Origin of the sequence: Vibrio minamisatsumaniensis (assembly GCF_050337445.1) — a bacterium.
In the GTDB taxonomy this organism is placed as follows: Bacteria; Pseudomonadota; Gammaproteobacteria; order Enterobacterales; family Vibrionaceae; genus Vibrio; species Vibrio artabrorum.
Map to the genome: position 1 here is coordinate 1 of NZ_JAKJSY010000019.1, position 57,671 is coordinate 57,671.

44 protein-coding genes, 3 pseudogenes and 1 riboswitch (1 of these 48 running past the window's edge) are annotated in these 57,671 nt (G+C 43.9%); of the genes and pseudogenes, 24 read left to right on the plus strand and 23 right to left on the minus strand.

Annotated elements, in window-relative coordinates:
* Positions 1-661 precede the first annotated feature (661 nt).
* Entirely contained in the window at positions 662-1,543 is an 882-nt protein-coding gene (locus tag L4B77_RS05745) for a LysR family transcriptional regulator (protein ID WP_429749076.1), read from the minus strand.
* Between the two features lie 157 nt (positions 1,544-1,700).
* On the opposite strand from L4B77_RS05745, the gene L4B77_RS05750 reads away from it, so the two are divergent.
* The 7 genes and pseudogenes from L4B77_RS05750 (at position 1,701) to L4B77_RS05780 (ending at position 10,993) form a co-directional block, all read left to right on the plus strand.
* Positions 1,701-2,102, plus strand: a complete 402-nt coding sequence (locus L4B77_RS05750) for a RidA family protein (RefSeq protein WP_429749078.1) — start codon at positions 1,701-1,703, stop codon at positions 2,100-2,102.
* Between the two features lie 110 nt (positions 2,103-2,212).
* Positions 2,213-3,673: an aldehyde dehydrogenase family protein gene (locus L4B77_RS05755; RefSeq protein ID WP_429749080.1), complete on the plus strand. Its 1,461-nt coding sequence runs from the start codon at positions 2,213-2,215 to the stop codon at positions 3,671-3,673.
* A gap of 167 nt (positions 3,674-3,840) precedes the next feature.
* Positions 3,841-4,836 carry a membrane dipeptidase gene (locus L4B77_RS05760; protein ID WP_429749082.1) on the plus strand — a complete coding sequence of 332 codons (996 nt, stop codon included), beginning with the start codon at positions 3,841-3,843 and terminating at the stop codon, positions 4,834-4,836.
* Between the two features lie 228 nt (positions 4,837-5,064).
* Positions 5,065-6,657 (plus strand): BCCT family transporter, encoded by a 1,593-nt coding sequence (locus tag L4B77_RS05765; protein ID WP_429749084.1) that lies wholly within the window; start codon positions 5,065-5,067, stop codon positions 6,655-6,657.
* Positions 6,658-6,851: 194 nt separating this feature from the next.
* A pseudogene (locus L4B77_RS05770) lies at positions 6,852-8,659 on the plus strand (hypothetical protein).
* Positions 8,656-9,393 carry a DUF3726 domain-containing protein gene (locus L4B77_RS05775; protein WP_429749086.1) on the plus strand — a complete coding sequence of 246 codons (738 nt, stop codon included), beginning with the start codon at positions 8,656-8,658 and terminating at the stop codon, positions 9,391-9,393. The pseudogene L4B77_RS05770 and the gene L4B77_RS05775 overlap by 4 nt, the downstream one beginning before the upstream one ends.
* Before the next feature lie 307 nt (positions 9,394-9,700).
* Positions 9,701-10,993, plus strand: a complete 1,293-nt coding sequence (locus tag L4B77_RS05780) for an alpha/beta fold hydrolase (protein WP_429749088.1) — start codon at positions 9,701-9,703, stop codon at positions 10,991-10,993.
* A gap of 162 nt (positions 10,994-11,155) precedes the next feature.
* Here the strand turns inward: L4B77_RS05780 and L4B77_RS05785 are convergent, their stop codons facing one another.
* The 9 genes from L4B77_RS05785 to L4B77_RS05825 all read right to left on the minus strand — a co-directional run bounded on the left by L4B77_RS05785 (position 11,156) and on the right by L4B77_RS05825 (position 19,203).
* A complete protein-coding gene (locus L4B77_RS05785; RefSeq protein ID WP_372039569.1) occupies positions 11,156-11,338 on the minus strand; it encodes a hypothetical protein in 183 nt (60 codons plus the stop codon).
* 352 nt (positions 11,339-11,690) lie between these two features.
* On the minus strand, positions 11,691-13,583 hold the full coding sequence (locus L4B77_RS05790; protein ID WP_429749090.1) for a hypothetical protein: 1,893 nt from the start codon (positions 13,581-13,583) through the stop codon (positions 11,691-11,693).
* Positions 13,584-13,639: 56 nt separating this feature from the next.
* Entirely contained in the window at positions 13,640-14,371 is a 732-nt protein-coding gene (locus L4B77_RS05795) for a sugar isomerase domain-containing protein (RefSeq protein WP_372067488.1), read from the minus strand.
* A 9-nt stretch (positions 14,372-14,380) separates the two neighbouring features.
* On the minus strand, positions 14,381-15,109 hold the full coding sequence (locus L4B77_RS05800; RefSeq protein WP_261839882.1) for a sugar isomerase domain-containing protein: 729 nt from the start codon (positions 15,107-15,109) through the stop codon (positions 14,381-14,383).
* An 11-nt stretch (positions 15,110-15,120) separates the two neighbouring features.
* Positions 15,121-15,951 (minus strand): PTS system mannose/fructose/sorbose family transporter subunit IID, encoded by an 831-nt coding sequence (locus L4B77_RS05805; RefSeq protein ID WP_429749093.1) that lies wholly within the window; start codon positions 15,949-15,951, stop codon positions 15,121-15,123.
* 1 nt (position 15,952) lies between these two features.
* Positions 15,953-16,732, minus strand: coding sequence for a PTS N-acetylgalactosamine transporter subunit IIC (gene agaW / locus L4B77_RS05810; protein WP_429749095.1), 780 nt, complete (start codon positions 16,730-16,732; stop codon positions 15,953-15,955).
* A 14-nt stretch (positions 16,733-16,746) separates the two neighbouring features.
* Entirely contained in the window at positions 16,747-17,217 is a 471-nt protein-coding gene (agaV, locus tag L4B77_RS05815; protein WP_268667670.1) for a PTS N-acetylgalactosamine transporter subunit IIB, read from the minus strand.
* A gap of 13 nt (positions 17,218-17,230) precedes the next feature.
* Positions 17,231-18,094: a tagatose bisphosphate family class II aldolase gene (locus tag L4B77_RS05820; protein ID WP_429749097.1), complete on the minus strand. Its 864-nt coding sequence runs from the start codon at positions 18,092-18,094 to the stop codon at positions 17,231-17,233.
* Between the two features lie 11 nt (positions 18,095-18,105).
* Complete coding sequence (locus L4B77_RS05825) at positions 18,106-19,203, minus strand: SIS domain-containing protein (protein ID WP_429749099.1); 1,098 nt, start codon at positions 19,201-19,203, stop codon at positions 18,106-18,108.
* Positions 19,204-19,403: 200 nt separating this feature from the next.
* Between L4B77_RS05825 and agaR the strand changes: the two genes are divergently transcribed.
* Genes agaR through nagA form a run of 3 tightly spaced genes read left to right on the plus strand, consistent with a single transcriptional unit; the run spans position 19,404 to position 21,786 of the window.
* Positions 19,404-20,213: a transcriptional repressor AgaR gene (gene agaR / locus L4B77_RS05830; RefSeq protein WP_429749101.1), complete on the plus strand. Its 810-nt coding sequence runs from the start codon at positions 19,404-19,406 to the stop codon at positions 20,211-20,213.
* Entirely contained in the window at positions 20,210-20,641 is a 432-nt protein-coding gene (locus tag L4B77_RS05835) for a PTS sugar transporter subunit IIA (RefSeq protein ID WP_261839889.1), read from the plus strand. The genes agaR and L4B77_RS05835 overlap by 4 nt, the downstream gene beginning before the upstream one ends.
* Positions 20,638-21,786 (plus strand): N-acetylglucosamine-6-phosphate deacetylase, encoded by a 1,149-nt coding sequence (gene nagA, locus L4B77_RS05840; RefSeq protein WP_261839890.1) that lies wholly within the window; start codon positions 20,638-20,640, stop codon positions 21,784-21,786. The genes L4B77_RS05835 and nagA overlap by 4 nt, the downstream gene beginning before the upstream one ends.
* 104 nt (positions 21,787-21,890) lie before the next feature.
* Here the strand turns inward: nagA and L4B77_RS05845 are convergent, their stop codons facing one another.
* From L4B77_RS05845 to L4B77_RS05865, 5 genes are all read right to left on the minus strand, one after another.
* Entirely contained in the window at positions 21,891-22,118 is a 228-nt protein-coding gene (locus L4B77_RS05845; RefSeq protein ID WP_261839891.1) for a PAS factor family protein, read from the minus strand.
* Between the two features lie 242 nt (positions 22,119-22,360).
* Positions 22,361-24,517 (minus strand): c-type cytochrome, encoded by a 2,157-nt coding sequence (locus tag L4B77_RS05850; RefSeq protein WP_429749104.1) that lies wholly within the window; start codon positions 24,515-24,517, stop codon positions 22,361-22,363.
* Positions 24,514-25,128, minus strand: coding sequence for a cbb3-type cytochrome c oxidase subunit II (locus L4B77_RS05855; protein ID WP_268671192.1), 615 nt, complete (start codon positions 25,126-25,128; stop codon positions 24,514-24,516). Before L4B77_RS05855 ends, L4B77_RS05850 begins: the two co-directional genes overlap by 4 nt.
* Complete coding sequence (gene ccoN / locus L4B77_RS05860; protein ID WP_261839894.1) at positions 25,129-26,553, minus strand: cytochrome-c oxidase, cbb3-type subunit I; 1,425 nt, start codon at positions 26,551-26,553, stop codon at positions 25,129-25,131.
* A gap of 15 nt (positions 26,554-26,568) precedes the next feature.
* Positions 26,569-26,946 carry a c-type cytochrome gene (locus tag L4B77_RS05865; RefSeq protein ID WP_261839895.1) on the minus strand — a complete coding sequence of 126 codons (378 nt, stop codon included), beginning with the start codon at positions 26,944-26,946 and terminating at the stop codon, positions 26,569-26,571.
* Between the two features lie 385 nt (positions 26,947-27,331).
* On the opposite strand from L4B77_RS05865, the gene L4B77_RS05870 reads away from it, so the two are divergent.
* Together L4B77_RS05870 and L4B77_RS05875 are read left to right on the plus strand one after the other, a co-directional pair.
* The gene (locus L4B77_RS05870; RefSeq protein ID WP_261839896.1) at positions 27,332-27,787 is read left to right on the plus strand and encodes a putative pterin-binding protein; all 456 of its coding nucleotides are present in this window, start codon (positions 27,332-27,334) and stop codon (positions 27,785-27,787) included.
* A gap of 10 nt (positions 27,788-27,797) precedes the next feature.
* Positions 27,798-28,817 (plus strand): annotated as a pseudogene (locus L4B77_RS05875) (GGDEF domain-containing protein).
* A gap of 173 nt (positions 28,818-28,990) precedes the next feature.
* Here L4B77_RS05875 and L4B77_RS05880 read toward each other — a convergent pair.
* Together L4B77_RS05880 and L4B77_RS05885 are read right to left on the minus strand one after the other, a co-directional pair.
* On the minus strand, positions 28,991-31,423 hold the full coding sequence (locus L4B77_RS05880; RefSeq protein ID WP_429749108.1) for a putative bifunctional diguanylate cyclase/phosphodiesterase: 2,433 nt from the start codon (positions 31,421-31,423) through the stop codon (positions 28,991-28,993).
* Between the two features lie 283 nt (positions 31,424-31,706).
* On the minus strand, positions 31,707-32,204 hold the full coding sequence (locus tag L4B77_RS05885; RefSeq protein WP_429749110.1) for a fasciclin domain-containing protein: 498 nt from the start codon (positions 32,202-32,204) through the stop codon (positions 31,707-31,709).
* 227 nt (positions 32,205-32,431) lie between these two features.
* Positions 32,432-32,531: riboswitch (purine riboswitch) on the plus strand.
* Positions 32,532-32,619: 88 nt separating this feature from the next.
* On the opposite strand from L4B77_RS05885, the gene L4B77_RS05890 reads away from it, so the two are divergent.
* A complete protein-coding gene (locus L4B77_RS05890; protein WP_429749112.1) occupies positions 32,620-33,618 on the plus strand; it encodes an adenosine deaminase in 999 nt (332 codons plus the stop codon).
* Between the two features lie 264 nt (positions 33,619-33,882).
* Here L4B77_RS05890 and L4B77_RS05895 read toward each other — a convergent pair whose 3' ends face one another.
* A complete protein-coding gene (locus tag L4B77_RS05895) occupies positions 33,883-35,445 on the minus strand; it encodes an arylsulfatase (protein WP_429749114.1) in 1,563 nt (520 codons plus the stop codon).
* Between the two features lie 343 nt (positions 35,446-35,788).
* Here L4B77_RS05895 and L4B77_RS05900 point away from each other — a divergent pair, with 343 nt between their 5' ends.
* The 9 genes and pseudogenes from L4B77_RS05900 (at position 35,789) to L4B77_RS05940 (ending at position 47,667) form a co-directional block, all read left to right on the plus strand.
* Positions 35,789-37,336 carry an arylsulfatase gene (locus L4B77_RS05900; RefSeq protein ID WP_429749116.1) on the plus strand — a complete coding sequence of 516 codons (1,548 nt, stop codon included), beginning with the start codon at positions 35,789-35,791 and terminating at the stop codon, positions 37,334-37,336.
* A gap of 191 nt (positions 37,337-37,527) precedes the next feature.
* A pseudogene (locus L4B77_RS05905) lies at positions 37,528-39,894 on the plus strand (tetratricopeptide repeat protein).
* A 95-nt stretch (positions 39,895-39,989) separates the two neighbouring features.
* On the plus strand, positions 39,990-40,973 hold the full coding sequence (locus L4B77_RS05910; RefSeq protein WP_429749118.1) for an AAA family ATPase: 984 nt from the start codon (positions 39,990-39,992) through the stop codon (positions 40,971-40,973).
* Positions 40,974-40,985: 12 nt separating this feature from the next.
* Positions 40,986-41,948, plus strand: coding sequence for a DUF58 domain-containing protein (locus L4B77_RS05915; RefSeq protein WP_429749120.1), 963 nt, complete (start codon positions 40,986-40,988; stop codon positions 41,946-41,948).
* The gene (locus L4B77_RS05920) at positions 41,949-42,509 is read left to right on the plus strand and encodes a DUF4381 domain-containing protein (protein WP_429749122.1); all 561 of its coding nucleotides are present in this window, start codon (positions 41,949-41,951) and stop codon (positions 42,507-42,509) included.
* A complete protein-coding gene (locus L4B77_RS05925) occupies positions 42,502-43,581 on the plus strand; it encodes a vWA domain-containing protein (protein ID WP_429749124.1) in 1,080 nt (359 codons plus the stop codon). The genes L4B77_RS05920 and L4B77_RS05925 overlap by 8 nt, the downstream gene beginning before the upstream one ends.
* Positions 43,574-45,298 (plus strand): VWA domain-containing protein, encoded by a 1,725-nt coding sequence (locus tag L4B77_RS05930; protein ID WP_429749126.1) that lies wholly within the window; start codon positions 43,574-43,576, stop codon positions 45,296-45,298. The genes L4B77_RS05925 and L4B77_RS05930 overlap by 8 nt, the downstream gene beginning before the upstream one ends.
* On the plus strand, positions 45,295-46,677 hold the full coding sequence (locus tag L4B77_RS05935; RefSeq protein ID WP_429749128.1) for a BatD family protein: 1,383 nt from the start codon (positions 45,295-45,297) through the stop codon (positions 46,675-46,677). Before L4B77_RS05930 ends, L4B77_RS05935 begins: the two co-directional genes overlap by 4 nt.
* Positions 46,678-46,755: 78 nt before the next feature.
* Positions 46,756-47,667 (plus strand): LysR family transcriptional regulator, encoded by a 912-nt coding sequence (locus L4B77_RS05940; RefSeq protein ID WP_429749130.1) that lies wholly within the window; start codon positions 46,756-46,758, stop codon positions 47,665-47,667.
* Between the two features lie 232 nt (positions 47,668-47,899).
* Here L4B77_RS05940 and L4B77_RS05945 read toward each other — a convergent pair whose 3' ends face one another.
* Both L4B77_RS05945 and L4B77_RS05950 read right to left on the minus strand, forming a co-directional pair.
* A complete protein-coding gene (locus L4B77_RS05945; RefSeq protein ID WP_429749132.1) occupies positions 47,900-49,582 on the minus strand; it encodes an alkaline phosphatase family protein in 1,683 nt (560 codons plus the stop codon).
* Positions 49,583-49,728: 146 nt separating this feature from the next.
* On the minus strand, positions 49,729-50,517 hold the full coding sequence (locus tag L4B77_RS05950; protein WP_429749134.1) for a formylglycine-generating enzyme family protein: 789 nt from the start codon (positions 50,515-50,517) through the stop codon (positions 49,729-49,731).
* Between the two features lie 137 nt (positions 50,518-50,654).
* Between L4B77_RS05950 and L4B77_RS05955 the strand changes: the two genes are divergently transcribed.
* A complete protein-coding gene (locus L4B77_RS05955; protein ID WP_429749136.1) occupies positions 50,655-51,986 on the plus strand; it encodes an anaerobic sulfatase maturase in 1,332 nt (443 codons plus the stop codon).
* A gap of 87 nt (positions 51,987-52,073) precedes the next feature.
* Positions 52,074-53,150: a tetratricopeptide repeat protein gene (locus L4B77_RS05960; RefSeq protein WP_429749138.1), complete on the plus strand. Its 1,077-nt coding sequence runs from the start codon at positions 52,074-52,076 to the stop codon at positions 53,148-53,150.
* 259 nt (positions 53,151-53,409) lie between these two features.
* Here L4B77_RS05960 and L4B77_RS05965 read toward each other — a convergent pair whose 3' ends face one another.
* The 3 genes from L4B77_RS05965 to L4B77_RS05975 form a co-directional block, all read right to left on the minus strand.
* Positions 53,410-56,613 (minus strand): response regulator, encoded by a 3,204-nt coding sequence (locus tag L4B77_RS05965; protein WP_429749140.1) that lies wholly within the window; start codon positions 56,611-56,613, stop codon positions 53,410-53,412.
* Between the two features lie 201 nt (positions 56,614-56,814).
* Complete coding sequence (locus L4B77_RS05970) at positions 56,815-57,201, minus strand: hypothetical protein (protein ID WP_429749142.1); 387 nt, start codon at positions 57,199-57,201, stop codon at positions 56,815-56,817.
* 108 nt (positions 57,202-57,309) lie between these two features.
* Positions 57,310-57,671: the final stretch of an ATP-binding cassette domain-containing protein gene (locus tag L4B77_RS05975; protein WP_429749144.1), read on the minus strand. Its footprint extends 1,777 nt past the window's final position; 362 of the gene's 2,139 nt are visible here — the last part of the coding sequence; its start codon lies beyond the right edge, outside the window; it ends in the stop codon at positions 57,310-57,312.

A 57,671-nucleotide genomic window follows, 5' to 3' on the forward strand; every position in this document is an offset into this window, starting at 1 on the left:
TGACAATTATGTGTCTATAACAATATTTGTGGCCTTTTAAGGTGTTTTAATTTTGACTGATTCGGTTTTTTCTAAAAATCAGAGTCTAATATGAACTCAGTTCCATTTTTTGGTTTACATAAAATCAATGACTTATGAATTTTGTGAGGTTAATCTTTGAGCGATATGTTACTCACGATAAAATCAACATTTAATTCGCTGTGTAATCCATTTTGTGTCGACAGCAGAGTCATCAAAACGCTTAGTGTTGCCTAACAAGCCTTTTATTCTCGTTGCTATACTTTCATTATTGATGTACCGCAACCCTTATGACGTGGTTCTATCGTATTCAAACGGGTAATTTGAAGAACAATCTCGATTAAATCCAAGCCCCTACCGCACTCACGGTGAATAATATAGGTAATTAAAAGCAAATAATAAGGTATAGATGAGAAGTATTGAGTAGGGTTAAAGGTGGATTTGAGTGAGATAAAACCGCATATAAAGTCATCGTATAGTGCTGAGTTTATTGAGTGCGACTGACGGTTAAGTACAGCCCAATATTTTGACTAGAAGACGAGATATTTGAGATCGATAGACTTTCCGGCCGTGAATATCAAACTTGCTATGTTCGTTGGTCAATCGACACGATGTAGACGTCGATTGATGTTTCTTTTTCCTGTCATTCTTCGTAGTTGAGGTACTGAATACATAAGTCATGAAACGCTTGAGCTTGGGGAGAAATGGTACGGTCAGACAGCCTGAAGATACCAATTTGACGTTGTAAGGGCGGGTCAATTAATGGAATCCACACCAAGCGGGTTTCATTGGTTGGGAATGCCAATTTAGGTAGTGTGGTCACTCCGATACCGAGCTCCAACACTGAAAATAGCGAAGTAATGTTCTCCACAGAGTACAGAGCTTGTTCGCTGAGCATTCTTGCAGGTGTAGAATCAAGTAGGGTACACGTCCCGTTGCGAATGAAGGGTTGTTTTAACAAAGTTTGCCACTCTATTCCTTGTTGTTGAGAGGCGATAGGGTTGTCTTTGAGACACACCACTCCGATAGGATCGGACAGCAAAGGTGTGAAGTTGATGCTCTCTTTTTCTAAGTTTGAGCTATTACCCAGAGCGAGATCGACCTCTCCTGAGAGCAATTTAGCTTCGACACTTGCGGCGTTATCATCAATTAAGCTGACCTCAACATGGGGGTATTGCTCACAAAATGCGCCTAGAACACTCGGAATCAGTTTCGCCGCTACCGACGGCACGCTTGCGATTCGAACCCGTCCTTGTTGACCAGCTGCTGCTGCGCGCAGATCATTATCTAATGCTTCGTAAACATTCAAGAATTGAGTGATTTTTGGAAGGCATATTTCTCCAAACGGCGTCAATGTCGATTTGTTACCTGTTTCAAATAGCCGCTGTCCGAGTATTTTTTCCAGCTCTTTTATTGAGGTTGAAAGCGCCGCCTGCGATCGATTTGCTCGGTGAGATGCCGATCTAAATCCACCTTCTTCGACCACCCAAACAAAATGCTTCAACTGTTGTAGCTTAATTGTCATGGCACTGATCCTTCTGTAGCCCTTGATCTACCTTACTTTTTGCAAGGTGATAGGTTTTTCTTATCAAATGCACAAAATTTACCGTTAGATTTATCATGCGTCAAGGTTCAGTATTTAACCACATCGAAACATAGTTGTTACAAAGTTGGGCAAAATCGTGAACGCACAAATTAAAAAACACCCAGTTAAAACCGAGCTTTTTGCTTCTAAAGCACCTTTAGAGTGGGCGATTGTTAACAACGGCACGATATATACCGCGCAGATTCCAATTGATGAGACGGGGGCTGTAGTAGAGGGCGGTATTGAAGCGCAAACGCGTCAGGTTTTTAACAACCTGGCTCATACGTTGGAGTGTGCAGGTGAATCTATGGATTCAGTGCTGCAAGTGCTGATTTACGTGACAGACCGTGAATACCTAAAAACGGTAAACAGCGTATACGGAGAGTACTTCAATGCACCCTATCCAAACCGTGCGGCAGTGGTCGTTGCAGGGTTAGCAAGAGAAGAAATGTTGGTCGAATTCGTGGTTTATGCATCGGTCGCTCACCCTGAATTGTGATCCTTTGAATACAAGATTTACTCGTTACGTTCGTTAAGAATTAACACCTTATTAATGCATGAGATGGTTGCCAGACTCAACCTCAGCCAAACCTTTACAAGGACACAATAATGACTCAATTACAGAATGTTCAACCAGAGAGTGCACTTTACATAGGCGGTGAATGGCAATCAGGTATCAGCATCGTTGCGAACATTAACCCATCCGATATCTCTGAAAACATTGGTGACTTTGCTCAAGCCAGTACAGAGCAAGTTAAGCAAGCGATTTCAGCGGCCAAGCACGCTCAGCCTGAGTGGGAAAAAACGCCGATTGAACGCAAACAAGCGGTACTTCAAGCAATTGGTGATGAGCTGATTGCACGTTGCGATGAGCTAGGAAGGTTGCTTTCTCGTGAAGAAGGTAAGCCTTTTGCTGAAGGTCGTGGCGAAATTTACCGTGCAGGTCAGTTCTTCCAATACTTTGCAGCGGAAGTACTTCGTCAAATAGGCGATAACGCGGAATCGGTACGCCCCGGCGTTTCGGTTGAGGTGACTCGTGAGGCGGTCGGTGTTATCGGCATTATCTCTCCTTGGAATTTCCCAACGGCAACGGCGGCTTGGAAAATCGCTCCAGCACTGGCTTTCGGTAACAGCGTTATCTGGAAACCGGCAAACCTTACTCCCGCTAGTGCGGTGGCACTTACAGAGATCATCCACCGTCAAGGTATCCCAGCCGGCACGTTTAACCTTGTGCTTGGCAGCGGATCCACTGTCGGTGATGCGTTGATCAACGCTAAAGATGTGAACGGGGTGAGCTTTACAGGCTCTGTTGATACCGGCCGTATGGTAGCCGCTGCTACAGCGCCAAACTTCGTTCGCTGCCAATTAGAAATGGGCAGTAAGAATGCACTGGTGATTGCAGATGATGCAGATATCCAAACCGCCGTTGATGCCACGATCGCCGGTTCGTTTTCAGGTGCGGGTCAAAAATGTACTGCATCTTCTCGTCTTGTGGTTATGGATGGCATTCATGACCAATACGTTGACGCACTGATCAAACGTATGAGCGAGCTTAAAGTAGGGCACGCATTGGAAGACGGTGTGTTCATGGGCCCAGTCGTTGATGGCAATCAACTTGAAGCAAACCTAAGTTGGGTTGAGAAAGCGCGTCAAAGCGGTGGTGAGCTGGCATTCGGTGGCGAACGCTTGAGCATGCAACACGAAGGTTTCTACATGTCTCCAACGCTGTTCTTGAACACGAAGAACGATTGGGAAGTGAACCAAGAAGAGGTGTTTGCACCCATGGCCAGTGTGATTCGTGTGGCTGATTTAGAGGAAGCTATCGCGACGACCAACGATACTCGCTTTGGTCTAACGGGGGGCATCATCACTCAAAGCTTGCGTGCGAGCGCCATGTTCAAGCAACAAGCGCAGACAGGTTGTGTGATGGTGAACCTACCGACAGCGGGCACGGATTACCATGTACCGTTTGGTGGTCGTAAAGAGTCGAGCTTCGGCCCTCGTGAGCAAGGTCAGTACGCGAAAGAGTTCTACACGGTAGTCAAGACGGCTTACCAACGTCCTTATTAATTAGCTTTTTGCGAATAAGAATTGGCCTGAATCTCAGAGTCAGGCCAACATTCAAACCTAACGCAGTAAATGACATTTAACCTGTGATTTCACTCATTGTTGAAAGCATGTTACTGAGCGTTTTTTCAACAATGAGCCAGAACATTGAGCTTTCGATAGGAGTGGTTATGTACCAGCAACGGATTGTTATAGATGGATTGCAGTATTGCAATTGGAACCGAGAGTATTTCCAAACATTAAAGGCAAGCGGCATTACCGCCGTTCATGCGACAGCCGTTTACCACGAGACCGCTCGTGAAACGTTATCTCGCTTTGCTGAGTGGAATGTAAGATTTGAGCAAAATGCAGACATTATCATGCCGATTCATTCGATGGCTGATGTTGAGATTGCAAAAACGACAGGCAAAGTCGGCATTTTCCTTGGCGCTCAAAACTGTTCACCAATCGATGATGAGATTGGTCTTATCGAAGTGATGCGTCAACAAGGTCTTTTGATCATGCAACTGACGTACAACAACCAAAGCTTACTTGCCACGGGCTGTTATGAGGAGCACGACGCCGGCATTACGCGTTTTGGTAAGCAAGCCATCGAAGAGATGAACCGAGTCGGCATGATCATCGATATGTCTCACAGCGCCGAGCGTTCTACGCTAGAGGCGATTGATCTCTCTTCTCGTCCTATTTGTATTAGTCACGCAAATCCAACGTTTGCTCATGATGCACGACGAAACAAATCCAACGATGTGATTAAAGCTCTAACTGCACGCGGTGGATTAATCGGCTTCAGCTTATATCCCTTCCATCTACCCAACGGCAGCCAATGTACGTTGGAAGACTTCTGCCAAATGGTTGCGACGACCGCTGATATGGTGGGTGTTGAACACTTGGGACTGGGGAGTGATCTGTGTTTGAACCAACCTCAAACCGTTCTTGAGTGGATGCGAAATGGTCGTTGGTCCAAAGCCATGGACTACGGTGAAGGTTCTGCGAACAACTCTGGTTGGCCAGATGCCTTGCCCTGGTTCAGTGGTAGTTCTGGCATGGAAAATATTTATAACGGATTGATGTGTCATGGCTTCAGCGAGTCTGAAGCTGGGCAAGTATTAGGAGAAAACTGGTTTAACTTCTTGAAAGATGGCTTAGCGCCTCAAAGGAAGAGTTAAGCGCTTTTGGCAAGTAATCCTCAAATTGGCAGCCTGTTAACCGACGTTCATTTAGCCAGTACTGCTAACCCATTTCATTATTCAAAAGGAATAACCGTCTATTTTGTAATGCAACAACCCAAACATGGATGAGCCTGCCCAATACAAAAATAACAGGGCAGGTGTTAAATACACCGCTTGTGGTCATCATTTTAATGGCGACTGCAATGAAACCTCTGGAGTCAGAGTATGTCTGATTTAGCCACTAACGTGAAATCTTCAAAAGTAAACACAACAAGCGATACAAAAAATAACGCAACACTGCCTGAGTCAACCTCAGATAAATTAGGACTGAGAAACCCAGCATTATGGTACAGCGGTGGCTTTATTGCTCTGTTCGTCATACTGGCTCTGTTTGATGGTGAGCTGTTATCAAGTCTTGTCAATACGGGGTTTGCCTGGTCTGTAAAAGTGTTTGGGCCTTACTGGCAAGTGCTTCTTCTTTTGACTTTTTTTATTGGTCTTGGCCTGGCGGCAGGACGAACTGGAAAGGTTATTCTCGGTGGTCTCGCGAAACCAGAAATGGATGGCTTTCGTTGGATGGCGATCATCTTCTGTACGTTACTTGCAGGCGGCGGTGTTTTTTGGGCCGCGGCAGAACCCATCGCACATTATGTTAGCCCTCCACCTTTGTATGGCGTGCAAGAAAATGCACAGCAAGGGGCGGTGAATGCGTTATCACAATCATTCATGCACTGGGGGTTCTTAGCATGGGCGATTGTCGGCAGTTTAACGTCTATCGTCGTGATGCACCTGCACTACGATAAAGGCTTACCGCTTAAACCTCGCATCTTACTGTACCCCGTGCTGGGTGAGAGAGCACTGAAAGGCCATACCGGTGCGCTGATTGATGCATGTTGTATTGTCGCGGTAGCAGCGGGCACCATTGGTCCGATTGGGTTCTTGGGCTTGCAGGTGAGCTACGCACTGAATGCATTGTTTGATATTCCAGATGGTTTTACAACGCAACTGATCATCATCTTGTTCGCTATCGTTCTTTACACGCTTTCCGCTCTGAGTGGATTAAACCGTGGAATGCAAATGCTAAGTCGTTACAACGTTATTTTGGCAATGGCATTGATGATTTACATACTGATCTTTGGCCCAACCAACTTTATCTTCAATGGCTACATCCAAGGTGTTGGTAGCATGATTGATAACTTCATTCCCATGGCGACTTATCGTGGCGACGAAGGTTGGTTGAGCTGGTGGACCGTGTTCTTCTGGGGGTGGTTCCTGGGTTATGGCCCAATGATGGCAATCTTTATTGCACGAATTTCACGTGGTCGCAGCATTCGTCAATTGGTATCCACCATCAGTATTGTTGCTCCGTTTGTGACGTGTTTCTGGTTCACGGTTGTTGGTGGTTCAGGGCTAGCATTTGAAATTGCAGACCCCGGTAGTGTCAGTAAAGCATTTGAAGGTTTTAATTTACCGGGCGCGATACTCGCAGTGACTCAGCAGCTACCAATGCCAATGGTAACGTCGATTTTGTTCTTGGTTCTGACGACGATTTTTATCGTAACAACCGGGGATTCCATGACGTACACGATCAGTGTTGTGGTGAGTGGTGAGACAGAGCCTAATGCCATTATTCGTACTTTTTGGGGAGTAATGATGGGAGTCACAGCTTTGATACTGATTTCACTCGGCTCTGGCGGTATTTCTGCACTGCAATCTTTCATTGTTATCACTGCGGTACCCGTTTCCTTAATTTTACTGCCGTCGCTTTGGAATGCGCCGCAAATCGCTATCAAAATGGCAAAGGAACAGGGGCTTTAACTCATTCCGACGAAGAAGAATCAATCAACCTTCGACAGAGGGCTGATGGGACATTCCGAAAGGAAAACGAAATCGTACTGGTGAAAATACATCGGACGATAAGTATTTAGTCAAAGAGTAAGGCATGTGTTCGATTGCCTTTATCAATATCCAAAACGTGAAAGCTAACCAGCATTAATCATTGAATGCCTCAAATGACAGCATCGAACGGTTCTGAATGGCTAGCTAAATCCTAACAAAGGTGGTCAGCAAAATGGATGCACATCGTTCTACCTACACTGAATCAGCACTGCGTGACGCGGCCGTTGTCATGGCTCCAGAAAGGCTAGGTGCTATGCACCAGACGCGTATCAGTTTCGTAAGAACCTTGATTCGTAAAATGGCGCAACAGCAATGGAGAGTAACCAAGTCTGAGTGGCAACTAAACCCTCAAGGTTTTGGTCACGTTATCTACAAGCTAGAGACACCAAACCATGTTTATCATTTAGTGGTTTTCTGCGATGAGATCGCGGATGACGAGCGAAACGACCGCGTTATTGCCGAAAAGTGGGACGTAACATTTGCACTAGTTCTGGGCGAGGTTGATGTTGCTTTACTTGAGCGGCTTCGTGCGAACGTCCCGCTTCAAGAAGCCGGCCGTAATCCCAACAATGTGTTGGTTCTGGCTCGGGCAAACAAAAGTGTTCGTGTGTTTGAGCATATCGTTCATTATTTGGCGAAAGGTGTTCAACCAACGACGGAGGAACTCGCGGAAGTCGGGTATATCCTTCGAACAACAGCGGTCTACGGTAACGGCAAGTTTGGGATTGCTGACTTTAAAATCTTAGAGAACAATCCAGACTTTAATCAGTCATTTGGTGCTCAGATGTGTGCGGTGTACATGCTGCGTGAGTTCAGCCTAGACTGGGTCCATTACCTCGCACAGCAACAAGGTGGTGAACAAGCCATTACCTTGCACAGAGGGTTGCAGCGCTACTTAGGGGTCGGCAACGCGACAGGATTAGGTATGGCGCCATACTTGATCAATCACCCAAGTATTGTTGATCAATGGATGACAACGCGTGAACTCGCATTGGCTGAAGTACTCGCGAGTCCAACGGATAGCGCTTTAATCGAACCACTACGCGTTTTGATAAATAGAGCTATTTCCCATTTAGAACAAGTGGTTACCATCAATGAAAACCAGCAAGCATTGAATAGAACTGCGGTTGCTGAACTGCAACACGTAGAACAATCTTTAGACGCTTCGGTGAGCCTATATGACACATGGGCGCAGGTGATTGAACAATCTAAACACATGAGTATGGAAAGCCAAGAAGTCCTTCTTTCATGCCTGATGGAACTGTACCCAGAATTGGTGGATGCCCATCAAGACCAAATGAATTGTAGCGAAACGCTGTCGCTTCCTAGTGGTAAGAAAATTCAGGACCTCTTGATTATATTAGAAGAAAAGTACCGTTGGGCGATCGCTACCGATTTTACGAAAGCAGAGAACAACTACTGGTTCTGGTATCGCTCTCAAGATAAAGAGGAGCCGAGGCTCGGAATACGAGGTGAAGAGCTGGGTGAAGAGCGTGAACTGCCGTTAGATATTGGACGTCAAGCATACCGTTTATACCACAGCTTATTGCAATTCGCGCCGCAGCTTTCATTGGCAGAGTTTCTTGTTAAGCAGCCACAACACCGTGCGATAGCACGACGAGTCTGGACCCTTGGTAATAAAGCGATGGGTGATATTCAAATGAATGTGCTGCACAAAGAAGCGCTACCGATGCATTTACTGCGTTGTAAGTTAGCGATGTTTGGTGCGACTAAGTTTGATCCCCGATCAGACCGCTGGGTGCGAGTGACGTTTTTCCAAGGGGCGCCATTGCTTGATGAAATTCATCAGGATGAATGGGTCTTCCCATTACTGCCGAGTGAATCGGAACTGTCTGATTCGCAAAATGTGCCTACTCGCAGTACATCAATAGAAAGCCAACATGGAGGTAAGTCGTTATGATCGTTTCTCACAATGAGCTGGTAGCGGCCGTCAATAAAGCTTTTTTGGGTATGCGTCGAACATGTGGTGAAGCCGATGTAATAGCAAATATGGTCGCAGATTTACAAATGGTTGGATTGGATGGTGTTCGTCATTTTAACAATGCGAGTCACTTTATCGGATTAGAGTGCGATTGCCCAGTGGACATTCATATGACCAGTAACAATACCGTGGAAGTTGACCTCAACATGGCGAGTTTGGCATGCCACCTTCCTGTAGTGATGGATTATGCGATTGAAAAAATGGTGGGTGAAAAAGCACTAAAGATAGAGTTATATAACTGCCACAACCGTTGGCTAGCGTACAGCGAGCTAGTGAAATTAGCCGCGAAAGGTATCGCATGTACCGCTCGTTGGAATAATGGGTCTAACCCGAAAAGCACGTTATATATTCTTAACCGTGGTTGTGTCGCGCCAGAACTATTTTTATCTGATTTACCACCAGCATCAGACGAACATATTCACGATATGACCATTGAATTTTCTGTGCAAAATTTCGATGTTGAGCGTTTATCAGATGGGTACCCAATACATATTACTTCTGAGTCTTTGTTTAAGACTCAAGAGCATGCATGGTGTGACGGTATTGTCGTTGATGATGCCGAATGGGCGACACTAAAAGAAGCCGCCAGCGCAATTCTGGTTGAAAATAGCCAACGTTCGATTCAGGGTGCGGGTGAACTGACAACTTCATAGCTTGTGTATCAATAGCACTATCGCTAACAGAATAAACCAAAGAGCTTAACGTATCCTCACCTCGTTAAGTTCTTTTTTTCGTTATCCTTTTGCGCTAATAATAGACCACGTTGTAAACCTTCTGTTTTGGAATCGGTTGTTGTCCATATAGAGCGAAGTGGGCGGTTTAACGCAGTACTGTCACATTCAGGTTCAACAAACGGTTTCATTTATATCCGACTATGCGTATCTTGCTCATGATAGGTGCCAAAGGGCGCCATTTTTATTCATACCAATGACTTTAGAATCAGATAAAAAGGAATGAAGCGTGCAAGCTAACTTTATTGATGGAACTACCCTGTATCGTCAGCACTCTTTTGAGTTGCCACTCGACTATCAAGCAAAAGATGGACAACAGATCCAAGTTTTCGCTCGTGAACTGGTTGATCTCGCTAAAGATGCGCAAGAATTGCCGTGGCTGATCTATTTTCAGGGCGGCCCTGGCTTTCCTTCTCCACGAGTGAGCGGTCAATCGGGTTGGCTCAAACGTGCATTACAAAACTACCGTGTTCTGCTTCTCGATCAGCGTGGAACAGGCAATAGCACGGTGATCAGTCATGAAACGTTGGCGCCTCTCTCTCCAGAGCAACAAGTCGAGTACTTGACGCATTTCAGAGCCGATAATATCGTTCGAGACGCTGAAGCTATTCGTGAAAAGTTTGGTATTAAACAATGGTCGACGATTGGCCAAAGCTTTGGTGGTTTCTGCACTTTGAGCTATTTATCCCTGTTCCCACAGAGCTTACAACGTTGTTATGTCACCGGAGGGATACCTTCTATTGAGCGGGAAGCTGACGATGTTTATCGTGCAACTTATAAGCGTGTAGAAGAGAAAAACAGAGCGTTTTTTGCTCAGTTCCCACAAGCGCAAGCGATGTGTCGCGAGATCGCTGATTACTTGCTTAATAACGATGTAAGACTACCAAATGGTCAGGTGTTCACGGTTGAACAGTTCCAGCTTATTGGTATTAACCTGGGGGGCGGTGAAGCAAACCTGCCGATGTATTTCACACTGGAAAGTGCCTTTGTTGACGTGAACGGTCACAGACAGTTGAGCTACAGTTTCTTGAATCAAATGCAGCAAGAGCAGGGGTACTTAACTAACCCAATTTACGCGATCTTGCATGAATCGATTTACTGCCAAGGTACCGCCTCTAACTGGTCTGCACATCGAGTTCGTCAGCAGTTTCCACACTTCAACTACCAATCGGGTAGTGAGTTTTGGTTTACTGGGGAAATGGTATACCCATGGATGTTCGAGCAACTAGAAACCTTGAAGCCATTACGCGAAGCGGCCAATCGATTAGCTGAGAAATCGGATTGGGGCACTTTGTACAAGGCAGAACAGCTGAGTAAGAATACCGTTCCGATGGCGTGTGCGGTTTACGCAGACGACATGTACGTCGAGCTGGATTACAGCCGCGAAACGCTTGCTAATATTCCAAACTCTAAAGCATGGATTACCAACGAGTATGAACATAATGGTTTGAGAGTCGATGGTGAAAGAATTGTCGATAAGCTAATGACTATGGTGCAAGCGCTCGAGAATATTCCTAAATAGACTTGCGTGAGTATCGATGCCTTGGCTTCATGACGGGATTGTTGCTCAATGATAAAAGCTTTGTCCTACGACTCAATAACAAAACGCTGCATCCTTGCAGCGTTTTTATTAGGTCATCAAACCGTTCGATTGAAGGAGCTAGGAGGGGTAGCCCTTAAATTATTAAGGTTGGATGACGATATCTTGATCTTCTGTTGTCGCTAAACTGGCGCGTTTTTGTTTGATAAGTTGTGCCGCATAAGAGGGTGTCACAGCTTGAATCTCGCCTTTTGAACGAACAGTTAACGCTTCCCACGCATGGTCACGGTATTTGCCCGTTTGGGTATATTGAATAAGTACTCTCATGATTCTTCCATCTAACGGTGGTAAACGTATTATTAACACTAGCGGCTTTGCTTTCGTTGTACACCTGTTAAATACGAAAGATAAGATTAACCAAATGAGAAAACGCGTCATTGGAAAGGAATAGATGCTACACAATTAACTCCTCTTCAATTCCAAGGTGGCTGGTTTTGAAGATAATACAGTAACAAACAGACTGAAATATGCATTCAGAAGGGAAATGACGACATGTAAATTTAAGTTAAAGATGAGGAATGTTGAGGGGACACATAATTGGCCCCCCTTATTTGCGACAAAACCTTATAATTTCCTACCTATCATTATTTAATAGATAGGAAATTATTAACGTAATTAATTATTTAAAATCAATTTGTTGAGATAAGGTCGTTCTAGAATCCAAGCAAGTGTTTTCTACACAATTCCAATTTCTTGGGGGAGAGATGGAAATTTTTTCAGATAGTGAACGGTCATCATTAAAACTTAAGGCCAAGCCACTAAGCCGATTAATGAATTTTACATGACCCGTTTCGGTTTCCGAATTATCCTGTTGGACAGATTTGTCTTTCAATATAATCCACTGACTTGCTACGCAGTCTTTTGAATCTTTATCCCGAGAGCACACATCAGCCGTTAAATCTACTTTAGTCCCCCATTTACGGTAGTCGTCAATATTAGCTTTAGAAGTCGGTGCTACAGATAGATACCTTTGCGTGCTAGGGTCTAATAGAAGACCTTCCTCAACATTGATTAATCGAACGTATCCATCACCAGAGTAGTGGATCATCCAACGATTTCCTCTACCAGCCGTTTGTTCAGAGTTTGTGATTTCTAACGCCTTATGAACGATATTCCAATATAAATACTCGTTGTTTCCATTTCTCAAGTATGGAAGGTAATGACCATGAACACTGTTTGTTGGGTCGTTCAGAGTGATTGGTAAAGATTCTGATACGGAGTTATTTGAACAAGAATAATAACAATTTGAGGTAAATTCTTTTCCAGTGATGAAGTCATTGATTGCAGGATACTTTGTATCCATCATAAATCGGTACCAAGATCGAGAGATATATCCTTGGGAAGTTGCTAGTAAAGTCCACTTTTGAGACGATAAATTATCTGTAGCATACACGGATAAGGGGGCTGTCTGACCATTCTGAGGTCCACTACTATGCTCTGGTGTACCAATGTATTTGTTTAAGTAAGCATTCCATGAAACATTCATTACACGCAATGGAGAGTTTACAAGCTGTCTGTTCGTACGCATAGTAACAGCGTTTCCGGCGTTGTTAGGAGAGTACTCTACTGGGTAGTAACCTGTTGTCGATAACTCCGTAGGTACGATGTTACTGTCTGGCTTGGTGTTACCAAGTGAAAGATCAGCACCATCGTCCATTTTTAGCCACTGACCTCGATAATATTTAGCCCAACTACTTGGTGCCATTTTTTTAGAAATAGGGGCTCGCATCACATGTTCTTGCATGAATGAGCTAAACCCACTTGTAGCATCACCATTTTGAGTGTTTTGTACTCGACTAGTATAGAAAACATAAAAATAGCCAGTTGAATAGTCGATAAATAACCGCGGATCTCCCCCCCCATAATCGTATGTTTGAGCATGGGGATCATAATTGTGAGGCTGTTCTGCAGGGAGTTGTCGATAATCACGCATACCAAACTGTGAGGTTGCTAATGTTTTTGTAATGCGCCAATGTCTCCCTTTGTCCGTAGATTCAGCCAGTTCGATGGCATCTTGGCGCGGCATTAGTCCAAATATTTCATCGTGAATCAGACCATACCAATTCCCAGTGTCAGGGTCGACCCACACACTCATTAAACCGCAAAAATTATTATAAGGGTAAGTGTTCGTATTGGTATTTCCTTTGGGTTGAATGGTCTGCATTAATGGAGAGTTGTTACAAAGTGGTACGGTGTTTTGTACAGTAGCTCTGTCTAATATTGTTTGGAATTGAGATGCGTATTTTCGATTTACGTCATAGAAATCACTAGCTGAAAAAAAACGCCAAGCATGTTCATAATCATTAGGGCTATAGGTTGAATATTGTGAGAAAGTGTCGTGATAATAATACTTCCCGTTTTCATCAACAAATGAGAATCCAGGAGAGTCGTTGACTATGTTTAGAGGGGTAGGCGTATCGATCGATACCGTGGGTTTGGCTTGGAGTTGCAAAGAGACAAGCCCTAAAAGTAATGATAGCGTACTGCTAAATATTTTATTCTTTTGTTTCATTTTTCTAGCTCCATATCAAAGACTCCACTTTTAAAGTGGAGTCAACGAATGTTTGGTTATAGACATGTAATTCTGTCTTTATAATTCCACAAATTATCTCGGTTAATCTGCTCAGCGTTTTCAGAATTCACAGAACGCCAAACATTGGGAGAAACTCCTCTTGTAACGAGCTCTTTGATGCACTCGCCCGTCATAGTATTCAATAAAGTAAAACCGATGACAGAAGAGATGGAGCCCGTTGAAAAGTCATGATTAGGGACCTCGATCGTGGCATCCCCAGCCACGCCTCCCATATCAAGAACGACGTCGCAAACATCGCACAGTTTGTTGCCCGAATCATGACGAGAAGATACCGCCTCCGTGAATGCCATTGATGTCAATCCAATCACTTTTAGGCCTCGTTTTTTGGCTTCAATCGCAAACTCAATCGGAACAGCGTTGCGTCCAGAGGTTGAAACGACAATTAACACATCACCACTACGAATGTCTTTCTCCGCATTTAATGCGATGCTTGCTAAGCCATGTTGCCGCTCTGAGAATGTACTCATAGGAGCATACGGATACAGAGCAAGGGTAGGTGGAAGAATGGCATTAATTTGTACCAAACCTCCGGCTCTGAACCACATCTCATGGGCAAACATTTGTGAATGTCCGCAACCAGTCACATGAATGAGACCGTCATTTTCGATAGTGTCAGCCATTAATTGAGCACCTTTGGAAATCGCATCTTGCTGATTGGATGCAATGTCCAAATGGTGAAGCAGGCCGTTTAGATATTCTTTATACATGTTCCCTCCTTATAGGCAGCTGACGCGACCTTTCATTGATTTAATATGTTCTTTGTTAATCGCGTCACCTTTATCGAGGTTTGAACTGACCCACACTTTGGGAGTGATCCCCTCTTTACCTAATGAACAAATCGCTTGTGTTACGAGAGACTGAAGTACTGAAAAACCGACCACGGATGATGCGGGACAACATTTCTCGTCAACGCCCTCAATATCGAGTACCGCGTCTCCGTAAGGAATATGGAGATCGACAACGACATCGGCAATATCATTTAAAAATTGACCGCTGGAATGCTTTGGAGTCGTACGCTTACTAAACTCGAGAGATTGTAAGGCAATAACTTTAAGTCCTTTCTTTTTAGCAGCAATAGCAATATCAATCGTAGGGATTGTTCGACCAGCAATAGAAGCTAAAACGATACAGTCATGTTGATTGACATGTTGGTCATCAAAGATTTTGGTCCCGACACCTTCTATCTCATAGATATGGTCCGACGCGAATTGCGTTCTAGGCCCAGTGGCAAATAGGTGGGGAAGCAGTGGATTGATTGGAACCAGGCCTCCTGCACGATAAAATGCCTCCATCGCGTAGAACTGACAGTGTCCACCAGAGACATGAATCAACCCGTCTCGTTTTAACGTCTCTGCCATAATGCCCGCTGCTTTTTCTATGTTTTGACTCTCCTCATTAATTATTGTCTTGAGGATTGCTTTGCAATTATTGATATATTCAAACATTTTTTTTCCTTTTAGAGCACGCCTAAGTAGTGAAGTACAATGGATCCGATAATCATAATGAGCATGACTTTAACTGGTGAAATGCCGCGCATAATGAGCTTATAACAACCAATCACCACAATGAGCGGTAAGATATTGGGCATGATTTTGTCGAGCACATCTTGTTGAATATTGAGTACCGATCCAGTTAATGGAATTTCCAGCCCAAGTTTGACGCGTACGAATGATGCGGTTAATGCGCCAACTACGGTTAATCCGACGATAGTGGCCCCACGACTGAATGCTTTGCTTTGTTGTTGAAGCATCGCCAATGCATTGAGTCCCAGTTTGTAACCGTAGTGGAAGAGTGGGATATAAATTGAGAATCGAATGATGTTAAACATTAACAGAAATATGAGCGGCGCTATCGCTACTTTACTAAGTGCTAATGAAGCCGCAATAGAGGCGGTGATAGGTAGAACGGTTAACTGAGCCATAGCATCACCAATTCCCCCAATTGGTCCCATCGCAGCAACTTTAAATGAACGGATGGTTTCCAGTGGTTGTTTACCTTTCTCCATGGCAAGAATCACGCCCATCATAAAGGTGACGAGCCACGGTGAAGTATTAAAAAACTCGTTGTGTAGTTTTAATGACGCAGAAAGGTCGGTTTTGTTTTTGTGGATTCGTTTTAGTGCGGGAATCATGGCATATAGAAAACCACTGGATTGCATGCGTTGATAATTAAACGATGCTTGCACCCATAACATTCTCAACCAGGACTGACGCATCAATTTGGCGTCCAGGTTCGCATTGGTATCTTGATCGACGTATTCTTCGATGTTTGCGTTATTCTTAGCCATATTAAATTCCATCTTCTAAGTTATCATCAGAGTTGCGAGGAACGGCGTTGTCGCTATCTTTCGAGTTGAAATAGTCGACAATTGCCACAGAAAAAGCGAGTAGGGCGACGGCAATGATTGGAAGTTTTAAGAAGGTTGCTAAAACAAAACCAATGATATAGAAAGGAGTAAAACGTTTTTCCTTTAACATCATTTTTAACAGCATCGAAAAACCTAGCGCAGGCATCATCGCACCAGCGATGCTCAATCCATCGATGATATCTTTAGGGACGCTTTCAACGATTGATTTTGCAACGACATCACCAAAATAGGTTGGGACGAACGTACAAATAAAGAATGTAAGAAAATAAGTGGCTAATCCTAGGTAGTTAACTTTCTCAATACCTTTGATGTCACATTTTTCCGCCATCTTATCGACCTTAGGCATAAAGGTCGCAAAGGTTGTAAATTGAATTACGGTTAGCTGTTGCATCAATATTGCAAAGGGAATTGCGACGCCGACGACAGCAGTGGGAGACAGTCCAGATTGAATACCAAACACCACACCTACAGCGGAACCGATGGTAACATTTGGTGGTTGAGCACCAGCAAGTGGCATTAAACCTAACCAGGCTAGCTCTAGCGTTGCGCCAATCTCTAGACCTGTTTGCATATCTCCCATCAGGAAGCCTACTACGGTCCCAGTTACAATTGGGCGGCCGAACATGAGGCCAGAACCATAATAATCTACGCCGGCTAGACCAACCCACACTGAGATTGCTAATACAGTCAATATATCCATAATACAGTTACCTCCTAAATAAAGTCTCGAATATCAATAGGTACATCAGAAGGATTCCGTTGTATCGTACACTCAACGCCTAAATCGATAAGTTGTCGAAACGTATTCAGATCATCTTCACTCACCGAAACAGTGTCGTGGATTTGCTTCTTCCCTTCCTTGTAATGCATATTGCCAATGTTAATTTTGAAAATTGGCACCTTGCCTTTCACCAACGCTAGTGCGTCTTGCGGAGAACGAATAAGAATGAAGATCTTTTGCTTGTCACTTGCCTTATGGATGATATTGATGGTTTTTTCTAATGTGAAAAATCGAGTATCAAATTCACCGGCCGACATTTTGGCAAGTGCTTGTTGTGCAGGATCATTTGCTACGTCATCATTGGCAAACAAAATGAGGTTACAACCAGAATGTGGTCCATGGCCAACCGAAATTTGGCCATGTAACCCACGTTCATCTATTCTTGTGTAAACGATATTGGGCATAATTTATCCTTAATTATTTAATGAATAGTTTGTTTTCGGATCCGCAAACACGGATTTTGTGTTTTACTACTTCTTTCATTGCTTTCATCCCTGCAACCATATAATGGCGAGGATCGGTAGCGTCAGGGTGCTCAACAAAATATTCTTTGATGGCGTGAGAGAATGGGTATTTGAGATCAGTGGCTATGTTTACTTTAGCGACCCCCATTTTTATGGCTTCCTTGACCAATTCATCGGGTACATCAGAGGCACCATGAAGCACGAGTGGAATGTCAACGGAGGCTCGAATTTTTTGTAATCGTTCAAAGTCCAATTTTGGCGTCGCTTTGTAGGTGCCATGTGCTGTACCGATAGCAACGGCGAGAGAGTCAATACCGGTTTTTTCGACAAATTCGGCAGCTTGAGCTGGGTCCGTTAACATTGCATCAAGGTCGCTGACCGATTTTTCGTCTTCGATACCCGCTAAAGCTCCGAGTTCAGCCTCCACTGATACATCGTGAGCATGGGCAAACTGGACAACCTTTGACACCATATGAATGTTTTGCTCGAAATCTAAGTGCGACGCATCAATCATGACACTTCGGACGCCGACCCCAATTTTGGAAAAGATATCGTGTGGATCTTCGTGATGATCGAGGTGTAATGCGATAGGCATGTTGTGTAGGGCACTGTACTCTTCTACCATCGCAGCAAAAACACTGATCGGTGCGTGCTTAAACGTACCCGGTGTCCCTGCAATAATTACCGGAGAACACAACTCTCTCGCAGCGTCTAAGATGGTTTGTAAGGTTTCAAGATTGTGAATATTGAATGCAGGGACGGCATAGCCATGTCGTTGTGCATGTGCTAATAGATATTTTGTAGAAACTAATTTCATGGTCTTACTACCTATTTAGTAAATGGGAAAATTGTCACACCTTGAACCACGCGATTTACTTCGCCTGTAAGGCATGGGGTGTCTGGAAGAATGTGCTCATGGATGGATTTTTCGAGTGCCACAAGTTGAGCGAATACTAGATAGGGAAAAGCAAGGAGGTCGCTTGAAATAGCCCCAATGTCAATTTTCGCTGTGTAGCCGATACCGTCGTTGATGATTTCTTTATACACATCCTTGTCGTATTGAACGGTATAGGATTCTTTTGAAAACAGACTGATGATGTACGTGTTTGGTGTAATAAAAGACTTTGGTCCATGACGATAAGCCAGTGGAGAATCAAATTGGCAAGCAACTTTACCTGCGGTTAGCTCCAGCATTTTTAAAGAAGCTTCCTGAGCAATAGATTTTAGTGCTCCCGAACCCAAATACACAATTCGGTCAAAGTGTTGACGAGCAATATCTTGTGCTGAATTTGAATATTGTTCGAGGAGCGAATCGACGGCATCAGCCACTTCAAATATGGCGGTTTCGAAACCCTTGGGCATGAATGTACACAAGGCAGCGATCATCATGGACGAAATGCTGGATGTCATCGCGAATCCGACATCGTTCGTTCCTTCGGGCATTAACATAGCTCTGTATTTATTGTGCGTCAGAGCTAATCTATATAGTGCCCCCTCCTCATTACATGTAATAATTAAGTGCTGAATATTACTGCAAATGTGATTGGATATTTCAACACAAGCAATGCTTTCAGGACTATTACCTGATCTTGCAAAACTGACCATTAATATTTTTTCATTTCCATCTAAATGTAATGTCGGGTTTTCAACAATGTCAGCGGTGGATAAACTGAGCACATTAGTTTTAATATGTGGTTTTAGGTAGTTAGCAACAAAACCTCCAGCAAATTCAGATGTCCCTGCGCCTACAAATATTATTTTATCATATTCACTACCGACGGATGAATATAGTTCTTTGAATTCCCAACTTTGATGTATATCAACAACTTCACGCCACTTTTGAGGTTGGCTATATATTTCACTTGCCGTATGGAATGCTCCTAATTCTTTTAGTTTTGCTTTCGTTCTACCAGTTAAAAGCTTCATTTTTAGTTCCTAATTTTAAGTTGACTTTTCATTTGTTGTTCAAAATAGTAACGTAAAATGTTATCAATCAAACAAGATCAAAATCACATTAGGAAATGTGAAGGTAAGCATAAGAAAAATTGTAGATCTATATCACTTTTTAATGTTTTATATCTTTCGTTATCTTTTGTGTTTGAGTTATTAAAAAGGAGTTWTATATTATGAATGATTCAGAAAGACCGGATAATGAAAACTTCACCACCATTGAACGTCGTGATGAAATAATTAAAATCCTTCATGACAAAAGCAGAGTAAGAGTATCCTATTTATCTAATATATTACGGGTTTCTGAAGTGACAATACGAAATGACTTAAAGAAACTGGAGGATGTTGGTGAGCTTATTCGTGCTCATGGATACGCATTAATACCAAACAAAGAGACGAGTAGAGAATCGCCAGTTGAAGAAAAGGTTACTATAAACAAAGATTTAAAGTTCGGGGTGGCCGGGTTGGCAGCTTCGACAATAGAAAGTGGGGAAGCCATTATCCTCGACTCAGGCTCAACAACTGAGCGACTTGCTGAAGAGCTTGAAGATGTACCGTTAACAGTTTTAACTAATGGCTTAAATATTGCTATGTGTTTATCAAAAAGTAAAAACATCAACATAATAATGAATGGAGGCCGGCTTAGAAAAAAAGCACTTTCGTTTAGTGATGGTTTTCAGGAGAGTCAAATAATGACATATAGATTTGATAAATACTTTCTTGGCGTCGATGGCTTAGATATCTCTGCCGGGGTTACTACTTTTGATGAGTCAGAAGCAAAAATAAACCGCTTATTTTGTTCAATATCAGATAAAGTCATCATCGTTTGTGATTCCTCTAAATTTGGAGTTCGCAAGCATAATGTAATTTGTCCCATTAAGAATATTGACACCATAATTACTGATTCTGGTGTTCCCAATGAGTATATAAACATGTGCAATAAGTTTGGTATTAATTTGTTAATTTCTAAAGAGGATAGGTCATGATAGGTATTATAATTAGCGGTCATTTGAATTTCGCATCTGGGATAAAAAGTGCGGTAGAAGCTGTCTTGGGAGAGCCTGAATGCGTTACGTTTATTGATTACAACACTTCGATGTCATCAAGCGAACTTGCGAGTACATACCAGAGTGAAATTGATAAGTATGACTTTACTTTATTTCTGGTTGATTTACTTGGCGGTACTCCTTGTAATGTGGCTTCTAGTTTTCTTTCATGTAATAAGAATATTGAGGTTGTTTCCGGAGCTAATCTTCCCATGGTTCTTAATGCAGTCAATGAAAAAGATGACATGACTTTAAATGAACTAACGGAGTTTGTTATTCAATTATCGTCTGAGTCAGTAAAAAGTATTAGACCATTAATTGAAGGGCCTGCACTGAGTAACCTTTCGAGTGATGAGGCGTTTTTATGAGGACTGCATTTACCGCTAATCAAATTGTCGTAGAAGATGGCATGATTTATGGTGGTTATGTCATTGTTGAAGATGGCATCATTATCGATATTGTCACAGATAAGCCCGGCGATTGTGATGCCATTCATCGATATGATGGCACACTTGCGCCAGGGTTGATCGATATTCATATTCATGGGCGTGTTGGGTTCGATGTTATGGATGCGACACACAAAGCTTTATCTGAAATATCTCGCGATTTATGTAAAATTGGCGTCACAAGCTGGGTAGCAACGACAGTAACTGATGAGATTCCCAATGTCAGAGCTGCACTGGCGAATGTCGATGCTTACATAAAAGTACAACCCGATAAAGAGGCCACCATTCTCGGTTCGTTTCTTGAGGGACCTTTTCTAAATCGGATATATCGAGGAGCACACCCAGAGCATTTATTGATTGAGCCGCAAGAGTGCTTTGTAGACGAATTTTTGGCCGCATCTGGTTCTTCGTTAAAGCGTGTTGCAATCGCCCCTGAACTCCCTTACGCCAATGAAGCTATTTGTCGTTTTCGTGAGTTAGGGATAAAAGTTGCAGCAGCTCATACAAACGCAAATTTCTCTGAGATGACCACTGCACATAACCTAGGGGTAGACTGTGGGGTCCATTTGTTCAACGGTATGTCGCCGTTGCACCATCGTGAGCCAGGCTGCACCGGCGCTGTACTCTACTTGGATATGTTAGCTGAAATTATCGCTGACGGGATCCACGTTAATGAAGCTATTTTAAATCTCGCGTATCGGATGAAAGGGTACAAGAAGCTAGTCCTTATATCAGATTGCATGCGTGCTGGAGGATTAAGTGACGGAAAGTACAAGCTTGGTTCTTTAGACGTTATTGTAAAAGAGGGCATAACCAGAACTCAATCAGGTTCTCTTGCGGGAAGTACTTGTGAACTTGCTGGTTCTATAAAAATGATGGTGAACCAAGCTAATGTTCCATTATGGGAAGCGATTCAAATGGCAACATCTGTTCCTGCTAAATATATGGATGTTTTTGAAGATATGGGCTCAGTCAGTGTAGGGAAGAGAGCTAACTTAGTCATATTTGATGAAAATCTGGATATTGTCGAGACAGTGATGAATGGTGAAATCATCGGCTACGATTAAGGCCATCACGGGGGTGTTGCCGTATGATTAAAAGCGACGCCCCATGCCTCAAATAAAAAACGCTGCACGAATGCAGCGTTAAGTAGAGATAGGTTGCAGATTCACTAATTGTTTTCTAAACCAACAATCTTGCATGCGGACATAACAGCGCTGTCTAAGTTGGTTAATCTACCAGCACTCGCTGGACCTAGAACGGATGAATACAACGCTAACTGCTTCTCAAATGATAAATCTAGTTGTTTGTATAGATTTTGGCGGATTTGAGCGTGTTGCTGTGGTTCCGCGCTCGACAGGCCTTCCAACGTATCGTAGATGAGTGTAGTGGTATCCATAACTGTCCTTAGTACATCTTTAGAAAATTTTGCATATTATGCACTTGGCGCCATCCTTGTTCTGTGAAATTGATCGCATTATGTGCCGCTTTGTTTAACTTTGTAATCAGTTGGTTATGGTTATGGTTATGGTTGTGTTGTGTAGCAAAGCGTCGGAAGATCGGGCTTGGGCAAACCCAAAGGAGACTCGTGGGCCTCCTTTGGGTTGCTGTTGCTTGCTGATCTTATCGGTTCTACAGCGCTTATCGAATGTTGATCGTATTGTCTCTGCGATCATACATATCTGGCGTGGTATGTAAGCCGCCTGCATAACCCGCAGCTTCTAATGTTTCTCTAACTTCACGAACATCTTCTGGAGTGACGGGTTTCTTTCTATCCCCAAGATGCAATCGCACGAAGGTGATCAACTCAGCCAGTTTTTGATCTGAAAGCACATCTTCAAAGCTTGCCATTGGCATGAAGTTTCGGTCTTTGTCGAGATAGGTGGGTTGCAAGCCGCGCACGGTTACCGCAATGGTGTTGAATGGGTCGCTGTGCATGATGATTCCGTTATTCAACAGAGTAGGGGCGATGGGGGCGCGACCTTTACCATCGTCACCATGACACGCTCCACAAGTTTGACGATAGGTGGTGTAGATTTCACTGCTATATGCGGTTTCATCAAACCCTTTAGGCTGTAACTGAACTGCATCATTGGCAATAGTGTTGTTGATGTCCCCACTGAGCAGGTAATAGGACATCGACTCAATATCTTCACGCGTCATTAAACTCAGGCTGTTTTTCACTACATCAGCCATACCGGCAAAAGCGGTGCCTTTGTCTGAATGTCCTGTGTGTAAAAAGTCGGTGAGAGTTGCTTCATCCCAACCATCGATATAGAGCTCATTGGCTGTGATATCAGGCGCGTTCCAACCGTCGATCAAATTACCTTGGAAAATACGTTCTGGTATCAGTGCTTGAGCAATGTTTCGTGGCGTGTGGCACTCTGAACAGTGACCAAGTCCTGCGACCCAATATTTGCCTTGTTGCCACTTATCGACATCCTCAATTTTTCCTTTAAGTTCCTCTGGTACTTCGTAATTAATAGGGTCGGTATCCATGAATACGATGTTCCAGCCAAGCAAACCTAAGCGAATATTGGATGGAAACATCATGCTGTTGTCATCATTGCGTCGTGGCACGGCAGTGATTGACTGCATGTATTCCCACAAATCGATCATGTCTTGGTCGGTGAGATATTGATAAGAGGTGTAAGGCATTGCAGGGTAGAGATAACCATTCTTGCCTTTACCTGCAACTAATGCGGCTCGGAAATCATCGAAGTCATAGGTCCCAATCCCTTCGGTGGTGTGTGGGGTTATGTTGGTTGAATACACGGTGCCGAAAGGGGTCACAAACGGTAGGCCGCCAGCAAAAGGTTCGCCACCTTCTGCACTATGACAAGCGACACAGTCACCGGCGTAAGCGAGATATTCTCCGCGCTCAACCGATGATGCTTTCAAACTCGCGACCCTTTGTTGCTCTACTTCACCAACGTGTCGGATGTAAGCCCCAAGTGCGAGTATTTCATTGGCGGTGAGTTGCTCATCAAACGCTGGCATTAGGTTGTTCAAGCCATAGTTGATCGTATGTTGAATCTCTTCAATACTGCCGCCATGCAGCCAAATATCGTCAGAAAGATCAGGAACACCGATGTGTGGGTTGGCGCCAGAACCGTCAGCGTGACAAGACGAGCAATACTTCGCGAACAAGGTTTTACCAAGCTCAACCTTCACCTCAGGTACATCGGTATGTCGCTGATTAAGCGACGCGAGATAATATGAAAGTTTCGCGACTTCGTCTGGGCGAAGCACTTCGCTCCATCCCGGCATTGCACCATTGCGCCCTTTGGCGATTGAATGAATAATGGCCTCATCACTACCCCCGTAAAGCCACTCTTGGTCGATCAGGTTAGGGAAGTGTTTCTGGCCCTGAGCGTTATCACGGTGACATGCGGCGCAGTGAGTTTGGAACAGAATCCTACCGCTGTTCACGATCTCAGGGACGGCAGCCAATCCCTCTAACGTAGTTTCACTGGTTTGTGAAAATTGCTCATTGAGAGTGGTGGATGGTGAGCTGAGTTTGTCGTCGCTTTGTTCCCAATCGACTACCCCTTCCCATTCGCCGAGCCCGGGGTAAAGCACTAAATAACCAGCGGACAACAGAAATGCTATGGCGTAACCAACGAATAGTAACTTAGGTGGAGGCGCATCTTTCTCTTCAATACCATCAAAGGTGCCAATGGTGTGGTCGTGATCGGCCTTGTGATTGCTACGCCAGTATTTAACGACAACAGACACCATCAGAACAAAGAATATTAAGGTTAAGAGTACCGCCCATAGATTCCAGAATGTGCTCATTGTGATACCTCCTGTGACGTATCTTTACCCAAGCTTTGTAAATAGCGAATCAGAGCTTCACCTTTGGTTTTACCTCTTACTTGCAATCGGGCGTCGCCAATGTCTTGATCGGTATAAGGCACGCCTAAGGTACGTAACACTTCCATTTTGGCGCTGATATCATCGCCAGTCAGAGTCTGCTCAAACAGCCACGGGTAAGAGGGCATGATCGAGGTCGGTACAACTTTTCGAGGATCAATTAAGTGAATAACATGCCATTGGTCAGAATACTTTCTACCTAAGTTAGTGAGGTCAGGGCCAGTACGTTTAGATCCCCACAAGTTAGGAAACTCATAGATATCGTCTGCTTCTTGGTTCGGGCGACCATTACGTTTCACTTCTGGCTCAAGAGGGCGAACCATTTGTGTGTGGCACACATGGCAGCCTTCACTGATATAGATGTCTCGGCCTGCTAACTCAATCGGTGTGAGTGGCATCGCTAAGCTGCCTTTGGCAATATCGTCGCCACGGACAATGCTCGGTACTACCCAGACCAACAAAGAGAAGGAGGCCACGACAACAGTGGTCAAAATTAAAATGACGATTGAATGTGTAAAGTCTTTACTCATCATTTAAGCCCCCTCATTAACGGTGTGTTTAGCATCATGTACTACGGGCATACGAACCGTTTTGTACAAGTTGAAAGCCATTAAGAACAATCCAAGTACAAACAGCGCACCACCAAAGAAACGTAGGAATAGCCAAGGTGCTTTAAAGTTCATAGCTTCAACAAAACTAAACATAAGCTCGCCATTTTCCTTCTGAGTCAACCACATGTAGCCTTCACCAATGCCAGCAACCCAAAGCGCGATGGCATAAATAGCGATGCCCGCATGCGCTAACCAAAAATGCCATTTAAGCAGTCTTGGAGACCAAAGGTCTGTTTTCCCCCATAAACGTGGAATGAAGTAATAGAAAACGGCAATTCCAGACATCGCTACCCAACCAAGAGCGCCTGAGTGCACGTGTCCGATGATCCATTCGGTGTTGTGTGCCACCATGTTGAACCAACGAATAGCAAGCAGGGGCCCTTCAAATGTTGCCAAGCAGTAATAGAGAATCGCCGAAAAGAAAAAGAGCAGAATGTAGTCGGACTTAAGTTTCTCTTTGTTTTGCAGAAGGGTCATCGCGCTGTTAAAAGCACCGGCCCAAGAAGGGAGCCACAGGATCAATGACATCACGATACCAATATTTTGAACCCACACAGGAACGGAAGAGTAGATCAGGTGGTGAGTTCCTGCCCAAGTATAAAAACCAACTAAGCCCCAAAAATGAATGATAGATAATCGATAAGAGTAGATAGGGCGCTCAGCGGCTTTGGGAATAAAGTAGTAATTCATGCCAATGACACCTGCGGTCAATAAAAAGCCCACCGCGTTATGTCCCCACCACCATTGAACGATGGCGTCTTGTGCTCCAGCAAACACTGAGTAAGATTTCATGGCGGAAACGGGCATAGCAAGGTTATTAACAATGAAGATCATCGCAATTACGATAATGAAGGCCGCGAAGAACCAGTTGGCGACGAAGATATGTTCGACTTTACGCTTGGCGATGGTGCCAAAGAACAGCACGGCGTAGAGCACCCAAACGAGCACGATAAGCAGATCAATCGGCCATTCTAATTCGGCATACTCTTTTGATGTAGTGTATCCCGCAGGAAGAGAGATAAGCGCGAGCAACAAAACCAGTTGCCAACCCCAGAAGACCATCCATGAGAGGCTTTTATTGAATATCTCGCAGTGGCCCGTTCTTTGGGCAATGTACAAAGAGGTCCCCATTAAAATGTTGACCACGAAGCCATAGATCACTCCAGAGGTATGGAGAGGGCGAAGACGACCAAATTGGAAATATTCTGAATCGAAATTTAGCACTGGCCAATACAACTGCGCGGCTAAGATGACACCAATGATCATCCCTAAAATGGCCCAGATTAAGGAAGCGATAATAAAGTACTTCACAACTTTGATGCTGTACTGGGTTGTCACTTGTTCCATAACAAGGCTCCTTGCCTAAAGTTTAGAGTCGCTATCCAATGTTGAGTTGTTACCAAGTTGAGAGTAATAGTATGAGATATCTTGAATGTCCTGATCGGTTAGCATGTCGGCTTGTTGTTGCATCAGTACAGCGAGACCACTTGTGCGTTCTCGGGTCTGATAATCTTTCAATGAGGAGATCAGGTAGCCGATTTTTTGGCCGCGAAGGTTGGGGTAAGGCTCTTGTGTTGATATGCCATCAACGCCGTGGCACGTCATACACACCTTGGCTTTTTGTTTACCCAATTCAAACTGTTCTTGGTTAGTTTCTGCGAAAATAGGCAGCGTGACTAGTGTCATGATGAGGCCTCCTACTATCTGCAAAGGTTTAAATATTTGCTTGTCTAAACTCATTATCGATTCCTTGATTATGAAGAGGTAAGCCTTCCTCGCGTGATACTCATGGCAACAGATGGATTTGAAACGTCTTGTTACCCACTAAAAGACTCGTAAAGCGGCTTAATGTTTGGTTAAAGGTTATGCAAAGACAGCCATTCTTGCCAGTTGTAGACTCATTTGTATTGCTAATAACACAGGTCAATACGGGTTCATGTCGTGAATTGGATTGCTTGTTGTGATCAAAATACGATGTTTTTATGATCAAGGGACGATGTAAAACCGGTTGGAGGTGCACATTGCGGGAGATCCACACCATTGAAAATTAGCGAATCACTAGGTGCGTTAAGTGAATAATATCGACTAAACTCAATTTAATAACCTTACTGAGATGGTGTTATAAATGAGAGTTGTGCTTCTGTTTCTGCTTGTATTCTGTTCATCCTCCATTTTTGCTGCATCAGCATTAACCGTTTTTGATCATTTAGGACAAAAGCATGAATTCAGTCGAGAACAGCTACTATCGCTTCCTCAGAAGGAGATCACTACCTCCTTGCCATGGGTAGAGGGTGAACGAGTTTATAGTGGGGTGACGTTACTTGCAGTACTTGAAACAATCAATGTGCCTATATCACCAAAAGTCATTTTTGTGGCATTAAATGATTATAAAGTTGCTGTGCCTCAAGATGATTTTTTTGACTATCAGCCAATTATTGCTATCAAACAAAACGGTAAGTTCATGTCGGTGAGAGAAAAAGGACCGTATTGGTTGATCTATCCAATATCGTCAAACCCAGATATCAACAATGCGGATTTTTACGCCAAAATGATTTGGCAGATAAGAGATATTCACCTGTAGAGGCTCGACCATGAAAAAGCTGTTGTCCTTAGATATAGTCAAAGTTTTCATTGTATTCTTGTCAGTTATCATTATTACAATCAATATTTATAGTTTTAACCGGGTCAACGATATCAATAAGAGCTTCTCTAATAGCCAAAACGAAGCTACATGGTTTGTATTTCAATTAATGAAAGAATACGCCAATTTTTTGATGGTTAGCCAAAATGACAAGATAAATTATGATGAGTTATGGTTGGCTTACGATCTAACTTGGAGCCGATTTGATATTTTGACTAACAGAAATAAGTCCTCTTTTTTTATTAATTCGACAAGCTTTGATGTTAATTTTATTAAAGAGTTTGATAAGTTTAAAGCGTTAGAATCATCAATTAAGTTAGTCAGTCTCGGACGTTTGCCACAAGAGTCTCTACAGAAAAAATCGACATTTGTTATCATGCACTGTTAGCAGTGATAAATGAAAAGTTCGCTCTGCAAAGCCCTTTAGTCATCAATAACACGTCTGTTGTCGATAAGTTTGTTAGCGTGAATAAAATCAGTAGTGTATTGATTATATTGATGTTGCTGATCACTGGTGTGGTCTTTTTTATTGATTTTTTCGTTAAACAAAAACTTCTCTCAATTGATTCTCTGACTGGATTTCGTAACCGAATTTCATTAATTGATTTTGCGAAAAACAATTACTCGAAAGAGCAATCTCTTGCTTTGTATTTTGTGCGAATCCGTAATCTCAGTGAAATCAACCAAAAATACGGCATTGAATACGGAGATCTTGTGGTGAGTTCTGCGGCTCAGTCTCTGTCTAATCATGTTCCTAAGGGGACGGTTTCGTTTCAGTGGAGGACATTTTGTATTCTTTATTCCAGAAAATGTATATCCATGTAATGAGATAAAGGAGACATTCAATGATGTGTTCAGTGACTATATCTCAACGGGTAACTTGGATCTTATGATTGACGTGGTAATAAGAGAAAAGAGGAATATAAGTTCTAGAGATATAATGGAGTTATTAACTACGATGCAAGCATGACGTATTCCATGCGGCATTTTTGTTGTTTTTCGCGCACTCTATGTTGCTATGTATGGGGTGTTCAACGCAGACTTCCTTTATTTTTTAGTGATACTGATAAGGGTATGTCTTACATTAATGATGTGGGTTTTATAAACCGCTGAAAATTATGGGAAATGAAATTTTAAGCGAAGTTACCCTTTATTAGTAAGGGCAATAATTATTTCATCAGGATCAGTGTCTGAGATAGTATGAGTTTTTAAAACTGCTTGAGCATCATGGTTTCGTATAAAATCAATAAATTGAAGGTAAGTGAGTGGTTTACAGAATAAGTAACCCTGTATTAAGTCACAGTTTGCTTCTTTGAGGTATTGATATTGCCCAATGGATTCGACACCCTCACCAACAACTAAAGTGCCACTGGAATGGCCCAAGTTAATCATTAAATCAACCATTTTTCGGTCGGCTTTATGCTCGACAATGTTGTTGATGAAACTTTTATCTATTTTTAGTTCATCGATAGGGTAATGAAGCAGTTGATTGAAGGCCGTATACCCCGTACCGAAGTCATCTAGCGAAACTTTCAAGCCTAATTCTCTCAAGCTCTCGATAGTTTGCACTGTAAGCTTATTGCTTTTTACATAACTGGTTTCGGTAATCTCAATGGTGATGTTGTCCGATGGAACTTGGTATCGTTCTAGAACTTTCGCTATGTTATCTGAAAAATTGCGATTATAGAGTTCCATTGCTGAAATGTTGATCGACAAGGAACCTTTATAATTGTGTATTTCTGAAAGTTCTTTATAGCTTTTGATTGCTGTAGTAATCACCCACATGTCGATCCTAGATATGAGATTACTTTTTTCTGCAACTGGAATGAACTCATCGGGCCCGGCTTCAATATCAGAGAGACTTGGGCAACGAATAAGACATTCTGCCCCATCAATGTTCAGTGTTTGGGCATTAAAAATAGGCATAAAGCGAAGTTCAAAGTGATCGTTTTCGCAGCACTCCAACAGTTTTTTCTCGATCACATCATGTCGCTCTAATGTATGCAGCAGTTCTTCGCCGTAAACAATACGACTGTTATCATCACTGTGTGATTTGGCTTTAGTCAGCATTTCATCGATACATCGGTACCAAACCTCTTTAAATTTGGGAGTATTGACAGGTAAAACACCGGTCGCGAGTGAGAGCCTGAATCCATAATAATCAAGAAATGTGGTTCCGGTTATTGCGTTGTTGATGTTCTCGATTTCCTCATTTATCCGTTGATGCTCATCAATTTCCAAGATAGCGATAAACTGATTACCTCCAAATCTCGCTAGGGAATAGTCATTGTAACTAAATCCTAATGAGGACTGTTGGTCCTGTAGCGTTTTTCTTATTGCTGTCGCGAGACTTATCAGCACACTATCTCCGACTTTTGCGCCGTATAAATCATTGATTTTTCGAAAGTCAATGATATCCCAACAAACCAAAAAGCAACGTGGACTCATTGAGCTTTTCAAGCGAATAGTAAGGTGGCGTATGAATGAACGTCGGTTCGCTAGCTTGGTTAGTTGGTCGAATTCTGCTTCAAATTTTAACTCGGTCAATGAATCGATGTAAGCGTTCTTGATACTGTCAATTTCACTCTGTCCGGATGAGCGTTTGAAGTATCTGAGTTTGTGCCCACCAATGGAGATTTCATGTAATAGATCTTTAAGTGGACGCACGAGTTGGTAGCGAACAATTAGATCGAGGATTAGCATGATGATAGAGAGAGTAGTAAGACTGCCGAATAGTGTATATCTGGCGATGACGGCTTTGTCGCGCTTGAACTTTTGCTCTTGAATATTAATTTGCGCGTGCAGGTGCCGACTCCTCATCTGTACATTGATGTTGCCTTTAGTTTGGTTGATGGACTTAATAACGAATTGTGTGTTTTTGATATTAGAAACGTCGTATGAAGGCTCAATAGAGAGTTGTACATGGCGTTCATCATTGTATTTTATCAGCAGGTTTGAGAGTTGTTTTAAAGGACCGTCAGCAATCAAGATGTATTTGTTTGACCGGTGAGTTTCTGATTTGTCTGTTGAGTTTTTATAGGAATCTATGACCTGTACATAAGCATAGCGGAGTTCGCCACCTACCGAGAGATAAGAAAAACCTTGATAAGAAAGTTTGTTGTTATTCGTTAATGATGTGTAGATATCGAAGATCTTTTCATAAATACTATCGGGAATTTTTAATCCCTCAACAGGATCGGGTTTCAATGTAGATAGCGTCAACTTGAACTTAGGATCTACAACATAGATGTTATGTTGCCCGAATTGACTGATGTGGGGTTGGTTTAGGATGTGAAATACGCGCTTTTCCAACCGAGGTAAAGAGGTCGAGTCTCTGGGGCTTTGAATGTAACGGAGGAACGGCAACGAACTCCCTATATCTTTAATTAGCAAGGACAGACCAAGTTGTTCATATTCTGCTGCAACTAAAGCGGTATTAACGTCAGACTGCACTTTGTCAAAGTACATCTGCTTAGTGTGGTTTGATGCGAAATGATAGAATACAGTTCCTGCTAACGTAAAGATAAACAGTAGTATTGGTAAAAGCACTAAATATAGTTTTTTTAATATTGGCATTAACTATCWCAAACTGTCGACAATCCGTGTCACTAATTCAATCGTAGCCCAAAAATTAAATATAGGAGTCTAATTTCAGAAAAATGCAGTGCATTGAGTGCGAAAACCTAATTTTTGCAAATGAGAGATAACCGATATTCCATTGTTGGAGTGTTGGAGTGTTGGAGTGTTGGAGTGTTGTCTGGGGAACGGTGCGACAGGCAAGTTTCTGACTAAAAAGAGGGAGAACTTGTCCCCCCCTTTCGAGTGTCATTGGAAGTGATAGAGTGAAGGGTTTTCTGACTTATTTTGGTAGCAACACTGTGTCGATTACGTGGATTACGCCGTTGTTCTCTTTAACATCAGCAGCAATTACTTTTGCGTTGTTAATCATGACGGTGCCGTCGTTCGTGCTAACCATTACCGCTTGTCCTTGCAACGTGTCAGCACGATCTATTTTCATCACATCTGCGGCCATTACTTTGCCTGAAACAACATGGTAGGTCAGTACAGCGATCAGTTTATCTTTGTTTTCTGGCTTCAAAAGCATGTCAATGGTGCCATCAGGTAACTTGGCAAATGCTTCGTCTGTTGGAGCGAATACCGTAAATGGGCCTTCCCCTTTTAATGTTTCAACAAGCCCGGCGGCTTTTACCGCAGTCACCAGCGTGTTGAATGAGCCATTTTCTACTGCAACGTCTACAATATCTTTCTTCATACCATGGTGGTTAGCGTGAGCAAAAGCAGTAAAGAATAGGGTGGTAACCATTAGAGTAATGATCTTGCTAATGTGATTAATCATGTTGTCGTCCTTTGAGTTTGTCTGTTTGATTGCGTCTGTTTTTACGAAGGGGTTTGGAGAAGAGATCAATGGATGACAACATTTTCCTACTCATTTATTGTGCAAACTACCGGATTTACTTAAAAAACTTTGTATATTCAAAATGGTAGGGGACATTGGTGCGTTGTTGATCGCCGAAAATTAGAGTCGATGATTAATTGTGAGTTGTTGATCTTTATTCAAATCGGTATAGTAGCAATCGTTTGCTTCGTATAACCCCAATGATATGGTTTGGGGGTCTCTACCAGCTCCCGCAAAGTGCTGATTACGAAGGGTTTAGATCACAATAGTGTTCTTACTCTTTGTAATGGCGTTCAAAAATATCCTGTCTATTATTCAGAGTAAGTGCACATTTTAAATTCATAGTAGGTGGAATATGAACGCATTTATTCAAGGGCTTCCCAAAGTAGAGTTGCATTTACATATTGAAGGTTCACTCGAACCTGAATTGCTCTTTCAACTCGCACAACGTAATGGTTTCAACCTACCTTATTCGTCACCAGAACAATTAAGACGCGCGTATGAATTTGATGATTTGCAGTCTTTTCTGGATATTTACTATCAAGGTGCTGACGCATTGCGCACCGAACAAGATTTCTATGATTTAACATGGGCTTATTTAGAGAGATGCAAGGCCGATAATGTCATTCACACTGAAATTTTCTTTGATCCTCAAACGCATACTGAGCGTGGCATTGCATTTGATACTGTGATTAACGGTATCCATCGTGCGCTTGAGTGTGCGCAAAGAGAGCTAGGGATTTCCTCTCAAATTATTGCTTGTTTCTTGCGTCATTTGCCTGAAGAGAGCGCCATTCAAACATTCTCCGATATTCTAAGGCATCAAGATAAGATCATTGGTGTTGGATTAGACTCCTCTGAATTAGGGCATCCACCAGAGAAATTTAAACGTGTCTTTCAGCAAGCGAAACAAGCCGGCTTTCTAACCGTTGCTCATGCAGGAGAAGAAGGGCCAGCTCAAAATATCGTGGATGCGATTGAAATGCTCAGCGTGAGTCGAGTGGATCATGGTGTGCAGTGCATGACAGATGAAGCTTTAATCGAACAGCTGATTAAAACTCAAATGCCACTGACGGTGTGTCCATTGTCTAATATTAAATTGCGTGTATTCGATGTGATGGAAGACCATAACATTGTCGAACTGTTGAGAAAGGGTGTGGCCGTAACAATCAACTCGGATGACCCCGCTTATTTTGGCGGTTACATGTCGGATAACTTTAATGCGGTGAGTCAAGCTCATGAGATGACGCACCAAGAGTTAGCGCAATTCAGTTTGAATGCGATTGAAGCGAGTTTTATCGAGGAGTCATTAAAGCGGCGATATCGTGATGCGGTGTTGACCTATATCGCGTAGCTGGGTGCGGTACAGTATCGGGAGTCTGTTGTTTTACTTCACAAATGGTCAGTGATTGCTGGTCGTTTGGATATTTTCAGGTGCGACGGGAAGGGTTATTTTTACATAGTGATTGAATGTCTGTTGGGTTTCAGCATCAGACATGCCGACCCAAAATAGAGCCTTTCTGCTACGGTATCTCTCCGTGATTTGAGATCAAAAAAGCCGTGACAACATTGGTGTTACCACGGCTTTATCATGCGATTTCACAGCGCTATCTAGTGATTATTTAGCTTGTGCTGCTGCCGCTTCTAGTTGCTTAAGTTTGCCTTGAAGCATGTAGGAATTCTGGTTGAAGTTACCAGGGTTCAACACTTGGCTTTGTTGCATTGGGTAGTCAGGTAGCGTGTCCATGAACTCTTGTACTTTGCCGCCTACTGGTACGAATAGCCACATGTTGTCTGCCATCCAGCGTAGGTACATGCCCGATTCGTGCGGTGCTTTTTCGAATGGGTCAGCACGTAGGTGAACAACTTGAGGCCAGTTTGGTTGGAAGCGAACTGCATCAACAATGTTACCGTCCATTACTGCGAATGAGATCTTGAAGTCATTCCAACGAACTGCGTTTAGCTCAGCGTTTGCAGAGAAGTAAAGCATGCTATCACGAGGGCCTTTTTCTTCTTTACCTTGGAAGTAAGGCAGGAAGTTGTAACCATCTAGGTGTACACGCCAGTTTTTACCGTTGTAAGTTGCCCCTTTGTCAGACGCTAACTTCTCAACCACTTTATCATCACCAGCGGCTGCTAGTAGAGTCGGGATCCAGTCTTGGTGACCCATGATGTCGTTGATCTTCGTTCCCGGTTTGATAGTCCCCGGCCAGCGAACGAGCTGAGGAACACGCATACCACCTTCGTAAGTTGTCCCTTTCTCACCGTGGAAGTAAGTGGCACCACCATCAGGCCAAGATACGGTTTCTGCACCGTTATCGGTCGAGTAGATCACGATAGTGTTATCTGCGATCTTAAGCTCGTCAAGCTTGTCTAGAAGGATACCCACTTGGTCATCGTGCTCTAGCATGCCATCGGCATAGATGCTGATACCAGATTTACCTTGGTATTTTTCCTGTAGACGAGTCCACACGTGCATGCGAGTGGTGTTGTGCCAGATAAAGAAGGGTTTGTCCGCTTTCACTGCTTTTTCCATGAATGCTAGAGACTCTTCTAGGAACTCTTCATCTGCGTGCTCCATACGCTTACGCGTCATAGGACCTGTATCTTCAATTTTACCGTCAGAAGTCGACTTGATTACACCACGAGGGCCGAAGTTCTTACGGAACTCAGGATCTTTAGGGTAGTAGTATGTCTCTGGCTCTTCTTCCGCGTTCAGGTGGTAAAGGTTACCGAAGAACTGGTCAAAACCGTGGTTTGTTGGAAGGTGTTTGTCTTGATCACCCATGTGGTTCTTACCGAACTGAGCTGTCATGTAGCCTTGTTCTTTAAGAAGATCCGCGATTGTTGGAGCCCAATCTGGGATACCGTGGTCAGAGCCCGGCATACCGATAGTCAGTAGACCTGTACGGAAAGGTTCTTGACCGGTTAGGAATGCAGCACGACCCGCTGTACACGATTGTTGACCATAGTGGTCAGTAAACAGTGCGCCTTCGTTAGCAATACGGTCGATGTTTGGTGTTTCGTAACCCATCATGCCGTTGTTGTATGCACTGATGTTGAATACACCAATGTCATCACCCCAGATAGCAAGAATGTTCGGTTTTTCTGCTGCTGTTACCGCTGAAGAAGCGGCCAATAAGCCAGCACCTAATGCCAGTTTATTCATTGTAGTACCCATAAGGACTCCGATTCACTTTAAAGATTAATGCGTTAGAGCAACACATCGTTGGGCAAACATTAATCTTTATAATCAGTAGTGTCTTTTTATAGTGGTTATAACTAATTGTTATATTTGCTATCTAAGAGTTTGATTTGAATGGGTTTATGTTGAGTTGTGATTTACTGTTTAGCGTTGTGTTTATGCTGGCGATGTTTGCATACAATGACTTCAGCGTGTCGTTGGGTATTTAGTTGCCAATAAAAATGACCAAAAAGTTAATAGCTTAGCGAATCTCGCGATAGTTTAAAAAGTGAACTATACGTTGTAAGGCAGGATGCAAATAACTTACAAAGAGGTTTTTATGACAGCGAAATATGGCGTTAAACGTCGATTAGCGATTTTGGGTACTGCGATGATGGCGGCTTCGACCACCACATTTGCAGCTGAAAAACCGAACATTCTCGTCATTTGGGGGGATGATATTGGTCAATCTAATGTCAGCGCATACACCTTTGGCTTAATGGGGTATAAAACCCCGAACATTGATAGCATTGCCAAAGAAGGCATGATGTTTACCGATTACTACGCTGAGCAATCTTGTACCGCGGGGCGATCTACCTTCATTACGGGACAAAGTGTGTTACGAACGGGTTTGAGTAAAGTAGGTTTGCCGGGTGCAGACATTGGCTTACAAGCAGAAGACGCGACAATCGCAGAAATGCTGAAACCTATGGGTTACATGACCGGTCAATTTGGTAAAAACCACCTTGGCGATAAAGATGAATTTCTTCCTACAGCACACGGGTTTGACGAATTTTTTGGCAACCTTTACCACCTGAATGCTGAAGAAGAACCAGAAAATGAAGATTACCCAACTGACCCAGAGTTTCGTAAGAAATTTGGCCCTCGTGGCGTTATCAAGTCATTTGCTGATGGCAAGATTGAAGATACCGGCCCACTAACGCGTAAGCGTATGGAAACCGTCGATGAAGAAACACTAGACGCGGCACTTGATTTCATGGATCGCGCAGTAAAAGCGGACAAACCATTCTTCGTTTGGTGGAACGCAACACGTATGCACTTTAGAACGCACGTGAAAGCCGACAGTAAAGGCGTAACCGGTGTCGGTAACTACGCTGATGGTATGGTTGAGCACGATCGACACGTTGGGCAACTATTGAAGCAAGTGGATGAGTTGGGAATCAAAGACAACACCATCGTTTTCTACTCAACGGATAACGGCCCTCACATGAACTCGTGGCCTGATGCGGGTACAACCCCGTTCCGTGGTGAGAAAAACACCAACTGGGAAGGCGCATACCGTGTACCAGCCATGGTTCGTTGGCCTGGTAAGATTGAACCAGGAACCGTATCCAACGAAATCATGCACCATATGGATTGGATGCCAACCTTCGTTGCCGCTGCTGGTGATGATCAAATCAAAGAGAAACTACTCAAAGGTCATACTGCGGGTGATAAAACGTTTAAGGTTCACTTAGATGGTTACAACTTCCTTCCTTACTTAACGGGTGAAGAAAAGAAAGGCCGTCGCTCGGAGATCTTCTACTTTACCGATGATGGTGATTTAGCGGCGCTGCGTTACAACCAGTGGAAAGCGGTGTTTATGGAGCAACGTGCAACGGGTACCATGCAAATCTGGGCTGAACCGTTCGTGACGTTACGTCTTCCTAAGCTGTTTAACCTACGTATGGACCCATACGAAAACGCAGACATTACATCGAACACATACTACGACTGGTTGTTAGACCATGCTTATATGTTCGTTCCAGCACAAGCGTATGTAGGCAAGTTCTTAGAAACCTTTGCTGAATATCCGCCACGCCAAAAAGCCGCGAGCTTTAGCTTGGATCAGGTAATGGAGAAACTTCAGGAATCTCATAACAAGTAAATGATTGTTTGAGTAAAACTGAATAGATAAAAAGAGCTCTTCGGAGCTCTTTTTATACTCATACCGATGAGAACATTCCGGTCGTGAATATGAGTCACAACTATCGGGCTCAATGCCACTAAATAATTGTAAATTCGTTGTTTTTACGTCTACCTTTTTATACATAAGGATGTATAAAAACAAGGAATGTTATGTCTGCATGGTTGGGCTCGCTAGTGAACGGATTGAAACACCAGCGAGTTGCAGTATTATCCGCAATCTTGTCTCTACTGATGTTGTTGATACTCTGTGTCAATGCGTATGCCAATGAACAAGTGTCGTCAGTTGGCCGAGACACGTCGCATGCAATATCTCAAGCAACATATGTCGGTTCCGAAGCTTGTGTTGATTGCCACAGTGAACAAGTCGAAGCGTGGCAGGGCTCTCATCATGATATGGCGATGAAGCACGCTACAGATGAATCGGTATTAGGCGATTTTAACGATCAAACAGTCACTCATGACGGTAAACCCAACCGATTTTTCCGCAAGGGCGAAGAGTTCTGGGTCAATATCGAAGGGCCAGACGGCCAGTTCAAAGATTACAAAATCAGCTATACCTTTGCCTTCAAGCCTCTTCAACAGTACATGGTTGAGTTTGAAGACGGCCGTGTACAGTTGATTCCTTTCGCTTGGGACTCACGCACTGAAGGTGAAGGCGGCCAACGCTGGTTCCACCTCTATCCTGATACCAGCAACACGGATGAATTCTACTGGACCAATAGCGGTCAAAACTGGAACTTCATGTGTGCCGATTGCCATTCAACGAATCTAGAGAAAAACTACGACAGCGCGAGTAATACCTACAACACCACATGGTCGGAGATTAATGTCGGTTGTGAAGCGTGTCATGGCCCTGCGAGTGAGCACGTTGAACAGGCCCAGCTAGCCAAAGCCAACGGTGGAAAGGATGTTCAAGTCTCGGCGCATTATGGTTTCGATCGCGACTTGTCGAAGTCGGTGAAAGAGTGGATCTACCAAGAGGGCAACTCAACCCTGCAACCAAAAGACATCATCCATACCAACCAAGTTCAAACCTGTGCTCAATGCCACAGCCGACGTACTCAGTTGAATGAAACGGGTGACCACGTTAACGGTTCATTTTTTGATAAATACCGCTTGAGCCTGATTACCCCTGAGCTTTACCATAACGATGGCCAAATCTACGATGAAGATTATGTCTACGGATCTTTCCTTCAATCCGTGATGGCGGAAAAAGGCGTCACATGTACTAACTGCCACGATCCCCATACCGCTGAACTAAAAATTGCCGAAGAAGCCGTGTGTAGTCAATGTCATATTGCATCAGAATACACGCCTGAAAAGCACACCTTCCATGAAGCCAATAGTGAAGCTTCACAATGCACGACTTGTCACATGCCAGAAACGACTTACATGGAGGTCGACCCAAGACGTGACCATAGTTGGCATATCCCGCGCCCTGATATTAGTCAACACATTAAAACGCCGAACGTGTGTACTAGCTGTCATGAAGACCAAACCGACCAGTGGGCAGATAAGCAAATCGGTGAGTGGTTCCCAAATTCTAAGTATCGTAATCAGCAGCATTTTGCCGTGGCTTTTTATGCTGACTCAATAGGGCACCGAGGGGCAGAGGATGCGTTGGCGTATTCGGCTCAGGATTCCAGCTTAAGCAATATCATTCGAGCATCGAGCTTAGAACGTTTGGGCGGTAATACGGGTAAGAATACGCTTATCTCGCTGGCAAGAGCGGTGAAACACGATGACGAGATGATCCGTTTGGGTGTGGTGCAAGGCTCGTCTGGTTTCCCATTTACTGACCGTTAGCAGATTCTAGAACCGCTACTGAAAGACCCGGTATTGTCGATTCGTTCAGAAACCGCAGGCGCATTGGTACGTTACTGGGGAGAAATGAATCCTCTGCAGAAAGACCAAATCAAACCTGCATTGGAAGAGTACATTGAGATACAGCAATTTAATGCCGACAGAGGGTTTGGACGCACTAACCTAGGCAACGTTTACCGAGATTTAGGTCAGCACGAGAAAGCGATTGAGTTCTATCAAGGTGCTATCGAGATTGAGCCTTACTTCGAAAACAGCTACGCCAACTTGGCGGATTTGTATCGAGCGCAAGGTAACGAAGCAAAAGCGTTGTCGACCTTGAAGCAAGGTATTGAAGCTCAGCCTAAATCGAGCGTATTGCCATACAGTACAGGGTTATCTCTACTTCGTGTGAAAGATTACGAACAAGCAACGGACTACCTTAAACAAGCCGCTGAAACTGCACAAACCGACCCACAATATTGGTATGTGTACGGATTGGCTTTGGAGAAAACGGATGTGCTTGCGGCAAGTCAATCACTGCATAAGGCTTACCAATTTAGTCGCAACCCACAACACCTGTATGCCCAATGTGAAGTGTTGGCGCGAAACAGCCATATACCGGGCGTACCAAAGGCGTTTGAGCAATGTATTTCATCATTGAGTAAAGTGGCGTCGCCGGAGGCCATTAACCAGTTGAAAGCTAGGTTTAAATAAAACCATGAGGTGAGCTTGGCTATCGAGCTTATAACTAATAGTTATGGGGCTTGTGAGTAGGATGTACGCAGCCAGATTGAATTAAGGGAAGACCTATGAACCATGCGCAACAAGCAATAAACCAACTGATTGAACAAACAGAGAAAAGTGTTATCGGTCAGAGCCACGTCGTTCGGGCTCTGGTGATAGGGTTATTGACTAATGGGCATGTGCTTTTAGAGGGACTTCCCGGTACAGCGAAAACTCGCTCAGTAAAATCGCTGGCGAATCTATTGAACACCAGTTTTGGTCGAATTCAGTTTACGCCAGACCTGCTGCCATCTGATGTGACGGGCACGGAGGTGTATCAGGAGCTTGATGGCAAGCCTCAACTGCATTTCCAACCGGGTCCTATTTTTAACAGCATTGTATTAGCCGATGAAGTGAACCGTGCGCCTGCAAAAGTACAGGCTGCTCTGCTTGAAGCGATGGCGGAAGGGACGATTACGGTGGGTGGTCAAACTCACATCTTGCCAGATCTGTTTATGGTGTTGGCCACTCAAAACCCAGTTGAACAAGAAGGTACGTATCCACTGCCTGAAGCACAAATGGACCGTTTCATTATGAAAGTGACGGTTGACTATCCAGAAGATCAAGCTGAACGCGACATCATTCGATTGGTCCGCAGTGAAGAGTTGGGTAGCGAAATCAGTTCAGAATTAGTCACACTACAACATATTGAACCTGAGTTGGTGCTTGAGGCTCGCCGCCAACTTCCAGATATTGCGGTTTCCGATTTAGTTGAGAACTACATTGTGGCCTTGGTCATGGCGACACGAAAACCTGAACGTTATCCAGAATCCAATCTATCAAAATGGATTGAGATTGGCTCAAGCCCGCGTGCTTCAATCGCATTGGATAAATGTGCTCGCGCTTATGCATGGCTGCAAGGGCGTGACCACGTCACGTTGGACGATGTGCGTGCCATGTTGCCAACCGTATTAGGCCACCGATTCTCGTTGTCTTACGACGCATTGGCCGATGGCATTGACCATCAAAGAGTGGTTGAAGAACTGCTCGATAATGTTGAGATCGGATAACTAGGGGGCGTCATGGCGAAGCCAACACAAGCTCCCAAATCGCAAGGCCTTGATCCTCGACTGTATTGTGATTACTCAAGGTTAGTGCGAATTCAGGCTCAAGCTGAGTCGTTTTCTCTACTGCCTCACTTAAAGGCGGGCAGCGTGCTGTCGGGTAGACACAATTCATTGTTCCGTGGTCGAGGTTTGAATTTCGAGGAGTTACGTCACTATCAACTCGGTGATGATATTCGTAACCTCGATTGGAAAGTCACGATGCGAACAGGTAAACCTCATGTTCGTAGTTATACCGAAGAGAAAGACCGTAATGTGATGATCTGTGTTGATCAGCGCAGTTCGATGTTCTTTGCTTCTCACAATACCATGAAATCCGTTGTGGCCACCGAAGTCGCAGCATTGTGTGGATGGCGAGTGCTGAAAGATGGTGACCGTGTCGGCTTCGTGTTAGCCTCACACCAAAAGCTCTTTCATACCAAAGCACAGCGCTCTCAATCGGACTTATTGGCTCAGCTAAAACACCTTACCAAGGCTAATCAAAGCTTAGGTGTCAGTGTGAGCGACAGCGAAGGTGTTGGGTTTAGCCAATGGATTGAACTGATAAAACGAATGAGATTAAAGCAATCGACCTTAATCTTTATTAGTGATTGGCGAGATTGCCAAGAGCAACACCTTGACCGACTAAAACAACTGCAACAACACAACGACATCTTAGCCATTATGGTCACCGATCCATTAGAACAATCATTGCCTCAAGATTTGGCAAGCGCAAACTGGGTGGTGGGTGATGGTCGCTTTCAACTTAACCTGGATAGCCAATCTAAGGTTAACCTCGCAAGTGAAAGCCTTGCCCAAAAAGCGGCGCTCCAGAAACAGTCCCTTGCTAAATTGATGGCGATGAAAAACCTTCCTTATATCGAATTAGACACGTCAGGCAATCACATATCACAGCTGCAAAAGCTGGTGGGAGGGCGTTAGATGGCCGTTGAACATACGCCTCCAAGTACTTATATCCTTCGCGACCTACATGATGTCGACATTCCCGAGAGCGTGAGCTGGATGCCGCAAACTGTGGGTTGGAAGATCCTCGGCGTTGCCTTGCTGTTGGTTGCCATCTATCTGGCTTATCGTTTGGCGCAGAGATGGTGGAATAACCGTTATCGTAAAGAAGCGCTTCAAGAGCTCATGGTATTGGATGCAAGAGACAAAAACTCAACCGAACGAACCTTTAAAGTCCTCAAAGTGGTGCTTCGTTACCTAGACAGCAGTAATGCCAAGTTGTTTGGCCAAGCTTATGTAAACCGTCTGAACGCTTACCTGCCTGTTAGCGCTAACACCAGTGAAAACAGCAATGCGTTCTTTGCCGATGAAGTTTCGCAATTATGGATGCAGAGCTTAATTGACCCTAATGTCCGTTTGAGCTTTGAACAGCGTTTAGAGTTGATTCAAACCGCGATGATGTGGCTAAAGCTTCATAAACCCGATGTACAAACAAAACCGAATGTACAGGCAACGGCTGAGGGGCAAGACAATGTTTGATGTTTTATCTGCCAGCTTTGAATTTGTGCACCCGCTGTGGTTTATCGCGTTGCCTTTGCCGTTGTTGGTCTACTTTGCCGTGCCAGCTTATCGAACTAAGCAAATGGCGATTAAGGTGCCATTTTTTCGAGAATTGGTTGAAGCGATTGGCGAAGCGCCGTCAGAAGGTGCCAGCCAGTTAACACCAAGCTGGTGGCAACGAACTACGCTCATTATTTCCTGGGTATTGGTCGTGTGCGCGTTAGCGAAACCAACCATTATTGGTGAGCCACAGGTTCGCGAACAATTGGGTCGTGATGTGATGGTGGTGGTTGATTTGTCTGGCTCAATGGCGGAGCAAGATTTCACCTCTAAGCAAGGCGATAAAATATCTCGCTTAGAGGCGACCAAAGAGGTGCTGGCTGATTTTGCGACTACCCGAAAAGGTGACCGACTCGGTTTGATCTTGTTTGGTGATGCCGCGTTTGTGCAAACGCCTTTTACCGCGGACCAAAATGTATGGCTTGAACTGCTTAATCAAACCGATGTGGCGATGGCAGGGCAAAGTACCCACTTGGGCGATGCAATCGGCCTTGCGATCAAGGTGTTTGCACAGAGTGAAAAGCAAAGTGCTGCCGTTCAAGATTCAAACGTCGATACCAATGAAAAAGAGAAAGTCGTGATCGTATTAACCGACGGTAATGATACAGGAAGTTTTGTTGAGCCTATCGATGCCGCAAAAGTTGCCAAGGCGAAAGGCGTTCGAATTCATGTGATTGCGATGGGCGATCCGCAAACCGTTGGAGAGGTTGCTCTGGATATGGAAACCATCAAACGTGTGGCTCAAGAGTCTGGTGGCGAAGCCTTTGAAGCGCTTAACCGCGACGAACTGACCAAAGCCTATGCTCAGATTGGTGAGCTAGAACCTCAGTTATATGAAAGTACCACTTATCGCCCTAAACAGGGGCTGCACCACTATTTGATGGCGATTGTCGTAGTGATGTATTTGACCGCATTCAGCTTAGCAACGATACGCCGAAGATCGCTGCTCGCTGCTACGGCTAAGAATTTGAAAGGAGAGAGTGATGCTTGATTCTCTCACAATACAACAATTCTTTACCCAGTTTCATTTTATCCGACCTTTGTGGTTGTTGGCCTTTATTCCGATGTTCTTCCTGCTATGGGTTCGTTGGAGAGCAGAGACAAAACCAACGTGGAAAGACATTCTACCGGCACATTTACGTGATGCATTGACCATTGGCGAGACAGGCTGGCGCAAGCAACTGCCATTGAAGCTATTGGTGGTGATTGTGACTATCGCCATCATTATCTGTTCTGGCCCAACATGGCAACGTGAAGCATCGCCTTTTGGTGAAGACAAAGCGTCGATGTTGGTTGTACTCGATAATAGTGAATCTATGCTCGCTAAAGATTTACCGCCGAGTCGCTTGGAACGATCTAAGCAGAAAATTAGAGACTTATTGGCAGCGCGCAAAGGTGGTAATACGGGCTTAGTGGTTTACGCAGGCAGCGCACACGTCGCGATGCCCGTGACACAAGACAGAAAGGTATTGGAACCGTTTCTTGCGGCTATCACACCCGATATTATGCCGGTTTCAGGTAAATCAGCAGAAGCAGCGCTGCCACTGATCAATCAGCAACTGTCTGGTGAGTTAGGTTCGTCAGTGCTTTTAGTCTCAGATGGTGTGAATCCAAGCACCATTAGGGCATACGAGAGTTTCTTTAACGACAATCCGTATCAGTTGCTCATTCTAGCTGCCGGAAATCGCGATGTGGTGAGCGATAACCCTGTCGACCTCGATTCATTGCGCAATTTAGCAAACAAGACCGGTGGTCGAGTAATTGAGGTGACCGTTGATGATTCGGATATCCAACAACTGAACAGAGCGGTTGAAAGAAACATGCAACTTAACGGTGAATCTTCTATGCCATGGAAAGATATGGGCTATGGCCTGCTTATTCCAATGGCGATCATCATGTTGTTGTGGTTCAGAAAAGGGTGGCTGGTGCAGTGGTGTGTCGTTGGTTTGATGATCACAAGCAGCATCTATTCACCAAGCACTTTGGCGAAAACAGTCAACTTAACTGCTGAGAAACCCGTTGTGGTGGAGTCGCTTACCGCTTGGGATAAGACTGCTCAATGGTGGTGGGACTTATGGTTAACGCCTGACCAGCAAGGTCAACGCCTGTTGAACCAGAAGGAATACCTTCAAGCGGCCAAACATTTTACTGACCCAATGCGAAAGGGCGCGGCTTATTACTATGCTCGTGATTTTAAGCTCGCTCACAGTGCATTCCTGCAAACCAAAACTGACCTTGGTTTGTACAACGCGGCGAGCGCGTTAGCCAGGCAGCGTGAATACCTTGCGGCGCGAGACCTTCTAAAATCATTAAGCGAGGAAGAGGATCTGTCACCAGAACTAAGAACGGATGTGGAAAACAATCTTGCTGTGCTTAGCGGGATTGTCGAAGAGGTAAACCGAACCAGCGAAAGCCAGTCTGGAACCACAGATGGCCCTGAAGAATCTTTAGAACTCGAAGACGATCAGCCGCGAACGGGTGATGGTGCTGAAGAAGAAACGGTCGCGGAATTGATGCTCAAGGAAACACTTAACGCCAATGAAATCTTAGGCAGCCAAGAGCTTGCCGACAAATGGTTAAAACGCGTCGAAGCGGATCCTAAGTTCTTCTTGAAGTCGAAATTTCAAATTCAGTTAAGAGACCCTGCACCGTCTATCGAACAGACGCCAAAACAGGAACAGGCATCAAAACAGGAACAAGCACAATGAGTCGATACGATTTAGCTCTTGAAGCGATTCAATCAAAGCGAACGCGATTCACAGTCCGTAAGTGGTTGCTGTCGATGACTCTTATGTTGAGTTGGTTTTTTCCTGCTGTTGCTTCTGCTGCCGATATCTTCGATCTGCAAAAAAGTGGTGACGTTGAGCTTATCGCTTGGATTGGCGAGAAACCCAAGTCAGGCGAAAAGATAACGCCGACCAAAGTCAGCGTAAATGAACAGGTCATTCTGAACATTGAGGTGGCGACACCGCGCTGGTTAACAGGCGGCACTCGAATTGGCAGTATCGAAATCCCTAACGTGATTGCTAAACAGCGTAATCAACTTGCGACGAACTACACAGAAAGAGTCGATGGTACGACATGGTCACGTCAGCGTTGGGAAGTGACACTCTATCCGATGATTTCTGGTGAGTTTGTTATTCCAACCATACCCGTTCGTATCCAAGTTTCTGCTCCTGGTGGTTCAAACGTGGGTGGCACACTTTACACGCAGCCGATTCAGTTTGAAGCATCGCTTCCTTCAGGTTTACTCGATAATGAAACGCCTTGGTTTTCGGCGACAGACGTCAATGTAGAGCAGCAATGGCAACGCTCAAGTGAAAACTTAAAAGTCGGCGATGCCATTACTCGAACTATCACGATTAAGGCAAAAGACAGCTTGTCTGTGTTGTTGCCAGATGTGTTAACCAATGAGTCCACTCAGCAGTTCCAAGCTTACCCTCAGCCCAATCGGTTGGATGATACTCAACAACGTGGTGATTATCGTTCAAGCCGAGTTGAAGAGACGGTATATGTGATTCAACAAGGTGGAGAGTTTACGCTGCCAGAGTTTTCATTTCAGTGGTGGGACAGCAAAAATCAACGCCTTGAAAATGTGGTGATAAAAAGCGAAGTGTTTGAAGCCAAACACACAGTCCAATCTTTCATCAAGGCCTACATGTCGGTGTTTATTATGGTTGGTTTTGCGTTATTAGCCTGCATTGCGTTGATTGTCGCTGTTAAACGCTATTACACAAATCGTCCGACACCAAGTTGGTTGGTACTGCGTCGTTTACTCAAGCAAGGAAATTGGCCTGCATTAAGAACCTTTATTTATCGTCAATTGCGAAACCAAACCTCGCAGCTAGAACTGAATAAAGCGCAATTTGGTAAAGCGCAACATGGTAAATCCAATCGGCAAAAGCGTTGGCTAGAAGATAGCGAAGCCCTTCAACAAGGACGTGAAGATAACAACGTATTCACTCGTTTATGGAAAGGTTTAGGTAAGGTATCCAACGACAAATCAAGCCAGAGCAAATCGCACTCAATTTTTGCCCGTTTGAAAATTCCTAAAGCTTTGCCAGACTTAAAAGATAGAACTAAGTAGCAAACTTTAGTCATCCGTATCGAACATAATCGGCAGGTTCTTTACTATAGGAAACCTGCGTCTTTAATATGGAACTGTATGAAAAGTACTGAGCTAAATTTAATTCCGATATTTGTCGCTATCTACGAAGAGCAGAACTTATCTAGGGCTGCTAATCGCATGGATATAAGCCAACCTGCTGTGAGTAAGGCGCTTGCACGCTTGCGAGATATCTATGATGAGCCACTGTTTCACCGAACCACGTCAGGCGTAGCGCCAACCACTTTTGCTATTGATATTTATCCAGCTATGTCTGCGGCTTTGAAAAACTTTACATCAACACTGTCTGCATCACGCGATTTTGATCCTAAAACATCAAATCGTATTTTTTCTGTTGCTTGTGTTTCCGCAGCAAGCTATGAAATTATGCCAAGAGCGATGCAGTTGATCAGCCAAGTTGCACCTAACATAGCGTTAGAAGTTCACCCTCTGTTTACAGAAGATTTTGAGTCAGACTTAAGGCTGCAAAGGCACGATGTGATCATTGACATGACGCCAAGAGGACGAACCATACTCAAGCATGAAGTGCTATCTGCCGAAGAGCTTGTGGTTGTTTGTCGGCATGATCATCCGACAATTGGTGACACTATTGATATGGCGCAATTCTTAGCGCATGAACATGTAGTGGTTGCGCGTTGGCATGCACGTAAAAGCTTATTAAGTTCTGACCATTTTAGTGAGTTGGAGAAACGTAGAATCGTGTATCGCGCTGCGGGCGTTGTTGAGATGCTTCCAGTTATTGAGGGTTCGGATGCGATTGGTGTTATGCCTATTTCATCAGTGCGTTGTTTTGCTGAAAAGTACACGGTAAAAACATTGCCATTACCATTCGAACTGGAAGAACTCGATATGTGTATGATCTGGCACCCAAGCCGCACTAACGAGACAAGTCATCAATGGCTGCGCGCTAAAATCAAAGCAGCAGCAAAAGCTATCTCAAAGGTAAGTTAAGTGTTCTTTTGGGGACGCGAGACCGATTTATTAACGAATATCTATCGGGGAGTACCTGACGATAGTTGGTACTTGAACTAAAATTACAGATGAAAGCGATACGCTTTGATAGCTGAAAAGCTAATGGCAACAAGAGCCGTTTATCTCTCTAGAATCAATCTGTTTTGATAAAACGGCTCTTGTGTGTCGAACAGGGTTTAAAACGTTGAATGGCAAACGTCAGTCGTTTCGATTACTCGACGATTTCTTGCAGCACTTCTCCAATTGACCCGCTTGGTTGGGTGATACCCAGTTTGTTCGACAGTGTTGGCGCAATGTCATATGGCGTGATTGGACGAGAAACCTTCTTAGCGTCCACATCATAGCCAGCGAAAATAACCGGTACATGTGTGTCATATTTCCAAGGTGAGCCATGAGTTGAAGCAATTTGTAGGCCTTCCATGTCGTTAATGTAGCTGCGCGGTGCAAAGACTACATACACGTCGCCAGAACGAGCAGGGTGATAGTTGTTTTTGATGAGCTGCATCACATGCGTATCCGGTACTCGGTTGGCTGCGATATCACTGCTTGATACAGCAAATGCAACGCCTTTCACTTTTGCAATTTCATCAGCAATGGCTTCTTGTACCTTAGCCAGATCTAGCTTCTTCTCAGCAATAAGATCATGATTCAGATAGATATAAGGTTGCGCATACAAACGAATTGCGTCTTTGCTTAGACCAAATTCATCCTTCAATCGTTTCTCAACACCACTCGAGAGTAGAGTGTCTTTATTGAAGTATTGGGCTTGATTGAAACCAAGCGCATTTGCCGCAGGTGAAGATTCAGGCACACCATGATCGGCAGATAGCACAATTAATGTGTTTTCTAGCCCGACTTGGTTATCCACAGTTTTGAAAAGCTTAGCGAGAGTCTTATCAAGTCGGATAAGGTTGTCTTCTGTTTCTAGGCTTTCAGGGCCGTAGAGGTGCACCACGTAGTCGTTTGATGAGAAACTCACAGACAGATAATCAGTCACGTCGCCTTGGCCAAGCTTCTCTTGTATCAGTAAGGTGCTAGCGAAGTTTTCTGTGATTTCGTCACCAGCAGGGCTGACGGTTAGGGTGGTGCTGTAGTACTTGTAACTTGCCGGACCGTATGGGTGAGGGAAGGTACGTTGGAAATCACCGAGTTTCACTTTGTGTTCGGTATCGTGTTCTTGCAACGTGTATTTCTCACGCGGTAATGAGAGCGCCCATTTCTGTTTGGAATACTGAGCAGCAATCGCTTTCTCGTTCCAGCGTGATACCCAATCTGGGTACTGGTCGTAATAATAGTTACTGGTGACAAATTCAGATTGTGCTTTGGAGAACCAGAAGGCTTTACCACTGTGTCCCGCCAATGAGATTGCGCCGCGGTCTTTCACAGATACGCCGAACACTTTTGATTTGCCACTATTGGAAATCGTCAGCTCATCACCAAATGTGGTGGAGAGTATTGGCTCCGGAGAGCGGCCATCGCCTTGTGCTGTCTTCTGCGTTGGGTCGATCTCTGTTGCTTTGTCGACACCCGCACCAGAGGTCAGCATTTGGTAATTAGCGTCTTCTACGTTATACACCAAACGTTCTTCGCTACGGTCATACCAAACATTACCTACCATGCCGTGTACGCTCGGTGGAGCGCCTGTTGCAAGCGATACATGGCCCACAATCGTTTCTGTGTTGCCATGTTGGTAGTTCGCGTTGGTGTAGTAAGTACCATTATCCATTAAGTACCGGAAACCGCCTTCACCGAAGTTGTGCTTATATCGTTCGATTAGATCTGCGCGCAGACCATCTACCGTGATTTGAAGGATGAGATTTGGCTTTTCCGCAGCTGAAGCTGGAAGAGCGCAGAGTAACGCGAGTGTGAGTCCTGAAAGTTGGGTGTATTGCATAGCGTGTCCTTGTTCAGTGTTTTCGCAGATTTCTACCGTTTGGCCAGATTTCTAACGTGTGTACAGTGCGAATCGTATTTTTAGTCTTGTGGTGAGGCTTTAGTGAGCCGTAACTTTCGGCACCTTTAACTCGTGCACATCTTTAGCTAGTTCGTATCCTTCACTAAACGTAAGCCCATGTCGGACATGGTGATCGATTGGCTTGCAAAATCACGACGGTAACTTTCAGATTCATTTTCGTCATAAGCAAAGCTGCCACCGCGAACTGATTTGTGTGATAAACCGACGTCGCTGTGTTTTGCGTTGTTTGGGTTGTCTGTTGGGCCGAATCGGTAGAAGGTGTCATCGAAGGCATCGATAACAAACTCGCCCACGTTTCCTGTCATGTCATATAAGCCTAGTTCATTTGGTTTCTTTAGCCCGACGGGATGGGCGCGATTTTTAGAATTTGCTGAGTACCACGCAACATCATCTAAGTTGTTGGAACCACTGTAAGTATAGCCCTTGCTCTTGTTGCCACCTTTCGCTGCAAATTCCCACTCAGCTTCAGTTGGTAAACGGTATTCTTCACCCGTAAGTTCGTTCAATTGTTCAACGAAGTAGTTCGCCTGTTGCCAACTTAAGTTATTGACCGGAATTTGTGGGTTTTGGAAATAACTGAGAGATGAACCCATTACCGACTCGAACAATTCTTGAGTCACTTCAAACTTGGCGATGTAGAAACTATCTACAGTTATATCTCGCGCTGGTCGTTCTGCTTTGCTTGCTTCAGGTTCGTTCGAACCCATGGTGAATGTACCACCTTCAACTAGCACCATATGTTGGTCAATTTGTTGGGCGATGGGGTGTGTAGGCACGCTTGCACAGCCACTCAGAAGAATAGTCATGGTGACGCTGCTAATTGTTGCTAACTGTTTGTAATTAAGAAATTTCATCACGTGCCTCAGATGTTCGAAATAGGGTCTAATTCTAACGTTTAAGGTCATTCCTATTGGTTATAAAGGGTATAACATGTCACTTGATCGAATAGGAATTATGATGGCTCCAGAATACTAAAATAGGTAGGTAAATCATGCATATTACTCAAGGTCCACAATATAACGGTAAAGCGTCTAAGCGCTTGCATGTCATGGCTAAGCCGATTGGTGCAGCGTGCAACATTGACTGTAAATATTGTTACTACCTAAGTAAGCAAGATTTGTTGGAGTACCAGAAAGGTCGTTCTCCTCGAATGGATGATGAGACGTTAGAAAGCTACATCCGACAATACATTGAAGGTCAAAATACCCCTGAAATCATCTTCTCATGGCAGGGTGGTGAGCCGACTATGCTCGGTTTAGCGTATTTTGAACGCGTGGTTGAGCTACAGAAAAAGTACCAACCTGAAGGTGTATTGATTTCAAATGACTTACAAACTAACGGCACATTGTTAAATGACGATTGGGCGGAGTTTCTTGCGAAGAATAACTTCCTGATCGGCTTGAGTATTGATGGCCCAGAGATGCTGCACAACGCCTACCGTACTAATCGTGCTGGACGCGGCACCTTCAAACAAGTGATGGCGGCTGTGGAGCTGCTGCACAAACACCAAGTGAAGTTCGCAACGCTGACTTGTGTGAATAATCTCACCAGTCAAAATGCACTTGAGGTGTATCGCTTCCTACGTGATGTGGTGAAGTCTCCACAAATGCAGTTTATTCCTATCGTTGAACAGAAAACCTTTAGAACGGTTGCACCACAAACATCCCAAGTGAGCGAGCAGCTAAAACAAGGCGACAAACGCCTGATTCCGGGGCATAAAGACTCGATCATGGAATCGTGGTGTGTGTCGGATTTAGCTTGGGGTAATTTCCTTATTTCTGTATTTGATGAGTGGGCGAAGAACGACATTGGTAAGGTGTTTGTACAGTATTTTGAAGCGAGCGTAGAAACATGGATTGGTCGCCCGAACCCTCTGTGTACCTTAAATGAGATATGCGGAAAGGGCTTGGCAATGGAGCCAAATGGCGACGTATTCTCATGCGATCACTATGTTTACCCTGAGTACAAAATTGGCAATATTCATCACGAGAAACTTGATGATTTGGCGTACAGCGCAGCACAGCAAAAGTTTGGCTTTGCTAAATCACGCACACTGACCAGTCAATGTCAGCAATGTGATTACAAGTTCGCTTGTCATGGTGAGTGCCCTAAGAACCGCTTTATCAAAACCCGTGCAGGCGAATCGGGCTTGAACTACTTATGTGCAGGTTGGCACAAGTTCTTTTCTCATGTCGATAAGTCGATGGCGTATATCGCTCGCGCGATGGGGCATCCAGTCGCACATGGCAAATTCAGCGACTCAGTATTAATGGCGCATCGAGCAAAACAGGCGCAACAAGCTACGTTCGAGACCAAGTTTTAACTCTTTCTTTGGGTTAAAAGATCCAAGAAAAATTTAATCAGATACGAGTCTAAGGACAGGCTAAGTTCTCCAGTTTAAGGTAATACTATGATGAAGAAGAGTTTAGCGACGGCTGTTGCTTTATTGGTTTCAACGTCCGCATTGATTTCAACATCCGCATTGAGTTCAACGTCTGCGCTGGCAGCGAATAGCGTTCAAAAAATGGTTGACGCGCCAGCACAAAATATCAATCAAGTGCTTGAAGTGACGGACACTCAAACCCGCATTCAACAGTTGTCTTACATGGCACAAGATCAGAATCAATCCGTTGAAAATCGTATTAGTGCACTGCAAGCGCTTGCTTCATACCCAAGCCAAAATGCGCTGGTGGCGGTGGCAAGAGGCTTAAAAGATCAAAACCCTGAAGTTCGTGAGGCGGCGATTATCGGTTCTGAACCTTACCAACTTGAGCACCGTTGGGTGTTAGTTTCGCCTTTGCTGAGCGATACAGATTCTATGGTTCGCCACACGGCGACATCCAATTTAATTCGTGATTTCAATGCGTTAGATAACGACCAGAAAGCACAAATTGAACCACCAGTTACAGAGTTGATTCACTTCTTAGAAATGCAAAAGTCCGAAAAGTATCAATTACTGTTTGCTGATGTGCTCCGTTGGCACAATGACTGGGATAAGGCGGAGACGGTTTATCTAGAGCTGATCAAGACTTACCCAAAAGAAGCACAGGTTTGGTTGAGCTACGCAGATAATTTTCGTGCACAGAACAAAGATCAACAAGCAGTCGAAGTGTTAGATCGTGGTTTGGAGAACGTACCAAACAATGCTGCTCTGCACTATTCGAAATCGCTGACTCTGGTTCGTCTTGAAGACAAGACCGCGGCAGCTAAAGAGATTGAAGTGGCTGCGAAGCTAGCGAAAGATAACAGCTATTATTGGTACCTAAATGGGGTATTACAAGAAGCGTTGGATATCGACAAGTCGACGAAATCGTTCGAGACCGCGTATTTGATCTCAGGCTCTCCAGAGCAGTTATACGCGGTGTGCGATATCTATGTGCGTTATGGTAATGAAAAGACCGATGATTGTTTAAGCGAACTGGGCAAAGTGGCTCCAGATTATGTTATCGAGCAGTTGAAAGAGAAACGAGTCAGCTCAAACTCGTGAGTTTAAGCAGATCCAGTGTAAATCAAGCCAGTCGATATACTCGAGTGGCTTTGATTTTTTCAATGACAACGAAGTTGACGTACGGTTGTCACTTTGGGTTCACTAAGCGATTAGCACGCTTGACCTACGTACACGTAATAGTATTGAGAAGCGTTGAAGATGAAACCTTAATCAATCCATTCTTGTGTTAACGTTTTTACATTCGTTTCCAATGTCGGTGTATTCCAATTGAGGTTCGCTCCAATCTGTAGGTTCTTTGTTAACAAGCGACGCTTTCTATTTGGTTTAGTAGTTTCTCTTTACTTACAGGCTTCGCGACATACCCATCCATACCTGAATCAAAGCACTTTTGAATATCATCATCGATAACACTGGCCGTTAACGCGATAATAGGCGTTTTACTTAAGCCTTGGTTTTTCTCGTGTTTTCTGATCTCTCTTGTTGCTGTGAAACCGTCCATAACGGGCATCATACAATCCATCAGAATGATATCGAAGCTACTGTCGTTTAGGTACATGTCTACAGCAATCTGCCCATTGTCTGCAATTTCAAAGGCATAACCGGCCTTTTTTAGCATTATAGAAGCAACTTTCTGGTTCACTCTATTATCTTCAACTAGCAGTATTTTCTCAGGTTTGAGTGGCGTTGGTTTTTGTTCCGTTTCCTCTAGCAAAATAGGTTTTTCTGCTACCACGTTGAGAATTGGAGTGACGGTTGCGGGTTGTTTCTTAGGTTGGGCACTATGGAACGCGGGGAGGGGCATTGCTTCGACCGAGGTGATAATTTTCTCTTTAAGCGTCTCGAACTTGAATGGCTTTGGTACGTAGTCATCCATACCCACGTCGAAACACTTCTGGATATCGTCATCGATGACACTGGCGGTCAATGCAATGATCGGGACGCGACGGGTTGCCCCTGTTTCTTTTTCAATTCGTCGGATGTTGCTTGTGGCGTCAAAGCCATCCATAACGGGCATCATGCAATCCATAAGTATCGCCGCGTAATCAGGGTTAGCGGTGAACATGTCAATGGCTTCTTGCCCATTATTCGCAAACTCGAATTCAAAGCCACTCTTACCGACATGGAGCCCAGCAATCTTCTGGTTGATCTTGTTGTCTTCGACGATGAGGATTTTATCTTGGATTTCTCTCGGTTGCAGGCCTATCTTTGATAGTTCTGTTAACCCTCGTATATCACAAAGCTCAATCGCTTTAATTAAACGCAAGCCGAGCAAGGGGTGCGCGACTTGCGCTGTAACATAGTCGCCAAGATCCGCTGGCTCACTTAAGAATGATCGTATCAAACAGATAGTGATGCCGTTTAAATGCAGCTTAGCTAAGTGATCTACGTAGTCGCTCGCCAGGAATGCGTCATCTTCCACGAAAACGACGGTGATTGGCTTTGAGTATTTTTGAGTGGCGAGTTGTTGTGTCATTGCCGTTGTGTCATTGGTGGTCTGAGTTACCTCTAACCCATAAAGGTTAAGTTCACTTTCTATTCGTTGTGAAAGCATCTTATCGTTGCTCAGAATATAGATATTACCGGTCGCTACACTTGGTTTAGGCAAGACGAGATCAATGGGTAAATCTAGGTCGAAGTAGAAACAGCTCCCTTTACCTTTAACAGAGTCGAGTTGAATTTGTCCCCCCATCAGTTCAACCAATTGTGTACTGATAGCTAGGCCGAGCCCCGTACCACCAAATTGGCGTGTCGTTGAATTATCTTCTTGAGCAAAGGGTTCAAATATCTGTTTTTGTTGTTGTGAATTGATCCCAATACCTGTGTCTCGTACAGCAAACCGAGTGGTGACACTGTTTTCTGCTTTTTTGAGCGTTTGGATCGATAATGTCACGCCACCTTCTGTAGTAAACTTGACCGCGTTCGACATAAAATTCATTATGATTTGTCTTAAACGGTGATCGTCTATCATCACTCGTGCCGGTGTGTCTGGACTGATGTCGACGTTAAGTGAGATGTTTTGTTCTTTTGCTTTTGGCACAACAATGGATGCGATGTCATATATTGACTCTCTAATGGACGCCGAGTGTGGGCTAATTAATAGCATGCCAGATTCAATTTTAGAGAAGTCTAAGATATCGTTGATTAAACTTAGTAGCAGTTGAGACGAGGTTTCAATTGTATCAACGTAATCGCGTTGTGTGGGGGTTAGAGGAGTATCGGACAAAATCTCCGAGATACCGATGACTCCATTCAAGGGAGTACGAATTTCATGTGACATGTTGGCTAAGAAGCTGCTTTTGGCTTTGCTTGCTTGGATTGCATTATCTTTCGCTTGCTCAGCGTCATCTTTGGCTTTCTCTGCATCTTCTTTTGCTTGGGTTAGTTTTTCTTGAGCATTGTCTTTTTCTATGGTCAATCGTTCAACCTGTTGGACAAACAGGCTGAGTTCATCTTTACCTTGAATCAATTGCTTTAAAGAGGGGCGTGGTTCACCTTTCTCATGTTTTAAAAAATTAAGCACTAATTCAAGGTTATTGGTCACTTGTCTTGCAAGGTTCAACGCCAACCCCATGACGATTGCAGCCAGCAACGTAACGATAGTAATAAACAGGGTTCTTTGCATCTGAGCATTTGAGATGGCTTGAGCAACCTCAACTTTAAACTCGTGTTTGATGATATCTTCTAGATTTTGTAACAAGCTAAAGCGAGTGTTCATGGCCTTTAACCCACTGACTATTTCTTCACGCGTCAGCTGTTGTGTACCCGAAATATCATGAAGTTCATGACGAATTTCTTGGCTTTGAATAAAAACATCGTTTTTAAATACTTCCACCATTAACGAGACTTGGCGTTCATTCGTATTCAAAGCCACGAAACGTTCTAAAAATAGGAGTTGGCGTGCACTTAGGCCTTCGATGGTCTCCGCCAGTTCAAAATCGTATTCATTCTTTTGTTGGTAGATATCAACTAAAGATGAACTTAACTTAAACTCTTCGTTTGACCAAAACATCAGCCACTCTATCTGCAGTAAAGCAGCAAGGTGTTGTTGAATCTCTCGTTTGGTGACGTCGAAAGGCACTTTTTCGATTGTGAGTAACAGTTGCTGGTATAAATGACTTTGCCATTCAATGGCGTTAAGTTTGTCATAACTGTCAGTGCTTTTTATCATTGACAATGTGGCTTGACTGAAGTCTGCGATTAATTGATTAACTTCTTGATCACCCTCTTTAAAAAGATTAGGGGCGAGGGCTTTTAAATTCACATTGAGCTGTTCACTTCGCTCAACAAATTCTTCGGCGTTAGGTGTTAAAGTGCTTTTGTATAACAGCGAAACATCTTCTAAGTATTCAGCCAATTGACTTGTTCGTTCAAAGTCAGCTAACTGAGTCGTTAAAACATGAGCCTGCCTACCCGCTAAAAAAAGGAGTAGTGAAATAGGGAGTAAAACTAAGCCAAAGAGCTTGTGTTTGACTGAAAGGTTATTCCAGACTGTGAATGCCATATAAGATTCCGTTCAACGGTTTTATATAAAAACAGTAGAATAAAAATGGCAATATAGAAACTTTGAGACGGTAAATTTAATGGAAGTGTGGTGTAGGTGTAATTTCTTTTGATTCCTAAACTTACCTTAAAAGATAGTGGCTTTGACACCACCAATAGTTATCTTCGGTCAGTTTGTCTTTTATCCGTGTTGAAATGTGGCCTATTGGATAGGCTGTTTTGAACCAATTTTGTCTTGGTTTACTCCGAATAGGAGTTGTTCTAACACTGTTTTTGCAGAAGATTCCAATGTCCAAACGCCCAACATTCGGTTAAGAGCCGCTCGATACGCTTTGTTTGTAAGCAGGAATGCGAGCGTGCTCGTGTCAGTATCCAAAACATGTCTCTGGATAACGGTGAGCTCAGCTTTGTTTGCGATGTCTATTTTCTTGAGGTTGAATGCGGGTAGAAATGCACACTCGTACCATACCTCAACGATCTCTCGGAGTTCGATTTCTTCTTCAGGCACGTCACCGCCCTGAAATATATGTTTTTCAGGGATTGCGGATGAGTAAACGACATCCAGCTTGTCGACAACGAATGTGGACATTTTCTTCCTTGTTACCTTGAGTATCGGGATGAATAATCTCTCTCGCTTATGAATTTGTCAATTACATCTCTCTCGTTAAAGAGTGAATTGCGATTAAGCGTTATGGTTTTAGCTTAAACTATTTAAGTATTTGTCTGTTAAGCCAAAGTATTTCAAATTGCCATCTGGCTCCAGCACTAAACTCATGTTTGATGTTGCGATCAAACCAGGATCACTCGTCGAAAAAATCACGGTTTTATTCAACAATTTATCGGAGAACAGACGGTTAAAGTATTGAGCGTTTTCTTGCTCTACACCATTGAACGGCTCATCAATGATAATCAGAGATTGCTCGCAGTCACCTAAGCCAAGCGCGAGACGCAGTTTTTGCTGAATTCCATTTGGAAGGTTTTTGCATTTATCCACGCTTAACTGAGTCGCTAAGCCATCCGGAAGCCACTCATCTAACTCGAAGAAGCTGATCATTTCTT

What these genes read in the sequence shown, in the direction of transcription:
- L4B77_RS05745 (WP_429749076.1), bottom strand. Translation starts at nt 1,543, where the DNA reads ATGACAATTAAGCTACAACAGTTGAAGCATTTTGTTTGGGTGGTCGAA.
- L4B77_RS05755 (WP_429749080.1), top strand. Translation starts at nt 2,213, where the DNA reads ATGACTCAATTACAGAATGTTCAACCAGAGAGTGCACTTTACATAGGC.
- L4B77_RS05760 (WP_429749082.1), top strand. Translation starts at nt 3,841, where the DNA reads ATGTACCAGCAACGGATTGTTATAGATGGATTGCAGTATTGCAATTGG.
- L4B77_RS05765 (WP_429749084.1), top strand. Translation starts at nt 5,065, where the DNA reads ATGTCTGATTTAGCCACTAACGTGAAATCTTCAAAAGTAAACACAACA.
- L4B77_RS05775 (WP_429749086.1), top strand. Translation starts at nt 8,656, where the DNA reads ATGATCGTTTCTCACAATGAGCTGGTAGCGGCCGTCAATAAAGCTTTT.
- L4B77_RS05785 (WP_372039569.1), bottom strand. Translation starts at nt 11,338, where the DNA reads ATGAGAGTACTTATTCAATATACCCAAACGGGCAAATACCGTGACCAT.
- L4B77_RS05790 (WP_429749090.1), bottom strand. Translation starts at nt 13,583, where the DNA reads ATGAAACAAAAGAATAAAATATTTAGCAGTACGCTATCATTACTTTTA.
- L4B77_RS05795 (WP_372067488.1), bottom strand. Translation starts at nt 14,371, where the DNA reads ATGTATAAAGAATATCTAAACGGCCTGCTTCACCATTTGGACATTGCA.
- L4B77_RS05800 (WP_261839882.1), bottom strand. Translation starts at nt 15,109, where the DNA reads ATGTTTGAATATATCAATAATTGCAAAGCAATCCTCAAGACAATAATT.
- L4B77_RS05805 (WP_429749093.1), bottom strand. Translation starts at nt 15,951, where the DNA reads ATGGCTAAGAATAACGCAAACATCGAAGAATACGTCGATCAAGATACC.
- agaW (WP_429749095.1), bottom strand. Translation starts at nt 16,732, where the DNA reads ATGGATATATTGACTGTATTAGCAATCTCAGTGTGGGTTGGTCTAGCC.
- agaV (WP_268667670.1), bottom strand. Translation starts at nt 17,217, where the DNA reads ATGCCCAATATCGTTTACACAAGAATAGATGAACGTGGGTTACATGGC.
- L4B77_RS05820 (WP_429749097.1), bottom strand. Translation starts at nt 18,094, where the DNA reads ATGAAATTAGTTTCTACAAAATATCTATTAGCACATGCACAACGACAT.
- L4B77_RS05825 (WP_429749099.1), bottom strand. Translation starts at nt 19,203, where the DNA reads ATGAAGCTTTTAACTGGTAGAACGAAAGCAAAACTAAAAGAATTAGGA.
- agaR (WP_429749101.1), top strand. Translation starts at nt 19,404, where the DNA reads ATGAATGATTCAGAAAGACCGGATAATGAAAACTTCACCACCATTGAA.
- L4B77_RS05835 (WP_261839889.1), top strand. Translation starts at nt 20,210, where the DNA reads ATGATAGGTATTATAATTAGCGGTCATTTGAATTTCGCATCTGGGATA.
- nagA (WP_261839890.1), top strand. Translation starts at nt 20,638, where the DNA reads ATGAGGACTGCATTTACCGCTAATCAAATTGTCGTAGAAGATGGCATG.
- L4B77_RS05845 (WP_261839891.1), bottom strand. Translation starts at nt 22,118, where the DNA reads ATGGATACCACTACACTCATCTACGATACGTTGGAAGGCCTGTCGAGC.
- L4B77_RS05850 (WP_429749104.1), bottom strand. Translation starts at nt 24,517, where the DNA reads ATGAGCACATTCTGGAATCTATGGGCGGTACTCTTAACCTTAATATTC.
- L4B77_RS05855 (WP_268671192.1), bottom strand. Translation starts at nt 25,128, where the DNA reads ATGATGAGTAAAGACTTTACACATTCAATCGTCATTTTAATTTTGACC.
- ccoN (WP_261839894.1), bottom strand. Translation starts at nt 26,553, where the DNA reads ATGGAACAAGTGACAACCCAGTACAGCATCAAAGTTGTGAAGTACTTT.
- L4B77_RS05865 (WP_261839895.1), bottom strand. Translation starts at nt 26,946, where the DNA reads ATGAGTTTAGACAAGCAAATATTTAAACCTTTGCAGATAGTAGGAGGC.
- L4B77_RS05870 (WP_261839896.1), top strand. Translation starts at nt 27,332, where the DNA reads ATGAGAGTTGTGCTTCTGTTTCTGCTTGTATTCTGTTCATCCTCCATT.
- L4B77_RS05880 (WP_429749108.1), bottom strand. Translation starts at nt 31,423, where the DNA reads ATGCCAATATTAAAAAAACTATATTTAGTGCTTTTACCAATACTACTG.
- L4B77_RS05885 (WP_429749110.1), bottom strand. Translation starts at nt 32,204, where the DNA reads ATGATTAATCACATTAGCAAGATCATTACTCTAATGGTTACCACCCTA.
- L4B77_RS05890 (WP_429749112.1), top strand. Translation starts at nt 32,620, where the DNA reads ATGAACGCATTTATTCAAGGGCTTCCCAAAGTAGAGTTGCATTTACAT.
- L4B77_RS05895 (WP_429749114.1), bottom strand. Translation starts at nt 35,445, where the DNA reads ATGGGTACTACAATGAATAAACTGGCATTAGGTGCTGGCTTATTGGCC.
- L4B77_RS05900 (WP_429749116.1), top strand. Translation starts at nt 35,789, where the DNA reads ATGACAGCGAAATATGGCGTTAAACGTCGATTAGCGATTTTGGGTACT.
- L4B77_RS05910 (WP_429749118.1), top strand. Translation starts at nt 39,990, where the DNA reads ATGAACCATGCGCAACAAGCAATAAACCAACTGATTGAACAAACAGAG.
- L4B77_RS05915 (WP_429749120.1), top strand. Translation starts at nt 40,986, where the DNA reads ATGGCGAAGCCAACACAAGCTCCCAAATCGCAAGGCCTTGATCCTCGA.
- L4B77_RS05920 (WP_429749122.1), top strand. Translation starts at nt 41,949, where the DNA reads ATGGCCGTTGAACATACGCCTCCAAGTACTTATATCCTTCGCGACCTA.
- L4B77_RS05925 (WP_429749124.1), top strand. Translation starts at nt 42,502, where the DNA reads ATGTTTGATGTTTTATCTGCCAGCTTTGAATTTGTGCACCCGCTGTGG.
- L4B77_RS05930 (WP_429749126.1), top strand. Translation starts at nt 43,574, where the DNA reads ATGCTTGATTCTCTCACAATACAACAATTCTTTACCCAGTTTCATTTT.
- L4B77_RS05935 (WP_429749128.1), top strand. Translation starts at nt 45,295, where the DNA reads ATGAGTCGATACGATTTAGCTCTTGAAGCGATTCAATCAAAGCGAACG.
- L4B77_RS05940 (WP_429749130.1), top strand. Translation starts at nt 46,756, where the DNA reads ATGAAAAGTACTGAGCTAAATTTAATTCCGATATTTGTCGCTATCTAC.
- L4B77_RS05945 (WP_429749132.1), bottom strand. Translation starts at nt 49,582, where the DNA reads ATGCAATACACCCAACTTTCAGGACTCACACTCGCGTTACTCTGCGCT.
- L4B77_RS05950 (WP_429749134.1), bottom strand. Translation starts at nt 50,517, where the DNA reads ATGAAATTTCTTAATTACAAACAGTTAGCAACAATTAGCAGCGTCACC.
- L4B77_RS05955 (WP_429749136.1), top strand. Translation starts at nt 50,655, where the DNA reads ATGCATATTACTCAAGGTCCACAATATAACGGTAAAGCGTCTAAGCGC.
- L4B77_RS05960 (WP_429749138.1), top strand. Translation starts at nt 52,074, where the DNA reads ATGATGAAGAAGAGTTTAGCGACGGCTGTTGCTTTATTGGTTTCAACG.
- L4B77_RS05965 (WP_429749140.1), bottom strand. Translation starts at nt 56,613, where the DNA reads ATGGCATTCACAGTCTGGAATAACCTTTCAGTCAAACACAAGCTCTTT.
- L4B77_RS05970 (WP_429749142.1), bottom strand. Translation starts at nt 57,201, where the DNA reads ATGTCCACATTCGTTGTCGACAAGCTGGATGTCGTTTACTCATCCGCA.